Here is a 57671-nt window from a genome sequence, read left to right as displayed (position 1 = left end):
GGCTTTGGTCTTTATTTGATTAAAACACAGGTAGAGGCAATGGGAGGCAGAATTTGGGTTGAAAGTAAAGTAGATGTAGGAACAACTTTTTTTATAGAATTTAAAAATTTAAAAATATGAAGACAATCAAGAATATGACATTAATAGATGATGATGACATTTTTGTTTTTTTAACCAAAAAAGCTATTGAAAGTACAAGTTTGGTAGAGTTAATCAGGGTTTTTGGTAATGGTCTGGATGCAATAAATTTTCTTAAAGAGCATCGTGAGGATTTAAATGCGTTGCCCGAAATCATATTGCTGGATCTTAGTATGCCTATTATGGACGGTTGGCAGTTTCTAGATCAGTTTACAACACTTGCGCCTAAAATTGATAAAAAAATAACGATATATATATGTTCCTCGTCAATTTCGCCGAGTGATGTGGAATTGGCTAAAAAAAATAATTTAGTCTCAGATTATATAATAAAACCAATAACAAAAGAGAAATTGATAGATCTGTTAAAAAATATTATTGAGGAGATTTAGATTTTATTATTGTACATCATATTTCATTTTTCGCAATACTCTCATGGCTTCTTTAAAGGATAAATAAACCGAAGGAAAGGGTTTTAGGTAGGGTTTGGCATCTATTAATTTTCTTTTGGCATCTTCAAAACCATTGAGATAGCAAATCATAAAAGTAGAAGGCAGGTTTTCGAGATCTTTTTGTTCCCGGCTACTGAGCTGCATTTCTTTTTTAAGCTTATTGATTAATGCCTGGTTGTTATTATAAATATGGAAAAGCATTTTTTTGTTGAACACAGGAGGTTGAAATAGCATTTTACTTTCTATTTTGTAATAGCCATTTTCGAAAAAATAAATCGTTTGCTGTTCCAGCGGATAATAACTGGTTTTGTCGTTTAATCCCAGCGGAACATATTCGGTAATGGTAAAAGTATCTTCGTCAAACGAAATAGTTACAACATCCTGAGCCGAATAAAACAATTTGATGTGTTCGTTAATGAGTTCAATATCTACGCGGGATAAGAAGGTTTTGTCCCGAACCGTTTTAGGAATTCCAGCCCAGCAAATAATAAACAACTCTTTGAATACTTTGTATTTTGGAGCCATGTCTTTGTGCCGGAAATTCATGAAATCAAAAACACCGTCAAGGGTATATTGGATATTGTTGCGCGAATTGTTTTCGAGATCAATTACCGTTTCGGTATTCAGGTAGTTTTTTTCAATTTTATCTTCGGTAGGTGTGGTGTTGCTTCCGCGTCGGATAAAAACACTATGGGCAGGAATGGTGTAAATCCCTTTTTTAAATGACGAAATTTTATTTTTAGGTTTAATTGTTACCAGTCCAATTACCTTATCTTTAGATAGATTGGGAAAAGGAACGTTTTCGTACTGAATTTTAGGCGGATTTTCTAAGTACGCATTGATTAAATTTTGAATATGGCTGTCGTCAAAAAAATCAACCCCTATAATTTGATTGTCCTGATCTTCGACCCCAACAACTATATAGGAATTGTTAGCAGGATTAGAATTAGACAAAGCGCAAATATGCTTTAAGAATTTTGCCTTGCCTTCTTTGGTATGCAAATTCAACTGGCGTTTTTTGTCATAAAAACTGTTTTCGTCGTTATGGGCCAATAAATTCTTTATTAATAATCGCTTGTTAATCATGGTTTATAGAACTAATTGACTGAGGAGACAATAATATTTCGTAAATTTAATCGTTAATAGATGAAGTTAAATTTTAATAACCGAAAGATATGAAAAAGATTAAATTTTATGTGTTAAGTTTTAGTTTAATAGCATTTGTGTGTTTGTCGTTAATTGGATGTAATGATAATGACGATAGTTCTCAGACAGCAAGAGTTATGGTACGTATGACGGATGCTCCCGGAGATTATGACGAAGTGAATATTGATGTTCAGGATATTATGATGAAGACTTCAATCGAGTCCGGAGATGAGGGCTGGGTAAGTATCGTGAGTGACGAATTTACTCCGGGAGTGTATAATCTATTGGATTTAACAGGTGGAGTAAGTCTTTTATTGGCTGATAATATAGTTCCTGCGGGATTTGTGGGACAAATTAGATTGGTTTTAGGAGAGGATAATACGCTTGTCAAAGGTGATGAGGTAATTGAATTGAATACGCCAAGTGCTCAACAGTCAGGGTTGAAGTTAATGGTAAATCAAACTTTGTTAGCAGGAGCTACCTATGAATTTCTTTTGGACTTTGATGTGGCTAAATCGATTGTAGAAGCAGGAAATTCAGGAATATACAATTTAAAACCGGTAATACGTGTTTCGACCACAGCAGTTTCAGGTGTAATAAAAGGAATGATTGATCCTGTGCTTGAAGGTTATCAGGTAGAAGTTTCGGTGCCTCTAGGCGATACAACCATTGCTGCTTTTGCTGATGAATCAGGCGCGTTTCAGTTAAATGGTGTGCCGGCAGGTACTTATACACTGACTTTAACTCCGGATGTGGCTTCCGGAAAAACACCTATTGTTGTCGAAAATGTGGTGGTTGTGAATGGAGAAGTTACTAATGTAGGTTCGGTTGCATTCGAATAAAAAGTTATAGAATTTTATAAAAAAAAACAGCTCCAATCCGGAGCTGTTTTTTTATGGAATTAATCTCGTTGAATAATAGTTGCCGAACCCTGAGCTGTACACATGACGACTAAATCAGATATGTTAACATGATAAGGTCTTGAAATTACAAAATGAATGATATCAGCAATATCTTCCGCTTTTAGAGGTGTGAAACCTTTATAAACATTGGCGGCTTTTTCGGTATCCCCTTTAAAACGAACTTCACTAAATTCGGTTTCTACCAGTCCCGGATGGATGGCTCCAACCCGAATTCCATAAGGATTCAAATCCATTTTCATGCTTTTATTGATAGCATCAACAGCGTGTTTGGTGGCACAATAGACATTTCCGTTAGGATAAACTTGTTTGGCTGCGGTAGAACCTATATTGATAATGTGTCCTGATTTTTGAGCAATCATTTTTGGGATTATTGCTTTCGACACATACAAAAGTCCTTTGAGATTAATATCAATCATGGCTTCCCAGTCGTCAATATTTCCCTCCTGAATAGGATCCAGACCATGAGCATTTCCTGCATTGTTGATTAAAACATCAATTTTGGAGAATGATTCAGGTAATGAGTGGATACTTTCAAATACGGCATTTTTATCACTAATATCAAATGAAAGAGAGTGGGTATTGGTAAATTGACTCAACTCTTTTTCAAGTTCTGTCAATCGATCCTGACGTCTTCCGCAAAGGATAATATTGTAATTATTTTGGGCTAAAAGTTGGGCGGTTGCTTTGCCAATTCCGCTGCTGGAACCAGTAATTAATGCTGTTTTATTCATGATTTTTTAATGGATTGGATTTCTTAAAAACCTCAGAGTGACCGGATACTTGGTGAGAGCTCAATTTAAAAGCATTTTTCTTTTTTAGATTAATTAAAAAGAGTGATAAGGTGAAAAACACTGTGATTTATAAGTTATTTAATTTGTGGCGATTAGCTTTTTGTTTTGAGTGTTTTTTGATGGAATAAAATCAATCTGTTAGACTTTTAAAAGTATAATTCTTAAAGTTCTTAAAATTATGGAAATTGTATCATAATTCGTCCTTAAAATTGCAGTATTGGCAGAAGTTTTAACCATTTTTTAACATCTTACCTTTAAAAAAAAATTCAATTTGCACTCTCAAAACTAAGGCATTAAATTCAAGGGATTAAAAATAATTTTATGGAAGAGAATACAGCGACTTTAGACATTAGAGCAATCAATGAAAAGATAGAAAGAGAGAGTGCTTTTATAGACCTTCTTACTATGGAAATGAACAAGGTGATTGTGGGTCAAAAGCACATGGTTGAACGATTATTGATTGGATTATTAGGACAAGGACATATTTTGCTGGAAGGTGTTCCGGGATTAGCTAAAACTTTAGCGATTAATACGCTTTCTAAAGCGGTTCATGGTTCTTTTAGTCGTATCCAGTTTACGCCGGATTTATTACCTGCCGATGTTGTAGGAACAATGATTTACAACATTAAGCAAAATGAATTCTCGATAAAAAAAGGACCTATTTTTGCTAATTTCGTTCTGGCCGATGAGATTAACCGTGCTCCGGCTAAGGTACAATCGGCATTATTAGAGGCCATGCAGGAAAAGCAGGTTACTATTGGCGATACTACTTTTAAATTAGAAAAACCTTTTCTGGTTTTAGCTACACAAAACCCTATCGAACAGGAAGGAACCTATCAATTGCCAGAAGCACAAGTCGATCGTTTTATGTTGAAAACAGTAATCGATTATCCTAAAATGGATGAAGAGCGATTGGTAATTCGTCAAAATTTAAGTGGAAGTTACGACAAGGTTAATCAAGTCGTTTCTATTGAGCAAATTTTACGTGCGCAGGAAGCAGTGCGAGAAGTGTATATGGATGAAAAAATCGAGAAATACATACTTGATATTATTTTTGCAACCCGTTACCCTGAGAAATATAAATTAGCTGATTTAAAACCATTAATCAGTTTTGGTTCTTCGCCACGTGGAAGTATCAATTTAGCTAATGCGGCTAAATGTTATGCTTTTATCAAACGCAGAGGCTATGTAATTCCTGAGGATGTTCGCGCAGTTGTTCATGATGTATTGCGTCATAGAATTGGTGTTACTTATGAGGCCGAAGCTGAAAATATCAGTTCAGTTGACATTATCAACAAAATCATTAACGAAGTAGAGGTGCCTTAAAAAGATTTTAGATTTTAGATTACTGATTTTAGATTTCAGATCTGAAATCAGCAATCGTTAATCAACAATCAACAATCGAATGGATACAAAAGAGCTTTTAAAAAAAGTACGAAAAATAGAAATCAAAACCAGAAGATTGAGTGATCACATCTTCTCAGGGGAATATCATACTTCTTTCAAAGGGCGTGGAATGACTTTTAGCGAGGTGCGTCAATACCAATATGGAGATGATATTCGAAATATTGATTGGAATGTTACCGCCCGTTACAATGAAGCCCACGTAAAAGTTTTTGAAGAAGAACGAGAATTAACCATGATGCTAATGGTGGATATTTCGGGTTCGGAGAGTTTTGGTTCTAAAAATCAATTTAAAAAAGACATCGTAACAGAAATTGCTGCAACGATGGCTTTTTCGGCTACACAAAACAATGATAAAATCGGCTTGATTTTATTTTCGGACCAAATCGAATTGTATATTCCGCCTAAGAAGGGAAGGTCGCACGTTTTGCGTATCATTCGTGAGTTAATCGAATTTGAACCAAAAAGTCATAAAACCGATATTGCCCAGGCATTAAAATTCTTGTCGAGTACTCAAAAAAAGAAAGCCATTGTTTTTATGATTTCCGATTTTATGTCGGATGATTATGAGCAAACTTTGAAAATTGCCGCTAAAAAACACGACCTAACAGGAATTCGCGTCTACGATATTCGTGAACAAAAAATGCCAAATTTAGGAATGGTTCCCATGCTGGATGCCGAAACGGGAGAAATGCAATTGATCGACACCGGTTCTAAGGTAGTTCGAATGAATTATGAAAAATATTATCATGACCAGCTGAATTATTTCAAAGAAACCTTCAGTAAATCAGGTTCTGGCGTAGTAAATACAAGGGTTGACGAAAGTTACGTAACCAAATTATTGGGTTATTTTAAATCGAGATAATAATTAACGATTGAAGATTAACGATTTTTGATTTCAGATTTGGTTGGAATAGAGAATTAGTATTCAAATTTTTTGAACTAAAATAGTATTAGAAATGAATAAACAAGAACTGGAGGATAGATTGATAGATTTTGCTGCAATTATAATAATTGTTGCTGGTAATTTTGAAAAAAATTATGCGGGAAATCATTTAGCAGGTCAAATTATTCGTTCGGGAACATCTCCTGCTTTAAATTATGGAGAAGCTCAAAGTGCAGAAAGCAGTAAGGATTTTATTCATAAAATGGGAATTTGTTTGAAAGAATTAAGAGAAAGTTTTGTTTGTTTAAAAATTATTGAAAAAGCGAATTTAACAACAGATTTGAAGAATTTATCGGTTGCAAAAATAGAAGCCAATGAGTTAATTTCTATTTTCGTCGCAAGTATTAAAACAGCTAAATCAAATATTAAATAAAATGATGGAACGGTTTCGTGAGAAATCTGAAATCAAAAATCGTTAATCTTCAATCAAAAATCATTTTTTTTCAAGCGAAAAATTATATAATGAAAAAATTAATATTCTTCTTATTACTACTGATCTCTACGGGCATTTTTGCACAAAAAAGAGTAGAAACCAGTATCGATACTACAAAAAATAAAATAGGTGCCGAGTTTAAATTAACACTAAAAACATCGGTGGACACCTTGTCTAAGGTGATTTTTCCAAATTTAAAGAACTTCGGAGCACTTGAGGTAATTCAGTCTTATCCTGTTGATACAGTAAAAAATAACGACCGTTATGAGTTAATTAAAAGATACGGCTTGACTCAATTTGATTCGGGACGTTATGTAATTCCCAGTGTCAAAGTACTTATCAATAACAAAGCCTATCAAACTCAGTCGATTGCTGTTGAGGTAGCCAATGTTCAGGTGGATACTTTAAAACAAAAAATGTATGACATTAAGGATATTCAACCGGCTAATGAATCTATTGGCAACTGGTGGAAATATCTTTTAGGATTTTTGCTCATTCATATAATTGCGGCGGCTGTATATTTCTTTTTAAGACACAAACAAAAGAAAAAAATAGAAGAAGAAGTTTATAAAACACCTATTGAAAAAGCCACAAGTTTGTTGAATAACCTGGAAAAGAAAGAACTTTGGCAAAAGGGTGAAATAAAAGAATATTACAGTGAATTGACCGATATTGCCCGAAATTATATCGAAGAAGCAATCGAAATTCCGGCGATGGAAAGTACAACATCGGAGTTGATAGCAGGTTTAAGAGCGGCTTCGGTGAGAAAGAAAATGACGCTTACACCCGAAACTATTGTAAATCTGGAAAGAGTTTTAAAACAGGCCGATTTGGTGAAATTTGCCAAATCTAAACCTTTGGAATTTGAAATTACCGAAGACAGAAATAAAATCCAAAAAGCAATTTTAACCTTAGACAGTTCAATTCCTGTAGAAGTTCCTGTAGAAGAAGATGTGTTGTTGAACGAGGCGCAAAGACAAAAACAAATTGCAATTCAACTAAAGAAAAAAAGAAGACAAAATATTATTACAGCCGTTGCAACAGTTGTTTTTCTGTTAATGGCAACTACTATTTTCCTGATGGTGACCAAAGGTTTTGATTATGTAAAAGACAATATTATTGGACATCCTTCAAAAGAGTTGCTGGAAGGCGAATGGGTAAAGAGTGAATATGGTAATCCGGCAATAAAAATTGAAACACCTAAGGTTTTAGTGCGTACCGATTTAGCTAAAACATTACCTAAAGAAGGCTTAGCATTAGTCAAAGAAATGCAGTCCTTTGTTTATGGTAGTTTGATAGATCAGTTTTATTTAATGGTTGCAACCTTTAAATATAAACAAGAAGGTCAGGTTGATTTGAAAAAATCAATGGAACTTTATTTGCAAACTTTGGAATCACAAGGCGCACAAAATATGATTGTGAAACAAGAGGATTATGAAACCAAAGAAGGTGTTTCAGGTTTAAAAGCTTATGGAACTTTTTCGAGAATCAATCCAATGACGAATGATAAAGAAAGAGTTTATTATGAAGTATTATTGTTTAGCCATGAAGGAGGATTGCAGCAAATTTTGATTTTACATCAGGAAGGCGATAAATATGCAAATGAAATTTCAGAACGAGTGTTAAGCTCTGTCGAATTAAAACAAGAAAGTAGATAATGGCAAAAATAACTTTTTTAAATCCGGAGTTTTTTTGGTTGTTTCTTTTGATTCCGCTAGCCATTATTTGGTTGGTTTTAAAAAGAAACCAGCAATCGGCAACTTTAAAAGTGAGCTCGATTAAAGGTTTTAAAACAGCACCCTCTTTATTGGCAAAATTAAAACCGTATTTGAATGTCCTTCGGTTATTAGCGTTAAGCTCCTTAATTGTTGCAATGGCAAGACCCCGAACGGTTGATATAAGCAACAAAACCAAAACCACTAAAGGAATTGATATTGTGATGGCGGTGGACGTTTCGGGAAGTATGCTTGCTAAGGATTTGAAGCCTAACCGTATGGAAGCTTTAAAAAGAGTGGCTATTGATTTTGTGGAACAAAGACCTAATGATCGAATAGGATTAGTAGTTTATGCCTCTGAAGCTTATACTAAAACTCCTGTAACCAGTGATAAACTTATTGTTGAAGAAGCCATTGCAAGTATCAAATACGACAATGTTCTGAAAGACGGAACCGGAATTGGGATGGGATTAGCAACAGCCGTAAACCGATTGAAAGACAGTCAGGCTAAGAGTAAGGTAATTATTTTACTGACTGATGGGGTAAACAATGCCGGTTTTATCGAACCTGAAACTGCAGCTGATATTGCGAAACAATACGGAATTAAAGTATATACTATCGGGATTGGGACAAATGGAATGGCAGAGTTTCCTTATGCAATAGGACCGAACGGACAGTTTTTGTTCCAAATGATGAAAGTAGAAATCGATGAGCGATTGATGCGAAGTATTGCCCAAAAAACTGATGGAAGGTATTTTAGAGCCACAAGTAACAGTAAATTAGAAGAGATTTACGCTGAGATTAATAAACTGGAAACTACTGAAATAGAAGAGTTGAAATTTTATGATTATGACGAAAAATACAGAGCCTTTGTATGGCTGGCAGGATTATTAGTTTTGGTCGAAATAGGATTAAGAAATACAGTTTACAGAAGCTTTATATAAAAAGATTTATGAATGAAGATTAACGATTTTTGATTTCTGATTTGTTGCTTTCTGCAATCAAAAATCGTTAATCAAAAATCAAAAATTATTATGGAATTAGACGAAAAAAAATATTTGTACTTACTTTTTATATTGCCTCTTGTGGTGTTGCTTTTCTTTTTTAATATGTATTGGAAAAGAAAAAAACAACAGGAATTTGGTGATTTAGAAATGGTGAAAAAATTAAGTCCGGAGCGTTCTGTTTTTAAGCCTGTTTTAAAATTAGTGGTGCTTTTATTGGCATTGTTAGGACTGATTATCGGATTGGTAAATCCTAAAATTGGGACTAAATTAGAAACAGTAAAACGAGAAGGAATTGATATTGTTTTTGCAATGGACGTTTCTAAAAGTATGCTAGCCGAAGATGTAGCACCCAATAGATTGGAAAAAAGCAAACAGCTGGTTTCACAAATTATCAACCAGTTAGGGAGTGACCGAATAGGGATTGTAGCTTATGCCGGAAGTGCTTTCCCGGTTTTGCCTATAACGACTGATTATAGTGTGGCCAAGATGTTTTTGCAAAGCATGAATACCGATATTGTTTCTTCAAGAGGAACCTCATTGGATGAAGCTATTAAATTGTCGGCAACTTATTTTGAGGAAAAAAGCAAAACTTCTAAGTTGTTGATTTTAATTTCAGATGGAGAAGACCATTCCGAAGGAGCACAGGAAGCCGCTGAAGAGGCTAATAAACAAGGAATGCGTATTGTTACTATAGGAATAGGAACGCCAAAAGGAGCAACGATTCCGTTAAAAAGAAATGGTGTTGTTGAAAGTTATCAAAGAGATCAAAATGATGAAGTGGTCATTACCAAATTAAATCAAGCCGATTTAGAAGCTATCGCAAAAGCGACTAAAGGTGGTTATGTAAGCGGTAATAATACCAAAGAAGTTGTGGAGTACATCAAAAAAACATTAGATAATATCCAGAAAACCGAATTTGAATCGACTCAGATGGCCGATTTCCAATCGCAGTTTCAATGGTTTTTAGGATTTGCCTTTGTGCTTTTATTTTTGGATTTATTCCTTTTAGAGAAAAAAACCAACTGGGTGAAGAAGTTAAACTTATTTAACGAAGAAAAATAGCCCACCGACTCCAAAAGGGGGAGGGAACAGAACTTAAAAGTTATAGTAACAAAATTAAACATGATTAAGAAATATTTCATATTGGTTTTCTTGTTTCTCCTTTGGGGGATTGGAGGCTTGTTTGCTCAGGAAAAAGACAAAACTTTGCCTAAAGCGAATGATGAATACAATGAAAGTAAATATGCCGATGCTGAGGCTGATTATCGAATATCGAATTCTAAATTCCCTAATCGTTCTGTAGCTCCGTATAATTTAGGAAATGCTATTTATAAGCAAAATCAAGCTTCTGAAGCCAAGTACGCTTATGCAAAAGCTTTAAAAAATGCGAGATCCCGAATTCAAAAATACAAAGCCTTGCATAATTTAGGAAACGTATTTATGAAAGAGAAAAATTATACTGAAGCGGTAGAAGCCTATAAAAATGCTTTGAGAAACAATCCTAAGGACGAGGAAACCAGATACAATTTTGCATTAGCTAAAAAAATGCTAAAAGAAAATCCCCCAAAAAACGATAAGAACGACAAAGACAAGAATAAAAACAAAGATAAAAATAAGGACAAGCAAGACCAGGATAAAAAAGACCAAGACAAGAAAGATCAGGATAAAAAGGATCAGGACAAGAAAAATCAGGATAAGAAAGACGGAAAAGACAAACAAGATCCAAATCAGCCGCCAAAACCACAGCCGGGAGGAATTTCTCCAGACCGTTTAAAAAATCTTTTGGATGCGGTAAACAATGAAGAAAAGAAAATTCAGGACAAGGTTAACGCTAAAAAAGTAAAAGGAAAATCGATTCAAACAGAGAAAGATTGGTAAAATAATTGAAGAATTTTCCAATTAGATAATCTACAGAAAACGATAGATAATTAAGATTTTAAAAATAATATAATATACTCCGTTTTAACTGGGAGAGGAACAAAAATGAAAAGATATTTAGTATTCCTATTGTTAAGTTTTCAGGGACTTTGGGCTCAGGTACAGTTTGAGGCCAAAGTAAGCAAGAACACGCTTGGTCTGAACGAAAGATTACAGGTTGATTTTTTCATGAATATTGATGGAGACAATTTTAACGAACCTTCTTTTGAAGGCTTTCGGGTTGTAGCAGGGCCTATGCAGCAAGTGAGCCAGTCATGGATAAACGGCAAGAGTTCTTTTGAAAAAATCTATACTTATTATTTGATTCCCAATCAAAAAGGAAGTTTAGTTATCAAACAGGCTACTATTGAATACAACGGAAAAGTATATAAAACTAATCCGGTAAGGGTGAATGTTACTAATGCTATTGAACAGCCCAGAGATCCTAATGACATTAGTGTTTCGGCAGATCATAATTTGTATTTAGTAGCCGATGTTTCTAAATCAAATCCATACATCAACGAGCCTATCACCTTGGTTTATAAATTGTATTTTAATAATATCGGAATCACAAATTCGGAAGAAGTAAATAAACCAAAATACAACGATTTTTGGAGTCAAAATATTGATGTTAAGCAGTTTGTTGTTGAAGAAGGAATGTTTAAGGGACAGAATTTCCGTTATATTGTACTTAAAAAAGTAGTTTTATATCCGCAAAAATCCGGAAAATTAACCATAGAACCGCTTTCGTTGGATATTGATGTGCAATTGCCTACCAATCGCAGAAATATGTTTGGACAAATGCTTATCAAAGAAGACCGTAAGAGGGTTTCTACCGGAGCTAAAACTATTTCGGTAAAAGCATTGCCCGAAGCCGGGAAACCTGCTGATTTTTCGGGAGCTGTAGGTAGTTTTGATTTTAGAGTTACGCCTACAAAAACCAGTCTTAAAAATGGTGAAAGCTTAGATTTAGTAGTAAGTGTAGCGGGTAAAGGGAATTTAAAATTATTTAATTTACCAAAACCTGAAGTGCCTAATGCTTTAGAGATGTATGATGCAGTGCATACTGAGCAGGTGAATACACCACTTTCGGGAATGACAGGAAAAATATCCGATAGTTATACCATTATTCCGCAATACAAAGGCGATTATCCTATAAAACCTTTGCAGTTCTCCTATTTTGATTTGAAAACAGGAAGATACAAAACCATTAGTTCGCAAGAAATTGTGGTAAGTGTTCTTGATGGGCCAACTCCTACTGATGCGGTTGTGGCTCAGTCCGGAAGTCAAAAAAATGCGGTGGTTGCTAATGAGCAATTCAAGTACATTAAGTTAGAAACTAAGTTAGAACCAATGGCAATGAAAGATTTCTTTGGATCTAAATTGTTTTACAGTTTGTTGCTGATTCCTTTTGGATTAATACCTGTAATTGTATTGGCTAAAAAGAAAAAAGAAGCTATTGATGGTGATGTCGTAGGAAACCGAATCAAGAGAAACAATCGTTTGGCGAAGAAGTATTTATCAGAAGCTAAGAAACAAATTAATAATAAGGAGCCGTTTTATGTGGCATTGGAAAAAGCCATGCACAATTTCCTGAAAGCTAAATTGCATATTGAAACCTCAGAGATGAGTAAAGATAATATCAAGGAAATTTTATTGTCTAAAAAGGCCAATCCGGAGGCTGTAAATGATTTTATCACGCTAACTGAAAATTGCGAGTTTGCCCGATATGCACCATCATCAAGTGCAAGTATTCAGAAAGATTATGAAAAAGCAGTAAGCATAATTTCGGATTTAGAAAAACAGCTTTCTTAAAAGATTAACCACCAAAGGACACTAAGAAGGCACAAAGAGCACAAAAAATGAAAAACATAGTTTATATAGTATTGTTAGTAAGCCAGATTTTCTTTGCTCAAAATAACTTTGACAAAGGAAATAGCTTGTACAAAAATGGTAAGTACGAACAAGCCATTGATGCTTATACATCCGAATTGACAGCTAAAAAACATTCGGCTGAGTTGTATTTTAATTTAGGAAATTGCTATTATAAGTTGAATAAAGTAGCACCGGCTATTTACAATTATGAGAAAGCTTTAGTGCTGAAACCTAATGATAGCGAGATTGCTAATAACCTGAAATTTGCTCAAAAACGTACTGTAGATGAGATAAAAGAAGTGCCTAAAGTAGGTTTTGCAAAATTGTTGCGTGATTTTACAGCTTTATATCATTACAATAGCTGGGCTTGGATTTCGGTTGCTTTTTCAGTTTTGTTTTTAGTTTCGTTTTTAGGATACTATTTTTCGGCTTTGACATTACACAAAAGATTGTTTTTTGCCGGAATGTTTGTGATGTTTTTGCTTTTATTGTTAAGTGTTGCCTCGGCTATTTTTGAGAAAAGCCACTTTAAAAACGAAAGACCGGCTATTGTTTTTGCCGAAATGACCGATGTAAAAAGTGAACCACAAAACAAGGGAGCCAGCGTTGTTATTTTGCATGAAGGAACCAAAGTTTTTGTAAAAGAAACAGTAGATAATTGGAAAAAAATTCAGTTAACTGACGGAAGTGAAGGCTGGATTGACAGTAATGCAATCAAAGAAGTAAAATAAACTGGTGTTTTGTAAGCAGTAAATTTTTCGGCTTAAAGTTCTAAAATTCTAATTTCAGCTCCGTTTAAATCGGCAGTGATGTGGATTTGGCAGGACAGACGAATGGCTGCTTCGTGAAATCCTAATTTGGATAAGGTTACGGGTTCGTTACGGTCTTTTAATGCTGAATTGCCACTAATTCCTTTTGTTGTTACCACACAGGTGGCACATCGACCCACACCGCCGCATTCGCCAAAACTTTCCAATTGTAGTTCTTCCTTTAGCAAATACATTAGGCTGGGATAACTGCCATGACGCGTTGCAATCGGGATTTGAATTCCGTTTTCAATAACAGTGAAGTTGATGGTTTTTTCCATGTGAATTATTTTTTAACCGCAAAGTTTGCAAAGTTTTGCGCAAAGGTCGCAAGTATATTAAAAACAACCGCAGATTCGCAGATTTTTTTGATATAATCTGTGAATCTGCGGTTAAAATTTTTATATTCTTTGTGTAAAGCTTTGCGAACTTAGTGGTAAATTCAGATGCTAAATTTTCTTAATTTCTTTAATGGTTAAATAAAAAAACCGCAAATTCACATTAAAATCTGTGGATCTGCGGTTGAAATCTTTGCGAACTTAACGAAAAAACTTTTTTTTCTTAGCGGTTAATTAGCAAAATTCGTTGTAAGCATCTTGCAAGTTCTCAGCAATCATTTCAGCTGGACGACCTTCAATGTGGTGACGCTCTAACATGTGAACCAATTCTCCGTTTTTGAACAAAGCCATAGATGGCGATGATGGAGGAAAAGGAAACATATGTTGTCTTGCAGCATCTACTGCTTCTTTGTCAACTCCTGCAAAAACAGTGATTAAATGGTCTGGTTTTTTAGCACCTTCTAAACTCATTTTAGCTCCCGGACGTGCATTTCTTGCAGCACAACCACAAACAGAGTTTACAACAACTAATGTTGTTCCTTCTGATTTGATAGCGTTATCAACTTCTTGTGCACTATGTAAATCTTGAAATCCTGCAGCTGTTAGTTCCGCTTGCATTGGAATTACCATTTCTTGTGGATACATATCTTTTGTGTTTAAATTTGTAATTTTTGAATAGGCAAAGTTACAAAGAATCTCCCGAATTCCTTGGTTTGGATTATAAAGTTTTGTTATAGTTTGATAAGCATTTGTGAGGATTATAAATAACGCCCCGACCTGAATAAGGCTTTGATGAAAATTATTTTAGGGCATTTTAGAATTACCTGAATATCTTCGGAAAAAGTGGTTTCTTCATCCAGAAATTTGAAAATTAAAGCCGGATTTCCGTTTTTAAACAACGACGAAAATATACGGGAACCCAATTCATTTTCGCGGTGTAAAATATCTAATAAAAGCAAGTCGTAGAACCAGAATTTATTTTGTCGGTGGAATTTTCTAAGATCGTTTTCTTGTTGAAGAAAACGGACTAATTGCGATGATTTTTTATCCGCATTTTTAAAAGTATAACCCGTACTGGCCTTAGTCCATCCGCCGGCAGTGCCAATATTCAGGACTTTTTTGGTGTTTTTTTTCCAAAAAGGATAACAAGTCATCGGGATGCTGCCTTGTTCTTTTTCGGTAATTTCGAAGTTTTGAATGCCTAGTCTCTGAATGTAATTTTCGATTTCGGTTTCGTATTCTTCTTGTTTTAAAAGTTCGGCTGAGAAAAGTGTATATTCTATTAGCGCTTCATTTTTAGAAACAGGTAACACATACATGAATCTTGTATTTCCTTTTTGTTCAACCGAAAAATCCATAAAAGTAGCCTGCTCCGGATTGAAAACGGCTTCGGTTGATTTTATAGTCCATCCAATAAAATGCTGTTGTAATACTGGAAATTTCGTTTGCGTTGTTGCGGCAGCTTTATTATAAACGGAATTAAAAACCTGATCACAAGTAAACGAATTGTTTTCGGTAGCGACATAAACATGATTTTCGAGTTCGTTGATGTCGGTTACTTTTTCATTTAGAAAAGTGATGTTTTTTTGTTTCGAAAGCAATTCAAAAACAAAATTGTAAAAATCCAATCCTTGAATTTTGCAGTATTGATAGGGGTGTAATTCTAAATTTCGATAAAAATCTTCATTGGCAAACAAAGCATAATTCCATTTTTTTGAAACGATGGAATTCCAAATTGAATTTTCTTTTTCCCAAAAACACCAGGTTCTGTCATTTGTTTTTTTCGAATTTTCATCCAATAATAAAATGCTTTTATCATTATACTTTCCGGATTGTACCATTTTATAGACCGTCATTAAAGCGGCTAAACCAGAACCAGTAAAAATATAATGGAAGTGTTTCATAGGATGAGAAGCGAATTCTTCTCAAAAGTAACCAATTATTTTATTTTTTCGAGAATGACAAGTAAGTCCTTAGCATTTAGCAGCGAATGTCTTTGGAAAACAATTGAAAAATCAGCTTCTAAGATGGTGAGGGTAGGGTAAATTACTTCAGAATCGATAGTTGCCAAGGCTGTTGCGAGTTCATGAATTCCTGTGTTTCGGCCTTGTGGTTTGAATTTAAATCTATGATTGTTGAAAAAAATGTCTTCTTTGCTTTCTGCATCTAATGAAATGAAGTAAAAATCAGTATTTAATACCTTAATGATTTCAGGGTTTTTGAAGGTCGAATTTTCCATCATTTTGCAGATTTTGCACCAGGAAGTATGGGTAAAAATGACAAAGGGCTTTGGGTTTTTTACGGCTAATTGTTCGGCTTCTTCAAACGTATGGATTTTCAATTGGGCAAAACCGGATGGAATTGCCCAAAAGAAAAATACTATGTAAAACCATTTTTTCATTATTTCAAAGTATAGCGCAATCCGAAAAAGCTTCGAATGTCTTGGTTCGGCCCATAAACATAACCGGGATCGAAAGTTAGAGCATACGGATTGTATTTAGGGTCATTGGGATCATTATTTTGAATGACATTTCCGTTGGTGTCATAATCAACATTTTTATCAAAAGGATCGTGGGTACGGGCAATGATAAACGGATTTCCTTTGTTAGGAGTCCAGTTCAACAGGTTTTTTATACCAGCATAAATTTCGATATTTTTAAACTTATTGAAGGTAAACTGAATGTTCTGAATGCTCCATGTAGGCGAATAGTCTTTTCTGGGATCTAAATTGCCTAAAGTAGGAAGTCGCATTGGGCCGTAGAGATTTCCGGTATAGTCAACATCAAGGAATAATTTATTGATTCGGTACGAAATAGCCCAGGTTCCGGTGAATTTTTCCGTCAACATTTGGCGGGTTTTGATTCCGTTTTCGGTTTTGGCAACATCCATAAATGTTGCGCCTAAAATGACTTTGAGACCGTTTTGAAAAACCATGTCGATATTGGTACTGATTCCTTTCGTAACAGCGTATCCGTCTAAGTTTTTGTAAATAATCTGATTCGGATTGGTATCATAATCCGGTATAATCGAATTGGTGAAATGGGTGTACCAAGCCGAAGTTTCCAGCCCGATAAAATTACCATTATTGGTAAATATTTTTTTTAAATAATTCAAATTAGCGTTATAAGATCGCTCCGGTTTCAATTCTTCCAGTACAATCACATCACGGGAACCGGTCAATGCGGCGTGTTCTTCGGTAAAGAGATTGACAATCCTGAAACCGGTTCCTGTGTTGAATCGCAGAATATTATTGTCGTTAAATTTCCATTTGTAAGCCAATCTTGGTGTAAAAATATTGCCGTGATTTTTGTTGTAATCGTATCGTGCGCCCAGAAGAAGTTTATGATTTTCATGCAATGTTACTTCGTCCTGAACAAACAAACTCGGAATCCAATTGATGTCTTCTTTAACCGTTGCAGGGGTGTTGTCGTTATAATATTGGTAACGTATGGCTGTACCAAAAAGCAAATCATGTTGGTCAATTTTTTTGTCTAAAGTCAGCTGTCCAAAACCAATGCGCTGTTTTGCCAGATAAGGCATGTTTCCGTAAACCGAATTTTGGTCGTGGTCGGTGTATGAAAATGAGAATAATATTTTTTCTTTTACAGGCAATTCGTAAGCTCCTAATAATTCCCAACGTTTGGTGTAAATACTTTCACCATAAATGTCACTTCCGCCACGGTATTTTTTCTCCCATTGCAATTCGCCCCCCCATCGGTCTTCATAGAAAAAACGGCCTGCCATAGAGAATATTTTGTTGCTTTTTCGATTGAAATTCCATTTTTGGAAAACCGAAATTCGATCCTGTAAAGTCACATCGGTGAAGTTGTCGTTGTTATTATCAATTGGGTTGCTGTAATTGAAATAATTGATTCCAGTTAGTACGGATGCTGTTTTGCTGACACTTGTTTTGAAACCTAAATCGATATTGATTTCACCCCAATCGGTAGCAAAGGCATCAGCCGAAAAAAGAGGAGCGTTCTTTGGATTTTTAGTGATAATATTGATTAAACCACCTACAGCTTCACTTCCATATAAAGAAGAAGCCGGTCCTTTCACAATTTCTATTCGTTCCAATAATGAATTCGGAATTCCTGATAATCCATAAACAGTCGAAAGTCCGCTCACAATAGGCATTCCGTCAATTAAAACCAGGGTATAAGGTCCTTCCAATCCGTTGATGTGAATATCTCCCGTGTTGCAAACATTACAATTTAACTGTGGACGCACACCGTTGACATTTTGCAAGGCTTCAAAAATGTTGGCTGTTGGGTTTTTTTTAAAAAAAGCAGGTTTGTAAACCTCTACAGGAACCGGACTTTCCATACGGTTCACCGTTTTTAATGTTCCGGTAACCACCACTTCATCCAGTGCATTGTTTTCTTTTAAATAGAAATCAACTACAATTTCAGTAGTATCAGTTATCGTAATTTTTTGGCTTTCTGTTTTTAAACCGGAATAAGATGCTGCAATTTCGTATTCGCCAGGATTAATGTTTTTTAAGCTATAAAAGCCCTCAGCATTGCTTGTAGTAGAAAGTTTATATTTTTTTAAAACAATGTTAGCCTGCTGTAACGGCTTTCCGTCAGACATAATCCTGCCCTTGATGTTGGTCTGAGCCAAAACAAGAATAGGTAAAAGAAAGACAAATGATAAAATTAGATTTTTCACAATTATGATTTAGTTTGTAATAAACAAATATTTAGACAAAACTAAAAATAATATTTGATTAACGAAATAATTTTTTGAAATAATTCAGAAAACCAGTTGTTTAAGTGTGGAATGGGTTCTTTGTTGTACTAAAAAAGGCATACATTGCTGCATGCCTTTGATTATTTTTCGTTTAAGAGATTAATGTCCGGCACTATTTTCATGACCAAAAATGGTAATGCGGTAAGGTGTAGCAGATGTTTTTATTTTCGTAACAGCCAAAGTAGAAAGGTTTGCTTGAAGCAATTCTCCAGTTGTTGGTGAGGTGATGTAAGCAAATCGTTCTGTTAATTCCAACTGTGGTTTTTGAGTGGAGTTTTCAACAGTTGCAGCAATGATAGTAGCTGTTTTTTCGGCTTGTAAATTATTCAAGTCAAATAATCTAAATTCACCTGAATGCAATAAGATTCCTAGTTTCTTATGATTGTAGCTTACTTTACATTGCATGATTTTTGTATTTTCAAAAATGGGAGTAACACTTTTGTTGACTACATCAATTAAATAAGCGCCTTTGGCAGCGGTGTAACCTATAAACTTTCCGGCATAAGCTGTTTCTATAATACTACCAAACCAAGCTGTGCCAAAATCAGCAGGATGTGCAATGTATTTCTGGTTGCCGTTGCTTTCTACAACCAGAATTCCGCTTGCTGAACCAAAAACCGCATAAGTTCCATCAGTTGCATTTCCGTGAATTCCTTTGGTTACTAATTTTGCATCAAACAATGTTTTTCCTGTATTATCAATAATTTTTACTTTTTCAGGAAGTGTTCCTGCAACAGAATTGTCTTTTTCAGTAATCGCGTAAGTTCCGTTTTTAAAACTGGCCATAGCACCGTGATGCGCCATAAGTCCTGCATTAATGGTGGTGAATTTTGCACCAACAGTATGAATTTCGGATTCTTTACCAATAGATAAAGTACCATCGCCATCATTAAAAGTTAGTAATTCTCCTAATTTACTTTTGAAGTGTGTAGGCGAAAGCGATTGTCCAGTTAAAGCTCCAAATTTAGGCGTTCCTTTGGTATCCACATGGTCGCCGTGGAATTCAAATCCGCTGTCGAAAGTTTCCACTGCGTTGTCTGCTCTGTGGATAATTCCAGCAAATCTTCCAGATTCAGTAGTATAAAGTGCCGATTTTGGAAATTTAGCATTAAAAAATGTTGCTGTTCCATCTATTGGATTAACAAATGAAAGCTCTGTGGTTTTTTCGTCAGAAACTAAGATTCTTAAGTATTTATACTCTTGAGCAGTTTCTTCTGAATGCTCATCGTGATTGTCATCGTCATTGCTACAAGACACGGCAAAAGCAGATAAGGCGAATAAAAAAAGCAGTTTGTTGAATTTGTTTTTCATTGGGATATTTAAATTAGTGATTTATGATTTTTTATTGAACTGAAATTGAGAAAGAAACTTCGGCATCGGTTGAGCCAGCTGCATTTGTGATGTCTCCAGCCGAAACGTTCGCTCCTGATTTATTTGGCGTGTGTCTTAAAGTGATAGTTAGTTTTCCAGAAGCGGCTCCAGTAGTTGCAAAAACAGATTGTAAACCAATTGGCTTTCCGTTTTTATCAAAATTACTGCTTGCTGTTCCGTATGTAAAAGGATTTAATGTGCCTGTTGTTTGATAAAAAAGTTGATGATCTACGCCTTCTTCAAGGATTTCAGGAGTAATATCTTCGGCAGGATTTGCTAACTCATTTTTAAAAGTTACCGTTCCATTGTAAGTTTTGTTCTTTTCGAAATCACTGGAGACAGTAATTACTGGTGGATTTGCGCCTTCGCCATCTAAATCTTTGTATTGTAAGGTTACAGCCGTTCCGCCGCCTACAGGAGTATAAATTGCCGTAACAGTAGTAATTAATTCTTCTTCATTCACTGGCGGAGCTGGATTGTCATCGTCATTGCTACAAGAAGAAAAAGTGAGTGCAGCCACAAGCGCAAGGGCGTAAAATTTGAATTGTTTTGATTTCTGAATTGTTTTCATTTTGTTTGAATTTAAATTAAGGGATATAAAAGTTTAATAATTGAATTTGAGTTGGATTTGAAAGCTTCGTCCGATTTCATCAGCAAAAAAGCGTTGACGGTTTAAATAATCCCGATAGGAAACATTGAAAATATTTTGAATAGAAAATGCTACGGTTGTGTTTGTATTCTTGAAAGTGTTGAATTTCATCTCCGAATAAAAATGCAACAAATGATAGGCTGGTGGAGGCGTGCTGATGTCTACTAAAACTGATTCAAATTCGTTGTCTTTGATAATATTTGTATAAAAATTATTGTCAGGATATTGGTTTTGTTGCAATACAATTTCACTCTTTAATTCCAGAATAAGCTGGTTCCATTCTTTTTTAGAAAAACGAATTTTGTTATTCAAATTCAATGGTGGCATATCAATTAAAGGCTCATTTTTGCTACGATCTTTTCCGTTTACATACGCTAATGAAAATGAATGTTGCCAATAATTGTTAATATCCCAATGCGTTTGAACATCGATTCCTAGAAGGTGTGCATTAGTTTGCTGGTATTCCCAAACAGGGAAAGCACCCCGAATGGTAGTTTCAAAACCAACGGGTTTCAAAAAGATGTAATCCTGAATGTGATTGATGTAAGGATTGATTTCGAAAGAAAATTGATTGAATTTCTTCTGGATAGTTACTGATAATTTAGTCGATTGTTCTTTGTCCAAATTCAAATCGCCCAACTCAATCACACCAGTGGAATGATGCAATCCATCACTAAAAAACTCGGAAGGATTTGGGTTTCTAGATGCAAAACTTAGATTAGTAAAAATATCCCAATTGTTTTCCAGTTTTTTATGAAAACCAGCACTAGCTGAAATATTATGTAAAGTAAAATTGGGTTTGGTAAGCCATTGCGTTCCGTAATCGCCAACTATAAATTTTGAAAATTCCTCATTGAAGCCTCGTTCATCCCATCTTGATTTTTGGTAATATTTGGTCGCATCAATTTTTGAAAAATCATATCGCAATCCACCATCGACAGAAAAACTGTCTGAAAAATTGTAGCTCGCAATTCCGTAAGCGCCAAAATCAATTTTGTCATAATTAGGAATCAACGGGCGAATTCCTGTTGCCGGATTCGCATAATTGTTTTGCGTTGCCGCACTCAGTCCCGATTTGAAATTCCAGTCGTGCCCTGATTTTTTGAAATCAATGTTTAGCGAATTAGTTTTTAAATCCAAATCTAAAGCGGCAGTATTTTTATAATCGCCTCTTCGCACATCATATTCTAATCTTTTATTGAATTGGAAAGCATATTGAAATGATACAAAAGCCGATTCATTGAAGTAATAATTGAAATTGAATTTGGCAATTTGATGTTCGACATCTTGTTTGGGATTTTTAATGTTATACGTAAAATCATTTATAACTGACGGCAATTTATTGTTAATCGATTGGTACAAATCGTTCACATTTCCAGTATGCGAAGCACTCAAAATTCCAATTACCGATTTGTAATAGCTGTAAAAAGCAGTAGCATTGTATTTTTTTGCAGCATATTTAATATCTCCCGAAAAATTAGCTTCCCGATTTCCTGTATTCGATAAAACATATGCTGCGGTTTGCTTGTCGCCCATGTATTTGAGAGTCCCCAAAGCATTCCAACTCCAACCTAAATCATTTCCTTTATGAATACTGGAACTGATCGAACCTCCTTTGCCATTGGAATCCAGATTTAGAATAGTTTTACCAAAAAGAGTGTCTTTTTTCACGCTTAGAGGTTCAATGATTACTAAACCGCCAATGGCATCACCACCGTATTGCAAGCCCGAAGCGCCTTTTATAACCGTGATTTTGCTGGCAGCATTCACATCAAAATTGGGTGCGTGTTCCGTTCCCCATTGTTGGTCTTCCAGTTTTACATTGTTGTTAATTACTGGAACTCTGCTTCCGTACAATCCATTTATAATCGGTTTCACAACAGTATTTCCCGTTTTTAGACTCGAAATCCCAGCTACTTCTTTCAATACATCGCCTAATGTTTGATTGCTGTATTTTTCAATCGTTTCTAATTTGATTTGCTGTTCAGCGACCGATTTAGTACTACTATTGTTCTTTTGCTGAATGACTACTTCATGCAGTTTGGTGATGTTCAGCTTCAGTTTAAAACCGATTTTCAAACTGCTTTTTAAGTCAATAACGGTATCTATGGATTGGTATCCAAGATGTGAAATAAAAATTTTTGTAGCGCCATTAGGCAAATTATTAACACTATAATTCCCTGAAGCATCGCTACTACTAATTTTTTGACCAATATGAATATGGATGCCAGAGAAGCTAATAGGCTCCTGGCATGTTATTTTTCCACTTATTGTGTTTTGCGAATAAATGCTATTGCCAAACAGTATAAGCCAGAAAAAAACGTGAATTTTCTTCGACATTATTTTATTTTAAAATACATAAAAGCGTATCATTTCAAATATGAAATGATTTGTTCTTTAGCTATTTTAAAATATGGGAGGTCCCCGAAGCGAGAAAAGACTGCCTTTGAAAAAAGAAGGAGATTGTTGGTGAAATAATGAAATAGAAGCCTTTACTAAGTTATTTTTATAGAAAGGAAATACATAAAAATCAGTGGTAGTAAATGAGCTAAAACTAAAATCACAACTGAAACATTTTTCAGAAACGCTGTGATTGTTATTGATATCCGTTTTGTTTTTAGAATGCTGATGCGAATATTTTGCTACAATTTGTTCAGAATGATGACCATAAGCATGTACCGACTGGAACAGTATTGAAAACAATACTGCCATAGACAGAAGCACATTGATTATGATAAATTTTTTTTTCATTCCCGAAACCGGATATTTTTGCTAAACTTTAAAAAAGACAATCCATGTATTATTGTCTTTTCTTGTATCTTTGCTTAATGCAATTATGTTGCAAATATAAAGATCTTATTTTTAAATGCAACAATGTTGCGTTTTATTTTTAGAAAATGAAAAACACCCGAAATACCATAGCTAAATCGGCTATTTTAGAATTGATAAAAAATTCAGAAGTAGCTTTATCGCACGCTGAAATTCAAAAACTGAATCAGGAATTGTGCGACAGAGTAACTATTTACAGAATTCTGGACCGTTTGGTATCGGAAGATGTGATTCATAAAATTGCCACTCCCGACGGAACAATAAAATACGCTGCCTGTCATCATAACCATGACAATCATCAACACACGCATAATCACGTGCATTTTAGTTGCGAAAAATGCCATTCGGTAACTTGTTTGGATTCGGTTGAGCCCACTTTTAAACTTCCTGAAAATTATTTGGTTAAGGAAGTTAATTTTACGCTCTCGGGTTTGTGTCCGGATTGTATCTAATTTTCTTAAATAAAATCTTCTTCAATAAGCTCTCGGTTGATTATTGCAGCTGCAAAGGAACCAGTATAAACCGCCATAGCCACTGATCTGGCTGGATTGTGATTATCTCCGCTTGCATAGATTCCTGGAACAGTGGTTCTCTGAAAAGCATCTGTTTTTAGCAAACCTTGTTCGTTCAATTCGCAACCTATACTTTCTGGTAAAGGACAATGCTGTTCAAAAGCGGGTCTATGATAAATGGCTTTTACAGCAGTTTTTTCTCCATTTTTGAAAACGATGTGTTGGATATTTCCATTTTCATGTTCGAAAGATTGAATTTCGTTTTCAATAATTTCAACCTTATGTTTGTTTAAAATTTTGGTTTGTTCTGCTGTTAAAGCTGATTTTCCATTGGTACACAATTTTAAATTTTTGGTCCAGTTGCTAATCATTTTTACATATTCAAAACCCATATCATCATTTGCAATAACAGCTGTTTTTTCATTCTTCACTTCATAGCCATGACAATACGGGCAATGCAGAATAGAAATTCCCCAACAACTAGCAAAACCATCAATTTCAGGAAGTATATCTTTAACTCCAGTTGCAAACAATACTTTTCTAGAAGTAAAAACCTTGGCTGATTCTGTGGTGATTTCAAATCCATTATTGGTTTTCTCAATTCCTATCACCAGTCCATTATAAAATTGAATTGTTTTATACTGTTGCACTTGTTTTTTGGCTTTCGCCGAAATGGCAGCTGGTGTTTCACCATCTTGTGTGATGAAATTATGCGAATGTGGCGTTTGCCTGTTGCAAGCTAAACCACTATCTATAACCAAAACCTGTCGCAAGGAACGGCCTAAACTCATAGCTGCTGAAAGACCGCTGTAACTACCGCCTATAATAATCACTTCAAAATGGGTTTGTTCTATCATAGTATTTTTTTCTTAATGCAATTATGTTGCAAATATATGATGTTTGTTTTTAAATGCAACATTGTTGCATTTTGTTTTTGCAATTAAAAAAATCTATGTTGCTTGTGTTCAGTAGCCATTTGATTTCGTCCTAAATTTAGACTTGGCTAAAAAAAAGATTTGATTAATGTGATTTTTATATATATTTGCCTTAATTAGTTAAAGTACAATGGGAAAATCACTAGAAGAAGTTCATCAATCCGTTTCAACACAGAATAAAAAATCCGTTTTTAGAAAGATACTTGCTTTTTTTGGCCCTGCTTATTTGGTAAGTGTGGGTTATATGGATCCAGGAAACTGGGCAACTGATATTGCCGGCGGAAGTCAGTTTGGTTATTCTTTACTTTGGGTTTTATTGATGAGTAATTTAATGGCGTTGCTGTTGCAAAGTTTAAGCGCAAGACTCGGAATTGTAACCCAACGTGATTTGGCACAGGCTTCGAGAGAAACCTACTCCAAACCTGTTAATTATATTCTTTACTTTTTAGCCGAAATTGCTATTGCGGCCTGTGATCTGGCCGAAGTATTAGGAATGGCAATCGGGATTAATTTATTGTTTGATATTCCTTTAATCGAAGGTGTTTTAATCACAGTTTTAGATACATTTTTACTGCTTTTTTTAATCAATAAAGGCATCCGAAAGATGGAAGCTTTTATTATTGTATTGGTCGCTATTATTGGTTTTTCTTTTGTTTTCGAAATGATTTTTGCCGAACCTGAACTGGACAAAGTAGTGTATGGTTTGGTTCCTTCGATACCTAGTGAAGCGGCTTTGTATATTGCTATCGGGATTATTGGAGCAACGGTTATGCCTCACAATTTGTATCTGCATTCCTCATTGGTACAAACCAGAAATTTTGAAAGAAGTTCGGCAGGAATTAAGCAGGCATTGAAATACAATTTCATCGATTCGACTATTGCTTTGAATTTGGCTTTCCTGGTTAATGCGGCAATTTTAATTTTGGCGGCAGCCACATTTTACAGAAATGGGATGTATGAAGTTGCCGAAATTCAGGATGCACATCGATTTTTAGAAACACTTTTAGGAACCAAATGGGCACCTATTTTATTTGCGGTTGCCTTAATTGCAGCGGGACAAAGTTCGACAATAACAGGAACTTTAGCCGGGCAAATTGTAATGGAGGGTTATTTGAATTTACGCATTCAACCTTGGGTTCGACGCATATTAACCCGATTAATTGCCATTGTTCCTGCTGTTATTGTGATTTTAATTTATGGCGAAAGTGTCACCGGAAAGTTACTAATCTTAAGTCAGGTGATTTTGAGTTTACAACTGGGTTTTGCTATTATTCCGTTGATTCATTTTGTGAGTGATAAATCAAAAATGAAAGGATTTCACGTTTCTAAAACCACTCAAATTGCTGCCTGGATTATCGCTTCGATCATTGTTTCGTTGAATGCCAAATTAGTTTACAATGAGATTACAGGATGGCTTGAAGTTTCAGAAAACCCAATTGTACTTTGGCTTACAGTTGTTCCGTTGGCGTTTTTTTTCTTAGGATTACTACTTTTTATTGTCTTTAAACCGTTTATTACTAAGGCAAAACAGGATATTCAAAATCATTCGCCACACCATTTGAAACTGCATTTTTCAAAATCAGAAAGTTATACTAAAAAGAATATTGCGGTTTCAGTCGATTTTTCTTCTGCTGATGAAATTGCACTCAACAGTGCTTTTGAATTGGGCGGAATGGATGCCCAATATACGCTAATTCACGTGGTAGAAACGGTTGGAGCCATGGTTTATGGTGAAAATATTGACGATCATGAAACTTTAATCGACGAGAAGTTATTGTTGGAGTACAAAGTAATGCTTTCGCAAAAAGGATTCAACGTAACAACCGAATTAGGATTTGGCAAGCCCAATAAAGTGATTCCTGATATAGTTAATAAAGCAGGATTTGATATTTTAGTTATGGGAACTCATGGACATACGGGCTTTAAAGATTTAGTTTTTGGTACGACCGTCGATAAGTTGCGTCATAAAATTTCGATACCTTTGTTGATTGTAAAAAATTAAAAAGAGTATTAAGATTTTTGATGATGGTTTTTAAAAATCTGCAATCTAAAATCTGCAATCTAAAATCTGCAATCTAAAATCTGCAATCAAATGACTTTTTCAGAAGAAAATTACCTTAAAGCTATTTATCATCTTACCGTAGTTTCCAGCTCGGGAGTAAGCACGAATGCTATTGCCGAAGTGATGGAAACCAAAGCATCTTCTGTGACGGATATGTTGAAGAAGCTGGCCGAAAAAGATTTGGTTAATTATAAAAAATACCAAGGTGTTAGCTTAACCGATAAAGGAAAATTAGAAGCCAAAATGATTGTTAGGAAACACCGTTTATGGGAAGTTTTTTTGGTAGAAAAATTAGCTTTTTCCTGGGATGAGGTGCATGATATTGCCGAGCAGTTAGAGCACATAAAATCAGAAAAACTGATTAATAAACTAGACGATTTTTTAGGAAATCCTACCGAAGATCCGCACGGAGATCCTATTCCAAATGCTCAGGGATTGCTTCCTAAAATTGATAAACAATTGCTTTCGGATTTAGCGGCTGGGCAAACAGGAATTTGTGTGGGTGTAAAAGATACTTCTTCGGAGTTTTTAAAGTACCTGGATAAACAAGGAATTGCCTTAGGTTCTACAATTGAAATTTTAGGCAAAGAGAATTTTGATCTTTCGCTTCGAATTAAAGTCAATGAAAATCTTTTGAATGTTTCCAATAAAATAGCAACTAATCTTTTTGTGAAGTTGAGCTAGTATTTAAAAAAAATGAACCATTAAGCGAATAAAGAAAGTAGAATTTTAATTTCCTTCATTCGCTATGGTTTAAAAAAGTTTACAATATTTTCAGTTAAATCATTTTTAGTGACAACCACAATCATCGCCTCCGCAATTTTTATCCTTTTTTTTCTTCTTTAAAAAGAACTTTTGAAAAAGATAAGCAACTGCAATTCCTAAGATTAAAAAGGCAATGATTTCCTGAAACATATTGTTTATTTTAGAATTTGGTAAGCTACTAAGGCTGTCAGGTAGGCAAAACTGCTCATGAAAACTAATTGTCCCAGAGGCCATTTCCAACTGTTGGTTTCCTTTTTAGTGATGGCAAGTGTACTGGCACATTGCAAAGCAAAAGCATAGAATAATAACAGAGAAATTCCTGAGGCAAAATTGAATATTTTAGTTCCTGTTTCGGGATGAATTTCAGTGGCCATTTTGTTTTTTATGGTTGTTTCATTGTCAGTTCCGCCTACACTATAAATAGTTGCCAGAGTACCTACAAATACTTCTCTGGCGGCAAAAGAACTAATAATAGCAATACCTATTTTCCAATCGTATCCTAGCGGAGAAATGACAGGTTCAATGGTTTTACCCATAATTCCTATGTATGAATTCTCCAGTTTTTGTGAGGCAACTGCGTTTTCAAAATCGACTTCGTTCAAAGGATTTTTGGCTGTTCTTTCTTTTACAATTGTTTCGGCTTCGTTAAAATCTTTTCCGGGGCCGTAAGAGGCTAGAAACCACAAAATAATTGAAATGGCCAGGATTATTTTCCCAGCTCCTGAGATAAAGGCCTTGGTTTTTTCAATTACATTGATGGCTACATTTTTAAACAAAGGCAATTTATAATTAGGCATTTCGACAACAAAAAAAGTTTTACCACTTATTTTCATTACTTTATTGAGGACATAAGCAGAAAATATTGCCATTCCAAAACCTAAAAGATACAATAACATTAATGCCAGTCCCTGAAGGTTTAAAAATCCCAGTACACGATGATTAGGAATTACCAATGCAATAATGATGGCGTAAACAGGCAGCCTTGCTGAGCAAGTGGTAAAGGGCGTTACTAAAATTGTTATTAAACGTTCTTTCCAGCTTTCGATATTTCGGGTGGCCATAATAGCCGGAATGGCACAGGCAGTTCCTGAAATTAACGGCACTACACTTTTTCCTGATAGTCCAAAACGGCGCATAATTTTGTCCATAATAAAAACCACACGACTCATATAGCCACTTTCTTCAAGTATGGAAATGAACAGGAACAAAAAGGCAATTTGCGGAATAAAAATAAGGATTCCTCCAATTCCCGGAATGATTCCCTGCGAAATTAAGTCGGTCAAAATACCCGAAGGAAGTTCCTCGGCAGCCATAGTGCTCAAAGTGGCAAAAGTACTGTCGATAAAATCCATTGGAATCGATGACCAGTCAAAAATAGATTGGAATATCACAAATAGGATAGCAAAGAAAATAATATATCCCCAAAATTTATGGGTTAAAACACGGTCTAGTTTAGAGCGGAAATCTTTTGCAATACTACTGTCTATAGTTAAACTTTGTTTTAAAACATCATTTATAAATTGATAACGTTTGATAGTTTCCTGTTGTTGCAAACGCTTTAATTCGCTGTGTGATTTAGTAAATGAGCCCTGGATTTCTTTTCGTTCCAGATTTAAGAAGTTGACATCCTGAGTAATTACTAACCAAAGTTTGTACAACAATAAGTCAGGAAAGGCTTTTTGTAAATTATTAAAATACTCTTTGTCAATGACTGAAGCATTTAAACAAGGTTCAGTCGAAATTGATTTGTAGGTTACAATAAGATCTTTAAGTTCCTCAATTCCCTGAGATTTTCTCGAACTGATTAAAGCAATTTTGGTTTTTAATTGTTCCTCCAGAAACGGAATATCAAGCGAAATACCTTTGTCGGCCATTCTATCGGCCATGTTGATGACTAAGATAGTTGGAATTTCAAGGTCTTTAATTTGAGTAAAAAGCAGTAAGTTTCTTTTTAGATTTTCAACATCAGTAACCACTAATGCTACATCGGGATATAACTTATCGTTTTTATTTAAAAGCAATTCTATAACCACATTTTCATCAATAGAACTGGCGTTTAAACTATACGTTCCCGGCAAGTCCAGAATATTGGCTTTGATGTTATGAGGCAATTTGCAGAAACCCATTTTTTTCTCTACCGTAATCCCCGGATAATTCCCTACTTGCTGGTTTAAACCTGTGAGTTGATTAAAAACAGAAGTCTTACCTACATTAGGATTTCCAATTAAAGCTACGTTAATATTTTGATGAATCATTAAAGCGCATTTTTGATGAGTTCTACTTCAATTTCTTTGGCAGTTTCCAGACGAATAGCCAGATGAGAACCATTTATGTCTAAGTACAATGGATCTCCAAAAGGAGCTATTTGAAGTAATTCGACCGTATTTCCCGGCAAGCAACCCATTTCAAGTAACTTTAATGGAATAATGTCGATATCAAAATCTTTGATAATTGCTTTTTCGTTTTTTCGTAAAGAATGTATAGTGGTACGCAAAGTCTTATTTAGATTGAATTAAGATTGTAAAAATACGTATTATATTGTAAAATCGAATACTAATTGCAGCGTTTTATGTTTCAAATAGCGTTAATTAAAATATAAAGAACGGTTTTAATTGGCTTCTTTTTCGGAGCTTAAAAATTGAATATCTTCAATTAATTTCTGAATATCTTCTTTCTTAGTGCCGTCATAAAATCCGCGAACCCTTCTTTTAGTATCTACTAATACAAAATTTTCGGTATGAACCATATCGTATAATTCGCTTGGTTTTCCCATTTTTACGGCTAAATAAGATTTTCGAGCCATTTTATAAATTTCTTTTTTGTCTCCTGTAACCAGGTTCCATTTTCGGTCGTCAACACCATGATCTAAAGCATACGTTTTCAGTACAGCCACGCTATCGACTTCAGGGAAAACCGTATGCGATAACAACATGACCTTTGGATTATTGCTAATTGCTTTTTGAACTTCGGCTAGATTAGTGGTCATTTTTGGGCAAATAGTTCCGCAGGTCGTGAAAAAGAAATCAGCCACATAAATTTTTCCTTCATAATCCTTTTGGGTAATAGTTTTTCCGTTTTGATTTGTAAACGAAAAATCGGCAATTGTGTGGTATTTGCTCACATATTGTACCGTGCTGTCCACCAGTTCCGGATTGACATCGGCAGGATTGTATATGGGAAGTGTTTTTTGAGGTTTTAGCGCATTGTAAAAAAGACTAAGTGTAATTGCCGAAAAAACAAGAAAGATACCAATGAAAGTGCGGTATTTATATAAAACAGATTTCATGAATTTTTTTTGCAAAAATACAAAAACTGTATTGGAAATCAGGAAGCTCTTTATTTAATTAAAATGTTTGTTTTTTTACGGCTTCTCCTTAAAGATTGATTTACGAGATACAAACCAAAAAGAGTGACAATTCCGCCCAATGCAATTGAAATACTCAGAGTTTCGTCAAAAATAATTGAACCTAAAAGAACTGCGACAACAGGATTCATATACGCATAAAGACTGCTTACTTCGGGTGGCAGATTTTGTAACGAATAGATAAAAATAGTAAAAGTAATTAATGAACCTACAATTACTAAGTAAGCAATAGCATACCAGGTATTAATTGGGATTTCGCTCAGGTTGACTGAAATTCCGGTAGCTCCGTTGTAGGCAAATAAAAGCAGACCCGAAATAAACATTTGCAGTCCAAGACTAAAATATGGATTGAAAGAAGCTGCTTTTTTTCGGGTATATAAGGTGCCAAAAGCCCAGGTAATTGTAGCAATAACCGATAATATAATTCCCAATCTGAAATCAGGAATGAGAAAATCACCCAGATGTTCATAGAATATGACACAAATGCCTACAAAACTAATGAGAGTGCCTGTTACGGCTAATTTAGCAATTCGTTCTCCTCTAAAAAAAGAAATTAGCACCACCCAAATAGGGAAAATGGCAGCTATAATTGCCCCCAGTCCGCTACTGATATATTTTACACCGGCAGTACTCAAGCCATTACTCAGTGTGAAATTCAATACGGCAAGAATAACAATGGTTTTCCATTGTTTGCCTTTGGGCCAGGGTGCTTTAGTCACTAAGAAAAAAAGGATATAGAGTAATCCGGCAATAAATTGTCTAATGGCAGCCATTTGAATTCCCGGAATATAGCGTACACCTTCTTTAGAAGCAATCCAGGTGGTTCCCCAGAAAAAACCAACCCAAATCAGTGCTAAAATGGGTAATCCAATAGCATTGATTTTAGTCGAAAAGCGTTTTTTTATTTTATGAATCACTTTTATAAAGGATTTTTAGTAAAAGTATAGTTTAATTTTTCAATCAAATAATCACTCAAAATGGTTTTTCCTATCGAAGGATTTTCATGATTGAATGTGGGTGGAATCAGGTTTTCTTCCAGTGCTTTTTGAGTGTAATAAGCTTCTCTGCTAGGATGAAAAGGTGTTACGGCATTTAGCGTTGTGTTCCATGTTGCCGTAGTCAGGATTTTTATAATAATACCGATGCAATCTTCCAGGTCAATCAGGTTAATTGGTGCTTCGGGATTAGGAACATTTTCTTTTCCGGCCAGGAATCGGGCAGGGTTTCGGTCTTCACCAATTAAGCCCCCAAAACGCAAAACAGTAGTTTTGAAATGCGTTTTGGCTAATAATAATTTTTCAATTTCCAGTAATTGTTTGCCACTTTCGGTAACAGGAATGGTAGGGCTATTTTCGTCAACCACATCGTTTGCCTCCCCGTAAACCGCAGTCGAACTGATAAACAGTACATTTTTTATGGATGAATTTTCTATAAAAGGTAGCAGGTTTTCAATTTTTTTGACAAAAGAATTATTTTGAGCATCAGAGTAATCCTTGTTCTTGCCTCTTAATTTAGGCGGAATCGCAATAATCAGGGTTTTGCTTCCGGCTAAAAAATCAGCAAATACATCCGGAACAGTATTAGCATCTAAAGCCAATAGAAAGCTTTGAATTCCGTTTTCTTCCAATGTTGCCAGTTTTTCTGCTGATGTGGTCGAACCTTTGATAGAAAAACCTTCTTTTAATAAGGCTTTCGCCAAAGGAAGCCCCAGCCATCCGCAACCTAATATACTTATTTGTGTCATTTTGCCTCAATTATCTCAGAATGCAAATCTCCACATAATTATTTGACTTTTGGGGTAACAGTCTGCTCTTTTTTTACGGTACAGCATTGTTTAAAATAAAACTGTTTCATTTTCACAAAAACAGTATTGTGAAAATGAAACAGTTTTGCTGAAGATTATTGAAATAGTGTTTGTGTTTTTTAATTTCTTGTCAGTGTAATTTTCATATCCTCACTGTCTAATATCACTTTGTCATCAGTAATGGTGCTTTCAAAAGGGTAAGGTGTGCCGTTTTCATCCTTGATTACAAGATTTTTGCCTTTTTTGGTTAGGGCATAGGTGCCATCATTAATTTCAGTTTCTATGTATCCGTTAACATGTCCGTCCTTAGTAAAAGTCAAAGTTCCATTGCTTAGAATGTCACTTTTTACAGAATCAACATGAGGTGTTTTGGCTTCTACCTCGGTAATTTTCCATGTGTTTACCAGATTATTTCGCTTTTGATTGCAGGAAATAATTAATGTTGTTAATAATACAGTACCAAAGATAAGTAGTTGAGACTTTTTCATGATTTTTGAGTATTAGGTTATATTGTACAAGTTACAAAAAATAGAAATTCAAAACATTAATTTGTAAATAATTGATTTCGTATAACTTAGTCGAAACTCAATAATTGAGTTCTTTTGTCAAATTGCACCGCTATTAGCTATTTTAAAAATAAAATATGATTATCCGTTTCTTACACCAATAATTAGGCAAATGCACGAGTTTTATTTTTGCCACGAATTACACTAATTAGTACAAATATTACTGATTTTAAAATAAATTTCACCAATTTCTTATCTGCCTTTGGCAGATTCGTGGAATATTATGACATCCCAATTTGTGTTATTCCGTGGAATTCGTTGCTGTTTTTTTGTCTTTAGTCAGCTTATCTGACAGTCATAAAACAAAAAAATGACCGAAATTGAATTTCAAAATCGGTCATTTTTGTTATTTATTCAAAAGTTGTATTTGCTTTTGAATGTATTTGATAAAAGAGGTTTAGCTAATTTCAGAAACTCTCATAGTATTTACCATTCCTTTTTCGGAAATAGGCATAGAAGCTAAGTTGATGATGTAATCACCGGCTCCAACATGTCCTTTTTCTTTAGCAATTTTGTTGATGTCAGTAACTGTAGTGTCAGTACTTTCTTCTTTGTCGTAGAAATAAGTTCTAACTCCCCATAACAAACTCAATTGCGTAAGGATTCTTTTGTTAGAAGTGAACACTAAAATTTCAGCTGTTTTAGGTCTCCATGCAGATAATTGGAAAGCAGTATAACCACTATTAGTCATAGTAGAAATTGCTTTTGCCTGAATAGTGTTAGACATTTCAGCTGCCTGACGGCAAATTGTTTTAGTAATAAAACGATTGGTTTTAATTTGTGGTGTGTTTTGTGGTACCTGAATTAATTCAGAATTTTCAACAGCCTCACAAATTTGAGTCATTTTTTGAATTACCTGTACCGGGTAATTTCCGGCAGCAGTTTCTCCTGAAAGCATTACCGCATCAGCACCATCCATAACAGAGTTAGCTACGTCATTTACTTCGGCTCTGGTTGGAGTTAAGCTAGTGATCATTGTTTCCATCATTTGTGTAGCTACAATTACCGGGATACGGGCAGTTTTAGCTCTGCGAATCAAGTCTTTTTGTACTAATGGTACTTCGTGAGCAGGAAGTTCAACTCCAAGGTCTCCACGAGCAACCATTAAAGCATCGCAATAAGCTACAATTTTATCCATGTTTTCTAATGCTTCAGGCATTTCGATTTTAGCAACAATTGGAATTTTGTTTTCAGCGTGCTCTGCAATTAAGTCCTGAAGGTCTTTTAAGTCCTGAGGTGTTTTTACGAAAGAAAGTGCAATCCAATCTACTTTTTGCCCAATAGCAAAAATAGCGTCAGCAATATCTTTTTCAGTCAAAGCCGGAAGAGAGATTTTAGTATTAGGAAGGTTAACCCCTTTTTTAGATTTTAATTCACCACCCTGAACTACTCTTGCAACCACTTCTGATTTTTTATCAGTAGATACAATTTCGAAAATTAATTTTCCGTCATCTAACAAGATTCTTTCGCCAGGATTTACATCGTTAGGAAAGTTCTGGTATTTCATGAAAACTCTTTCAGCAGTTCCAATGATGTCTTCGGCTGTAGTAAATGTGATTAAATCACCATCGTTAACAACAACACCGTCATTCATTACCCCAACACGTAGTTTAGGTCCTTGTAAGTCTGCTAATATGGCTGTAGTGTAACCGAATTCTTCGTTAAGCTCACGGATGATTTTTATTCTGTTTTCTACATCAGTATAATCAGCATGAGAGAAGTTAATTCTGAATACATTTACACCAGCTTCAACCATGTCCTTTATGATTTCTCTTGTGCTGCAAGCAGGCCCAAGGGTAGCCACAATTTTAGTTTTCTTGTTTGTTGTAATCATTTGCATTAAAAAATTAGATTGTTTTTAGATTTTATTTGTTCTGTATCAACAGTATAAACTGTCGTTATGTTGTCTATAGTGTTTAATATTGTTTTTATTTGATTGATATCAATGCTGTCATCGGTATTGTCTATTTTTAAAAAATAATCCGCTTTTTTAAATTCAGGCAATAGATATACTTTTGTCGAAATGCTCTCGGTCGAACTCGAAAATAAGTTCTGGATTTGATTATTTTGTTCCTGAACAACCTCGTTTTTGTTCTGAACTAAATTCCAGGCTACTGTATTTTCTTCGTCATAATAATAAAATCTCGAAAATTTTGTTTCTCCTTCTTTGATATTTATTTGAACTTCATCAGCACTCTTTGCTAGATTTATAGGAAGTTTTTGATTGATAAAATATGCCAATCGGTAATCTTCTAAAGAAGTATGAATTGCAATAAGATTGTAATCAATCTCGTCAAATTCGTCAAGACTTAATTTATGAACAGCCATCTTCATTAAAAATAAAGATGTAAATATACTATTTCTATCGAAGTTTAAGTGTTGAAAATATAATGATTTCGTTAAATTTAAAACGAAAACGTTATAGCTTTGAGGAAATTACTGTTATTTTTTGTTCATTTTTTCCTGAAATGCAAAATAGGCGCGTTGAGATGCTTTTTCTTCGGCTTTCTTTTTAGAAGTTGCTCTTGCTTTTGCAATTACTTTTTCGTCAATGCTTAATTTTACTCCAAAAAGGCGTTGTCCATCGATGGCATTGTCCTCAAAAATGTCATAGTGAAAATGTCTTTTTTCTTTTTGACACCATTCGATAATTAAACTCTTATAGCTTATTACTTTTCCTTCGAGTCTGGAAATATCAACATAGGGAATAATTACTCTTTGTTGGATAAATTTTTCGCAAAAAGGATAGCCTTTGTCAAGATAAATAGCTCCGATGAGCGATTCGAAAATGTTTCCGTGTATGTTTTCGCCAAAATGTTGTACCGGAACTTTGCTTTCGACAAAACGAATTAAGTCGAGGTCTTTTCCTAACTCATTTAGGTGTTCCCGACTCACAATTTTAGAGCGCATTTTAGTAAGGTAGCCCTCGTCTCCATAAGGTGCTTCGTTAAATAAATGTGCTGCGATAACGGAGCTTAGCATAGCGTCTCCCAAAAATTCTAAACGCTCATAACTTATAGGATTACCGGTGGAATCCAGTTTTCCGGAGGAGCGGTGGGTAAAGGCTTTGTGGTAATGATTCAGTTCATTTGGTGGGAAGCCAAGAATTTTTTGGATAGCATCAAAAAAAATCCCGTCTTCTTGAGAACGGGATTTCTTGAATATTTTTTTGAATATACTCATAGTATCAAATTAGAATCCTAATTTTTTTACTAATACACAAGCATTATGCCCCCCAAAACCAAAAGTATTACTCATAACAACATTCATTTCTCTTTTTTGAGCCGTGTTGAAAGTGAAGTTTAACTTAGAGTCAATTTTTTCATCATCTGTAAAATGATTAATTGTAGGAGGAACTATTCCGTGTTTTATAGAAAGAATAGCAGAAATTGTTTCAATTGCTCCGGCAGCTCCTAATAAGTGACCTGTCATGGATTTTGTTGAATTCAAATTCATGGTATAAGCATGTTCTCCAAAAACTTGTTCGATTGCTTTGCTTTCGGCCATGTCTCCAAGAGGAGTAGAAGTTCCGTGCATGTTTACTCCGTCAACATCAGTTGGTTTTAAACCAGCGTCTCTCAAACAGTTTAGCATTACATTTCTTGCACCTAATCCTTCAGGATGTGGAGCTGTAATATGATGCGCATCTGCCGACATACCACCACCACCTATTTCGCAATAGATTTTAGCGCCACGTGCTACAGCGTGTTCGTATTCTTCAAGGATGATTGCTCCTGCTCCTTCTCCTAGTACAAATCCGTCGCGGTCTTTGTCCATTGGTCTTGAAGCTGTTTTAGGATCGTCATTTCTGGTAGATAAGGCGTGCATAGCATTAAATCCTCCCATACCTGCAATGGTTACAGCGGCTTCTGAACCTCCGGTTACCATTACATCGGCATGACCTAATCTAATGTAGTTGAATGCATCAATAATAGCGTTTGTAGAAGAAGCACAAGCAGAAACAGTTCCGAAGTTAGGTCCTCTAAAACCGTATTTGATTGAAATGTGTCCACAAGCAATATCACCAATCATTTTTGGGATAAAAAATGGATTGAATCGAGGTGATCCGTCACCAGCAGCAAAATTTAAGACTTCGATTTGGAAAGTTTCTAAACCTCCAATTCCTGAACCCCAGATTACTCCTGCGCGATCTTTGTCTATTTTTTCTAAATCAAAATTAGCATCGTTCATTGCTTCTTCAGAAGAGACCATGGCATATTGAGCATAACGATCCATTTTTCTGGCTTCTTTTCGATCTATAAATTCTTCAACATTGAAGTTTTTAAGTTCGCAAGCAAATTGAGTTCTAAATTTTGAAGCATCAAAATAAGTTATTGGTGCAGCCCCACTAACTCCGTTAATTAGACCATTCCAATACTCTTCTATATTGTTTCCAATAGGAGTAAGGGCACCTAAACCTGTTACAACAACTCGTCTTAATACCATATATTCTGTTTTTGTTATCTTTAAACAAGCAAAACCCACGCTTTCTTTTGTGTTTTAGCACCTAAGAGCCATGGGTGTTACATTATGTGTAATTGATTGAAATTCAATCGGACTTTTAATTTTAAAAAAATAATAACACCCGATTATTGAAATTATAACCGGGTGCGAGTGTATTATTTTTTAGCTTCTTCGATGTAAGAAATAGCTTGACCAACAGTAGCAATGTTTTCAGCTTGATCGTCTGGAATTTGAATGTCAAATTCTTTTTCGAACTCCATAATAAGCTCAACAGTGTCTAATGAGTCAGCTCCTAAATCATTAGTGAAGCTTGCTTCTGTTACAACTTCGTTTTCGTCAACGCCTAATTTGTCTACGATAATCGCTTTTACTCTTGATGCAATGTCTGACATAATCTTTAATTTTAGAATTTAATTTGTGGCAAAAATAAAAAACTTTATTTTAAAACAATCATTTAGTTGATAAATGTAACGTCTAAAGTAAAAAATAATTTTGAACAAAGACTTCTTAATGCTATTTAATTTCGTTTTTTATTCTTTTTTTTGTGTGACTTAAATGAGATGAATTATGAAAAAAATTGTTGTTTTTGCTTCGGGATCTGGTACAAATGCTGAGAATATCATCCAGCATTTTAAAGGTGGATCTGTAGGTGCTGTAGTAAGTGTTTTTACAAATAACGCAAAAGCAAAGGTGATTGACAGAGCTAAAAATCATGCGGTTCCTGTTGAAGTTTTTACAAAATCGGAGCTGTATGAGGATAATTTGGTGCAAAAAATAAATGCAATACAGCCGGATTTGATTGTTCTGGCCGGATTTTTATTAAAATTTCCCGATGCTCTTATTACTGCCTATCCTGATAAAATAATAAATATACATCCTGCTTTGTTGCCAAAATATGGTGGAAAAGGGATGTATGGTATGCATGTGCATAGAGCTGTTGTGGAGAATAAAGAAAAAGAATCGGGGATAACCATTCATTATGTAAATGAGAATTATGATGAAGGAGCTATTATTTTTCAAAAACAAGTAACGGTTTTAGGAACAGATACTCCAGAAGTAGTTGCTGAAAAAATCCACGAATTAGAGCAAAGATATTTTCCGGGAGTGGTTGAAGATGTGTTAACGGCTAAATTATAAATTTGGATTATCAAGTACATATATATACAGACGGGGCGGCAAAAGGAAATCCAGGGCCTGGTGGTTATGGTGTGGTTATGGAGTTGGTGGGGACACCACATAAAAAAGAATTTTATGAAGGTTTCCGTCATACTACTAATAATAGAATGGAATTATTGGCGGTAATTGTAGGTCTTGAGAAACTAAAAAATCCTAATATGAAGGTTCTGGTGGTTTCTGATTCTAAATATGTGGTGGATTCTGTTGTGAAAAAATGGGTTTTAGGTTGGGAAAAAAAAGGGTTTGCAGCCAGAAAAAATGCCGATTTGTGGCAGCGTTTTTTGAAAGTCTATCGAAAACACCAGGTTGATTTCAGATGGATAAAAGGACATAATAATCATCCTCAAAACGAGCGTTGTGATGAATTGGCAGTGTTTGCATCGAATCAAAAATCCTTGTCTGTAGATGCTTTTTATGAGAATGAAGAGGGTAAAATTTTATGATAATTTTGCAGCTTTTAACTTTTGCAACTATGGAACTTATGAACTATCTTTGCATCTTTAATTCGAAATTCATAAAATGAATAAATTATTGATTGTTGGAACAGTTGCTTTCGACGCAATTGAAACCCCTTTCGGAAAGACAGATAAAATTTTAGGTGGAGCGGGAACTTATATTGGGCTTTCAGCAGCTTTTTTTAACTTACAATCAGCTATTGTCTCTGTAGTAGGAGACGATTTTCCTCAAGAATATATTGATTTATTGACTGAAAGAAATATCGATATTTCTGGCCTTGAAGTGGTAAAAGGAGGGAAAACTTTCTTTTGGAGCGGTCGTTATCATAACGATTTGAATTCGAGAGATACATTGGATACTCAATTAAATGTTTTGGCGGATTTTCAGCCAAAAGTCCCTGAAAATTATAAAAATGCCGATGTAGTGATGTTAGGAAACTTGCATCCGCTAGTGCAAAGTAGTGTTTTAGATCAGTTAGAATCGAAGCCTAAATTAGTGGTTTTAGATACCATGAATTTTTGGATGGATTGTGCTTTGCCTGAATTATTAGATGTAATTAAGCGTGTAGACGTAATTACAATTAATGATGAAGAAGCAAGACAGCTTTCGGGAGAATACTCATTAGTGAAAGCTGCTGCCAAAATTCAGGCAATGGGACCTGAATTTGTGGTGATTAAAAAAGGAGAACATGGAGCTTTGTTGTTCCATGGAAACCAGGTTTTCTTTGCGCCGGCATTACCTTTAGAAGAGGTTTTTGATCCAACAGGAGCAGGAGATACTTTTGCAGGAGGTTTTGCAGGATTTATTGCTCAGAGTGAGAATGTCTCTTTTGAGAACATGAAAAACGCAATTATATATGGTTCTAATTTAGCTTCTTTTTGTGTGGAGAAGTTTGGAACTGAACGAATGGTGAGTTTGGATAAACAAGAGGTTGTGTCTCGATTAAAACAATTTAAGTCATTGACACAATTTGATATAGAATTATAATGCTTTGAAGCCTCGGAAACGAGGCTTTTTTTGTTCAATATCTAAATACTAAGTGGATTTCTTAATTTAGATTAATGTATATAAAGGCAGAAAAAATAGAATTTTGTAATTCTAAAACAACAGAGTAAACTTTATAAATAAAGTTTGATAAAACAGAATAATACAACAACACAAATACAACTACAATGAGCGATGCTTTAAAACATGAATGTGGAATAGCTTTAGTTAGACTACTGAAACCGCTTGAATTTTACAAAGAGAAGTACGGTTCTGCTTTTTACGGGATACAAAAAATGTATCTAATGATGGAGAAACAGCACAATCGTGGGCAGGATGGTGCCGGTTTTGCAAGTATAAAACTAGATGTTGAACCTGGTGAACGATATATTAGTCGAGTACGTTCTAATCAGGCGCAACCTATTCAGGATGTTTTTGCTCAAATTAATGAGCGAATTAATGAGGAGATGACTTCGCATCCTGAGTATGCGGATGATGTGGCGGCACAAAAAGCAAACATTCCTTATATAGGAGAATTGTTTTTAGGACACGTTCGTTATGGTACTTTTGGAAAAAACAGTATCGAGAGTGTGCATCCTTTCTTGCGTCAAAATAACTGGATGCATAGAAATTTGATTTTGGCAGGAAACTTTAATATGACTAATGTTAAAGAGCTTTTTCAAAATCTTATTGATTTAGGTCAGCATCCAAAAGAAATGGCAGATACGGTTACGGTAATGGAAAAAATAGGACATTTCCTTGATAATGCTGTGACTGATTTGTATCAGGAATGTAAAAATGAAGGTTATAATAAGCGTGAGGCTTCGCCTGTAATTGCTGAAAGATTAGATATTGCCAGAATTTTAACCAGAGCATCTAAGAATTTAGATGGAGGTTATGCAATGGCAGGGCTTTTAGGACACGGAGACGCTTTTGTTTTTAGAGATCCGGCAGGAATTCGTCCGGCTTATTATTATCAGGATGATGAAGTTGTAGTTGTAGCTTCGGAAAGACCGGTTATTCAAACGGTTTTCAATGTGCCATTTGATAAAGTAAATGAAATTGATCCGGGAAGTGCTTTGATTATCAAGAAAAGCGGATTGGTTTCTATGAAAGAAATTTTAACTCCAACAGTTAAAAAGGCTTGTTCTTTCGAGCGAATTTATTTCTCAAGAGGAAGTGATGCCGAAATTTATCAGGAAAGAAAGAATTTAGGAAAATTAATTTTGCCTGCAGTTCTTGATTCTATTGATCAGGATACTGATAATACGGTGTTCTCTTATATTCCTAATACTGCTGAAACTTCTTTTTACGGATTAGTTGAAGCAGCTCAGGATTTCTTAAATCAAAGAAAGAATAATTATATTTTAGCTAATAGAAATACTTTAACTGCCGAAACTTTACAGGAGTTGTTAGCGGTAAAAATTAGAACTGAAAAAGTAGCTATTAAAGATGCTAAGTTAAGAACCTTTATTACTGCTGATGATAGTCGTGATGATTTAGTAGCTCACGTTTACGATGTGACTTACGGAGTGATTAAGCCAACGGATAATTTGGTTATTATTGATGATAGTATCGTGAGAGGTACGACTCTTAAAAAGAGTATCATTAAGATGATGGATCGTTTGAATCCAAAACGAATAGTGATTGTTTCTTCGGCACCACAAATTCGTTATCCGGATTGTTACGGAATTGATATGGCTAAATTAGAAGGTTTGGTTGCTTTTAGAGCGGCTCTTGAACTTTTGAAAGAAAGAAATCTATATCATATTGTTGACGAGGTATATGCTAAATGTAAGGCGCAGGAGAATTATAAAGATACCGATGTAGTGAATTATGTTACCGCTATTTATGATTCATTCACAGATCAGGAGATTTCAGATAAAATTGCCGAGATGTTGAGTTCGTCTTCAATTAAAGCTGAGGTTAAAATTATATTCCAAACGGTAGAGAATTTACACATTGCCTGTCCTAAGAATTTAGGAGATTGGTACTTTACGGGAGATTATCCTACAGCTGGTGGAAACAGGGTTGTAAACCGTGCTTTTATGAATTTTTACGAAGGTAAGGATGCAAGAGCTTACTAATTGATAAATTGAGTTATTTGTCGGTTTTTTAGGTTGTTTGTCCTGAATGTTTGTGTACAATATATTATCGCCATAAATTTGATATACCATAATATTAGTAGGTTAAGTTTATGGTAGATTTGGGGCAAAAAAGGTGGAAGCAATTCCACCTTTTTTATTGGAATAAAGTCAGAATAGAAAATAGAATAAAGAGGAAAGACGAACAAATTATATAATTTGTTCGTCTTTTTTATTAGAATAAAGTTTTAAAAAAACAAAATTAACTTAGGATAAGAACAAAAAAATAGACGAACAAACTCAAGGTTCGTTCGTCTATTTCCTATAATCTTTATTCTGTTTTCTTCAGACTATTTTTCTAAAGCAAATCTTTTAGCTACTTCAGTCCAGTTAATTACATTGAAGAAAGCTTCGATATAATCAGGTCTTCTGTTTTGGTAGTTTAAGTAGTAAGCGTGCTCCCAAACGTCCATTCCTAAGATTGGAGTTCCACCGCATCCAACACCTGGCATTAATGGGTTGTCTTGGTTTGGAGTTCCGCAAACATCTAATTTTCCACCTTTTTGAACACATAACCAAGCCCATCCTGAACCAAATTGTGTTGCTCCAGCTTTGGCAAATTTAGCTTTGAATTCTTCGAATGATCCAAAAGCAGCTTCGATAGCGGCTAATAAATCTCCAGTTGGTTGTCCGCCACCGTTAGGAGACATTACAGTCCAAAAAAGATTGTGGTTGTAAAAACCTCCACCATTGTTACGTACAGCAGCATTTGCCATATCAAGGTTAATCAGGATGTTTTCAATTGTTTTACCTTCCATATCGGTACCGGCAATGGCAGCGTTAAGGTTAGTAGTATAAGCATTATGATGCTTTGTATGGTGAATTTCCATTGTACGTGCATCAATATGTGGTTCTAGTGCGTCATACGCATAAGGTAATTGCGGTAATTCAAAAGCCATGATATTTTATTTAAGGATTTATAAAAAATTTATCCAAAATTAAACATTTAAGTTTGGAATTGGAAATACTTGTTCGTTAAATAAATTGGATAATGTGGTTTTTTGTTATTTTTTAACGACTTAAGATTGTGCCATTGCCATACAAATAATGCTGATTTTAGCTCCGGGAATTTTCAATAAGGCACGACCGCAGGCTTCGAGTGTGGCACCTGTTGTGATTACATCGTCAATAATGACAAAATGTTTATTGTGGTCTTTTTCACTGAAATGAACATCGAAAACAGTTTCAATTCCCTCGGTTCTGCCTAATAGATTTTTCTTGGATTGGGTTTTTGAATATACTTTTCGAAATAAAATGGTCTCGTTATAATTGAGTTCCAGTTTTTCGGCAAGTGATTTTCCAAAAGTAGTTACCTGATTGTAGCCTCTTTCTCTAAACTTTTTTGGATGTAACGGAACCGGAATTATTTCATCGGCTTTTAGAGACGAAATAGTTTCTTTTAAATCTTCGGTGTACCATTCGCCCAGAAGTGTTCCTATTTCTTCGTGACCTTTGTATTTTAAATTGTGAATTAGTTTTTGCACAATTCCCTTTTTATGAAAATAAAGAAATGCTGAAGCGTATTCGACCGAAATTCGACCATAAAATTTTTTAAAAGCTTCGTTTTCTGTTAATAAATGATGATTGGTAAGCGGAATATGGTGCCGGCAAATGCTGCAAATTACTTTTTCGTTGGCGAGTAAAATAGCATCACAGGCTGAGCAGCTTTTTGGGAAGAATAGATTTAGGATGCTTTTAAACATATAAAGCGATTTTTATTCTAAAAATATAAAAATCAATGCTTCAAACTTTAATTTTTTCTTTTTTTTAAAATCACTTTTTATATTTTTGCACCACTATGGCAAAACAAGAAGATATTTTTAAGAATGTAGTTTCGCATGCAAAGGAGTACGGATTTATTTTTCCGTCAAGCGAAGTTTACGATGGTTTAAGTGCAGTTTATGATTATGCACAAAACGGAGTTGAGTTAAAAAAGAACATCCGCGAGTATTGGTGGAAAGCAATGGTTCAAATGAACGATAATATTGTAGGACTTGATGCTGCAATATTAATGCACCCAACTACATGGAAAGCTTCAGGACACGTAGATGCTTTTAACGATCCATTGATTGATAATAAAGATTCGAAAAAACGATATAGAGCCGATGTTTTAATTGAAGATTATGCCGAAAAGCTAAATCAAAAAGCAATTAAAGAAATCGAAAAAGCAAGAGTTCGTTTTGGAGATGCTTTCAACGAGGCTGAATTTGTTTCGACAAATACCAGAGTGGTTGAATATAAGGCTAAAGAAAGAGAAATTCTGGAAAGAATGGCTCGTTCTCTTGGAAATGAAGATTTGGCTGATGTAAAAGCTTTAATCGAGGAGTTGGAAATTGCTTGCCCGGAATCAGGTTCCAGAAACTGGACTGAAGTAAAGCAGTTCAATTTGATGTTTGGTACTAAATTAGGTGCTTCTGCTGATTCGGCGATGGATTTGTATTTGCGTCCGGAAACAGCTCAGGGAATTTTTGTGAATTTTCTGAATGTTCAAAAATCAGGAAGAATGAAAGTTCCTTTTGGAATTGCTCAGACAGGTAAAGCATTTAGAAATGAAATCGTTGCCAGACAATTCATTTTCCGTATGCGTGAATTTGAACAAATGGAAATGCAATTTTTTGTACGTCCGGGAGAAGAAATGAAGCATTATGAATTCTGGAAAGAAGCTCGTTTAAAATGGCATTTGTCCTTAGGTTTAGGAAGAGAGAATTACCGTTTCCATGATCATGAAAAATTGGCTCACTATGCCAATGCGGCAGCTGATATCGAATTTAATTTCCCATTTGGATTCAAAGAATTGGAAGGAATTCACTCGCGTACTGATTTTGATTTAAAAGCACACGAACAATATTCAGGAAGAAAATTACAATATTTTGATCCTGAACTGAATGAAAATTACGTTCCTTATGTGGTGGAAACTTCTGTGGGATTAGACAGAATGTTTCTTGCAGTTTTTGCTACTTCTTTAAAGGAAGAAACTTTGGAAGATGGTTCGACAAGAACAGTGTTGAAATTGCCTGCAGTTTTGGCTCCAACTAAAGCTGCTGTATTACCATTAGTTAAAAAAGACGGATTGCCGGAAATTGCACATCAAATTATTGCCGATTTGAAATGGGATTTCAACGTGGCTTATGATGAGAAAGATGCAGTTGGTCGTCGTTACAGAAGACAAGATGCGTTAGGTACTCCATTTTGTATTACAGTAGATCATCAAACTGTAGAAGATCAAACGGTGACTATTCGTCATAGAGATACAATGAAACAAGATCGTGTTAAAATAGCCGATTTAAAATCGATTATTGAAAATGAAGTTTCGATGAGAAACTGGTTGATGAAAATGTAATCGTTTTTCATGTTTAATGGCAAAAGGCTCTCCAAAACGGAGAGCCTTTTTTTGTTTCCTATAGTGTTGTGTAAGAAATGATTGTAATAAATTGTTGCTAAAATAAAGTTCAAAATGTCCTTCGTCGGATTTATTTACTCTTTGTCAATTAGTATTAACACTTCATCGATTTCTATTGTGAACTAATTACAAGAATAAGTTAAATGCTTATTTTTAGGATGTTAAAATGCTGATTATTTTAATGATAAAGCAGCTTTTTTCTAGTTTCCCCAAACTACTATTTTACTTGATTTGACCAAAGAGATTTTGGCGACTATTAATGTTGTGCTATCTAATTTAATTTAGGAAGTGCCTCAAATGAATTATTCGTACGTTATTATTGATGACAATCAAGAAAATGTTTTGGAGACCAAAGCTGTAGCTGATGGTTTTTCAGAACTTTCCTTTGTGGGTTCAGCAAATAATTACGAAGAAGGTTTGAACTTAATATTAGAGTCCAATCCGCAACTGGTTTTTCTTGAAATTGACCCTGCAAATAAGAAAAGCAATTTGTCTTTAGCACTTATTAATGAGTTGTATCGTTATCTAAATGTTATTCCTAAAATTGTAATTACTACCTCTAAGAAGGATTTGGCTTTTGAAGCAATCCAATATCAGGTTACTGATTACTTGTTGAAACCTTTGGCTCGAATTGATTTTGTTAAGCTGGTTTTGAAATTAAATAAGACTGTTGTCGTAAAAGAAATTCCCGCTGTGGAAGTTGTAAAAGAAGAAGAGGATGAAAAACCAGCTTATATTGTACAGCATGATGCGGCTCCGTTAACTCAGCCACTTATTTTATGTATTAAATCTTATGGCGATTACAGGTATATCGATGCAAGGGATATTTGTTACTTACAAGCTGATAATAACTCGACGGATATTCATTTAAATACAGGAGAAACGGTTACTGCATTCAAGACTCTAAAGCATTTTGAAAGTGTTTTGTCTTTTCCTTTTGTACGCATTCATAACAGTTATATTGTAAACAGTCAGTCTATTTCAAGAATTCACACTGGAAATGCAGTGTGTTACATTAAGAATTCAGCAGCAAAAATACCTTTCTCTAAATCCTATAAGACTAATATTGATCTTATTATTTCCGAAATCTCAAACGGGAATTATTTAGAGATTTAAAAAATAGTCATCTACCAAGATTTGAGGTTCATCCACTCATAAACAAAGTCATTCTACCATAAACGCCTGAAAACACGATAGAAATACGGGTAAGCTATATAATTTTACTACAAGAAAAAGCACAAAAGCGATTTCAATAAACAAGTAAAAAAGTATTAAAACATAAAAACCCAAATCATGAAAAAATCTATCGTAACAATCGGACTTTTCTCTTTAGTGATGATCTTAACATCTTTTACAACCTCAACAAATAATGAAGGCGGAACAAGAAAAATCAAAACAGACAACTATACGTCAAGTGATGAAGGTGGTACAAGAAAAATTAAAACAGATAATTTTACTTCAAATGATGAAGGTGGAACGAGAAAAATTAAAACAGATAATTATACTTCAGGTGATGAAGGTGGAACAAGAAAAATTAAAACAGATAATTAATTAGAAGTACATCTATTTTTTAAATATAGAATTTTTATAAAAAAGCTACCTAAATGGTAGCTTTTTTTATACAGCTAATTTAAAATTAGTATTTTTGGTAAAATTCAACATTACTATTGAAAACAGATACTATTAAATTAATTTTTTGTATGTTATTATTCGTCTTTTTTGGATGTACCCAAAAAAAGACAGATAAGCAATCAATTCAAACATCCAATGATAGTCTTCCAGTTTATTTTACTTTAGCGAATGATTTTAATCTTTCACGACAAAAAAGATTAGAGTATATTCAAAAAGCTAATGAAATTGTTGTTAATCAGGCTAATGATTCTCTCCATAGAGTAAATCTTTTTAAAATAGCTAACAGATATTATAATATTGGTGACTGGAAGGAGTACAGTAAAGCGGTCAATTTAGTGTTAACTAATTCTGAGAATGCTGGTGATACTATTAGTATGGCGAAAGCTTATGGTTATTTAGGAGATTATTATCTTCGAAAATCGGTTTCTGATTCTGCTTTTTTGTATTATTATAAGGCAGAAAAAATTTATGCTACATTAAATGATAATTATCAACTTGCGAGAACAATTATCAATAAGGCGGAATTGTTGTTTAGAGTGGGTGATTTTATTGGAAGTGAAAAAGAAGTGTTTAAGGGACTTCGCATAATTAAGGAAGATGAAAATGAGGCGGCTAACGAAATTAATTATGATGCCCATAATATGTTAGGTATGGTCTATAATAGTATGGGGGAGTATCAAGATGCAATTTCATATCATAAAAAGGCATTGGAAATTCTTGATAGAATGCAAATAATAGGAATAAGCCAAACTAAGGCAATTTCTTATTTGAATTTAGGTTTAGTGTATGTAAAATTAAAGAACTATAAAGTTGCAAGTGATTATTTCTTAAAAGGAATCGAGCAACAAAAAATGGATAATCAAGATCCTAGTGTTTACGCATTACTTTTGGATAATTTAGGTTATTCTAAGTTTAAATTAGGTGAAAATGATAGTTTGCCAGATTTGCTTTACCAATCTTTAAAAATTAGAGATAGTTTAAAACTCAATTCAGAAATTCCAGTAAATAAAATCCATCTTTCGGAGTATTATCATTCTAAGAATGATGGGGCTAAATCTTTACAGTTTGCAAGAGAAGCACTTGTTTTAGCAAGAAAAATGAATATGCCACGAGAGACTTTGCTCTCTTTGAAACAGATTACAACTATCGATCCTCAAAATGCTTCGAGTTACTCTAAAGAGTACATACGTATTAATGAAGAGTTGCAACAATATGAACGTAAAATTGGAGAGAAATTTTCCCGCATACAATATGAAACAGATACCATTAAAGGAGAGTATTCGGATTTAGAAACTAAAAATCGAAATCTGGTTTATTTCTTTAGTGGTTTGACTATTTTGGGACTCTTTTTGTATATCATCAAAGCACAAAAAACTAAAAACAGAGAGTTGTTGTACAAACAACAGCAACAAAAAGCCAATGAGGATATTTATAACTTAATGATTTCACAACAGAATACTATTGAAGCCAATAGGGTAAAAGAGAAAAAACGTGTGGCTCAGGAGCTCCACGATGGGGTTTTGGGTAGGATGTTTGGTGTGCGAATGAATCTGGAAGGCTTGAATCGGTTTAATGATGATTTAGCCGTTGATCAGCGAAATGCTTATTTGGCTGAATTAAAAAATATTGAGCAGGATATTCGTGAAATTTCACATGATTTGAATAGGGAAAAATCAGAATTAATTAATAACTTCGTTGCAATTGTAGATAATCTTTTTGAGGAACAACGAAAAACTTTCTCCTGTAAATTGTTTTCCAGTATTGATTCGAATATAAAATGGGATTTGGCTGTCAACTCAGTAAAGATTAATTTATATCGAATTATCCAGGAATCTTTGCAAAACATTAATAAGTATGCAAGTGCAACAACAGTTAGGGTAGAGTTGAAAAAACAGGGAAACAATATCGAATTAACTATCGTTGATGATGGGGTAGGTTTTAATGTTAATTTGAAGAAAAAAGGGATTGGCTTGCAAAATATGATTTCGCGAGCTAAAGAATGTAATGGTGAATTTAATGTGAAATCTAAAAAAGGGGAAGGAACAACAATTACGGTTGTAATTCCGTTAGAAACAACAACTAATACCTAATAATAAATGACAATTGAAACTGCTGAAGCAAAGCTCAAAAAGAACATCTTAATTGTTGATGATCACCCTTTTATTATTCAGGGCTATAAAAACGCCATTACCCGTTATGAGCCTAACCGATATGAGTTTTCTATTTTAGAAGCCAAGGATTGTGAATCTGCTTATCACGTTATCACAAATCCTGAAGTTAGTTTTGATATTGCTTTTCTGGACATTAGTATGCCTTCTTATGAAGCAATGAATCTTTATTCGGGAGAAGATTTGGCTAAGTTAATTTTGGAATACATGCCTAATTGTAAGATTATTATGCTTACTATGTTTACGGAATTTTTGAAGTTAAAAACTTTGATTAACAATGTAAATCCAAGAGGTTTGGTGATAAAAAATGATTTAACTTTTGATGAATTGTTGCTTGCTTTTGATATGGTAATAAAAGATCAAATTTATTATAGTAAATCTATCTTGGCAATGCTGGAGTCTCATGATAACTCAATTGAGATTGATTTATTTGATAAGCAAATTTTGTTTCATTTGTCAAAAGGAACTCAAATTCAGGACATGCCTCAGTTTATTCCGATATCATTAAATGCAATTGAATCCAGGAAACTAAATCTTAAAGAGCTGCTTAATGTAGTAGGAGCAGAGGATGTAGAACTTGTAAAAGCTGCTAAAAATAAAGGTTTGATTTTTTAATTTTCGAAATTAAGATTTACAAGTAACCTCAAATTCGTTGATAATCCGTGAATTTGCTTTTTTTTGTTTAAATAGACAACAAAACACTCACTGCATTACCACCAAAACCTACAGCGTTTACCAATACTTTTTTTATCGGTTTGCTTTGTGTTTGCCCATTCACAAAAGGTACTCCAATAAATTGATTGTGTTGCAACATCAAAACGGCTAATTCAACGCTCAAGATTCCCGAAGCACCAAAAGTGTGGCCTATTTTCCACTTATTGGTAGTTAACAGCGGAAGGTTTTCTCCAAATATTTTTTGAATAGCCTTATACTCGGTCAAATCACCCGCTTTTGTTCCTGGCGCATGCATTACAATTACATCAACATCTTCTAAATTGATATTCTGCAAAGCCATTTTCATCGATTTCTGAAAACAATTCGCTTCTGCCGAAATAGAAATATTGTGCTCCAAAATTTCGGTAGCATAGCCAATGCCTTCGATAAAAGCTAAAGCATTCTCTTTCTTCCCTATTTCGAGACAACAAACTGCTGCTCCTTCACCCAGAATCATCGAATTGAGTTTTTTATCGAAATTCAGCGCCTGATTAGGGTATTCTTCCTCACTATGCGAATATATTTTCAAAGCACGCATCTGAGCAATGGTAAAATCAGTTAAAGGTGCCTCACTTCCGCCAATAAGAAATTTATCAACCATTCCGGCACGCAACCAGGCCACACCATTTAAAAGGGCATGCAAAGCCGTAGAACAAGTAATAGAATGCGAAATTTCAGGCCCTGTATTTTGCAAATCGTGCCCAACCCAAGAAGAAATATTCCCCAAAGTAGTTGTTGGCGAAGCTAATGTTTGCGCCTTACCTGTTTCCAAATATTCCTTAAAATGTTTTTCGAATAAATCTGTTGCGCCACGCGAAGAACCGATATTGATTCCAAAAACCGAATTGGTATCCCAGCCTGCATTTGCAACCGCTTGACGCGAAGCAGCCATGGCGTACAAAACCGATTTGTCTAACGACTTGTATTTAATATCCGATTGTTGCAATTCAGCCACAATTTGCTGTAAATTTTCATCTAACGAAGCCACCCAGCTTTCCTGATTGTCTAAATGCTTTTTAGAAAAAAAATGCTTTTCAGAAAGATAATTTTTCCAAATGGTTTTCTGGTCATTACCTAAAGGAGAAATGGATGCTAGAGCTGTAATCGAAATTATTGTTGACAAGGCTAATTTATTTTACCGCAAAGGTCGCAAAGTTTTTTGTAAAAATGATAACTATTTAAACACGAAGAAGACAAAGAAAGCACAAGGTTCACAAAGCTTTTATTTAATCAGTAGTTGAAAATAGAATACGGTTTAAACGGACAGGAAATAGTTTTTTAACAGTGCTCTTAGCGCCTCCCTTGTGTTCTTCGTGGTTAAACTTTAAACTATTTCCAATGCATTTTCGACCACTTCATAGACTTTTTGTAATTGTTCATCCGTAATGATATAAGGCGGTAAAATGTAAACAATATTCCCTACCGGACGCAGAATGATTCCGTTTTCGATAAAGAAATTATATAATTTAGTACGCATCGTTCCGTAATAACTTTCTTCGTTTTCTTTCTTTATTTCCAATGCAAAAATAGTCCCCAAAACACGGGTCGTAATAACTTTTGGATGATTCTTAATACGTTCTTGAAAAGCCAAATGATTGGCATTTACCCGAACTAAATTAGCCTGCATTTCGGGAGTTTGCAACAATTCAAAACTGGCTAATGCTGCAGCGCAACCCGTAGGATTTGCGGTAAATGTATGTCCGTGAAATAAGGCTTTATTAATATCATCATCATAAAAAGCTTCAAATATTTCCTGGGTAAAAGTGGTAATCGCCATCGGAATTGTTCCACCTGTCAACGCTTTAGACAAACACATCATATCTGGTTTTTGCTCGGCATAATCCATAGCAAAGATTTTTCCTGTTTTGCCAAAACCCGTCATGACTTCATCCGCAATAGTAAGCACATTATTTGCTGCACAAATTTGGATTAACTCATCCAAAGCATTCGGTTCATACATTACCATACCAGCTGCTCCTTGTACCAAAGGTTCAAAGATAAATCCGGCACAATTATACTCCTGAATCACTTTTTTCAAAGCATCAAAACTTTGCTGTTCCTGTCCTTTGACCGGAACCGGAATACGCACCACATCAATAAACATTCCTTGAAAAGCCTGGGTATAAAACGAAATTCCACTTGCTGCCATAGCTGCAAAAGTATCGCCGTGAAAAGCATTTTCGAAAGCAATTATAGTTGTTCGTTTCTCACCCTTATTGAAAAAATACTGTAAAGCTACTTTGATTGCCACTTCAACTGAAGTCGAACCATTATCAGAAAAGAATATTTTTTGTTGGTTTTTAGGAAGAATTTCAATCAACTTTTCTGCCACCTTTACAGCTGGTTCATGTGTAAAACCTCCAAAGAGAACATGCTCTAAAGTCGTTAATTGTTTATAAATCGCATCGGCTATGAATTTATTACTATGCCCGAAAGGATTCACCCACCACGAAGCAATAGCATCGATGTATTCTTTATTATTTTCGTCCCAAAGCAAAGCACCTTCGCCTTTTGTAATTGCAATAGGGGTTTGAGCCGTTTTATGTTGGGTATATGGATGCCAAAGATATTGGCTGTCTTTCTCTATTAAATTCATTTAATTTTTGATTTCAAATTTGAAATTGATTTTGTCATTGCTATTGAAGTTTCAACAACTCGTTTCGAAATAAATCGGCATATTCACGAATTACATTTTGGTCAAAATAGGGTTCTTCGTCAATTCGTCCAATACATTTTAAAGCTGTTTTTTCCAAAATGATGGATTCTGTAGATTGATTCTCTTTACCATTAAACAAAATTCCCGCAATGGCAATATTTCTACTTTTCAAAGCTTCAATAGTTAATAAAGTGTGATTGATACTTCCTAAATAATGACGAGAAACTACAATAACTTTATAATCTGGTTTTATCAGATCAATCACGCAATCTTGATTATTCAGTGGAACAAAAAGTCCTCCAGCACCTTCAACCACTAAATGATTCTCTGTAACTGGTTCTTCAATTTTTCCTAAATCAATAACAATGTTATCCAATTGAGCAGCCAAATGCGGACTCGCTGGCGTATTTAAAGCATAGCTGTTTGAATGAATTACCGTTTTACCATTTGAGATAAAAGACTTTATTTTATGACTGTCTGAGGTGTTTAAATCTCCTGCCTGAATAGGCTTCCAATAATCTGCCTCTAAGGCTTCGGTTATAATGGCTGATGCAATAGTTTTACCTACATCGGTACCAATTCCTGTTATAAATAATTTCATAGATTTTTTTGTTTCGCAAAGATTCACAAAGATAAAGGAAGATTCACAAGACTTCTTTTTCAAAGTTTTAAAATAAATTAGCCCACGGATTTAACTGATGAAACGGATTATCGCTGATTGCTTAAATTCTTCTTTCTATCATTCGTATAAATAATACGTTTAAATTCTGGTTCTTCTCCAAAATTTAACAAAAGACCAACTTCAATTGCTGTCGCTTTTAAATAATTCATTAGTTGAGCAACATGCGCATTCATAAGTAATTCACATGCTTTTAATTCAACAATAACTTTATCTTCAATTAATAAATCTGCGTAATACTCTCCAATCAATTGCCCTTTTAAATATACTTTTATAGGTTTTTGAGCATCAACTTTATATCCTTTTTTCTGTAATTCAAAATACATTGCGTTTTGGTATACTTTTTCTAAAAAACCATACCCTAGGTGATTGTATATATCGAAATACACTTTTAAAATATCATCTGTTATATTTTTATGTAATAACTCACTCATATAAAATCAGTATTAATCCGTTTCATCAGTTAAATCTGTGGGCCAAAAACAAAAGTACTCAACAATTGTAGAACATTCGAAATTTCATCTTTCGAATTAAAAGCATGTAGACAAAAGCGTAGTCTTTCCTGTCCTTCGGGAACCGTAGGCGAAAGTATGGCTTTAACATCAAAACCTTTTTCCTGAAGTTGTTTTGCAATAGATTTAACCTTTTCATTTCCCGGAATAATAACCGACTGAATCGCCGATTTACTTCGAACAAAAATGGGTTTTAACCCCAATAAATTCTTTTGCTGATTGAAATGAATGATATTCTCACGCAGCAACTTAATATCCTTGTTTTCTTTTTCTAAAAACTGATAAGCAACCAGAATTGTCGCAACGGAATGTGGCGAAAGCCCCGTAGTATAGATAAAACTTCGGGCAAAGTTTACCAAATATTGTTTCAATTCCTGACTTCCCAAAATAGCTGCTCCATGACAACCCAAGCCTTTTCCAAAAGTCATGATTCGCGCAAAAACTTTGTCTTGCACATCAAATTCCTGAACCAAACCTTGACCTTTATCACCAAACACACCCAAAGCATGCGCTTCGTCAAGAACTAAATAACAATTGTGTTTTTCAGACAAATGAACTAATTCTTTCAAGTTTGGCGTATCTCCATCCATTGAAAAAACGCTTTCGGTAACAATGTAGATAGTCGTATTTTGATTTCGAAGAATTAATCGCTCTAAATCTTCAAAATCATTATGATTGAACTTATAAGATTTCGAATAAGACAACTGGATTCCGTCACGAATGGAGGCATGACATAGTTCATCATACAAAATCAAATCTCCTTTTTGAGGAACAGAACTAAAGAATCCCACATTGGTATCATAACCAGAATTAAAAATTAGTGCAGTTTCAGCTTGATGAAATGTGCTAATAAAATTTTCTGTTATACTATATAAATTATGATTTCCAGAAAGCAATCGGGAACCGGTTGCTCCATTTTGAACAAAAGCATTATCTAATAAATATTGATGCGTTTGATTAAAAATCAACTCTGATTTTGAAAAACCAAGATAATCATTGGATGCAAAATCAATTAAATTAGCTTCAGAAGGCAACTGGCGTAGTGCATTATTTTGAATTCTGGATTCTATTTTTGCTTTAAGGATATTAGGTAGATTTCTCATAAATCAAAAGTAAAAAAAAACGCCAAGCAAAGCTTGACGTTCTTGTATAAATCTAAATTGTCTTAGTCAGCTAAAACAATTATTTTGTTGTCTTTCATTTCAATAGTTCCTGAAGAAATAGCTAAAGTGTAGTTTTGATCATTTACTTTCGAAAACAACTTTGCTGATTCTTTGCTAAACTTAAATTCTGGTGCTGTAATTTTTACAGTTCCTTTTTGAAGCAAGGAAACAATTGGAGCGTGATTATTTAAAATTTGAAAGCTTCCACCAACACCCGGTAAGGTTACTGATGTTATTTCTCCTTTGAATAAAGATGCCTCTGGTGATACTATTTCTAAAATCATATTTTTTTAAGTTAGAAGATGGAAGACGGAAGACGGGAAGACTAGAAAAAAACTTCTAGCTTCTAACTTCTAGCTTCCAGCTTATTATGCTTCAGCTAACATTTTCTCTCCAGCTTCGATAGCTTCTTCGATAGTCCCTTTAAGGTTAAAAGCTGATTCTGGCAAGTGATCTAATTCACCGTCAATAATCATATTAAATCCTTTGATAGTATCTTTAATATCAACTAATACACCTGGAATACCCGTAAATTGCTCAGCAACGTGGAACGGTTGAGACAAGAAACGTTGTACACGACGTGCTCTTGATACAGCTAATTTATCTTCTTCAGATAACTCTTCCATACCTAAGATAGCGATGATATCTTGTAATTGTTTGTATTTTTGAAGAATCTCTTTTACTCTTTGTGCACAGTCATAATGCTCATTTCCTAAGATATGTGGAGTCAAGATACGAGAAGTAGAATCCAATGGATCTACCGCAGGATAAATACCTAACTCAGCAATTTTACGAGACAATACTGTTGTAGCATCTAAGTGAGCAAACGTTGTTGCTGGCGCTGGGTCAGTTAAGTCATCCGCAGGAACGTAAACCGCTTGTACAGATGTAATAGATCCTTTGTTTGTAGAAGTAATACGCTCTTGCATAGCTCCCATCTCAGTTGCCAATGTTGGTTGGTAACCTACCGCAGATGGCATACGACCTAAAAGTGCCGATACCTCAGAACCTGCTTGTGTAAAACGGAAGATATTATCAACGAAGAACAATACGTCTTTTCCTTGATCAGATCCAGCTCCATCACGGAAATACTCAGCAATAGATAATCCAGAAAGTGCCACACGTGCACGAGCTCCTGGTGGCTCATTCATTTGTCCGAAAACGAAAGTAGCTTTAGACTCTCTCATTCCTGGCAAATCTACTTTAGATAAATCCCATCCTCCATTTTCCATAGAGTGCATGAATTCCTCACCGTATTTTATAATTCCTGACTCTAACATCTCACGAAGTAAGTCATTTCCTTCACGTGTTCTTTCTCCTACTCCTGCGAATACTGAAAGTCCACCGTGACCTTTTGCAATATTGTTAATCAACTCCTGAATCAATACAGTTTTACCAACACCGGCACCACCAAACAATCCAATTTTACCTCCTTTTGCATAAGGCTCAATCAAATCGATTACTTTAATACCTGTAAATAAAACCTCAGATGAAGTTGATAAATCTTCAAATTTTGGAGCCTGACGGTGAATTGACATTCCGTTCTCACCTGTTTTAGGCAATTCTGGTAAACCATCAATAGCATCTCCAACAACGTTGAATAAACGACCGTAAACATCTGCTCCAATCGGCATTTGAATAGGATTACCTGTTCCTATTACTTCATATCCTCTGCTCAAACCATCTGTTGAATCCATCGAAATGGTACGAACAGTATTTTCTCCAATGTGAGATTGTACCTCAAGGATTAATTTAGTACCATCTTTTTTTACGATTTCTAATGAATCATAAATTTTTGGAAGTTCAACATCCTTACCGTTGAAAACAACGTCAACTACTGGGCCAATGATTTGGGCAACTTTTCCTATTACTCTAGACATTACTTATGTATTTATTAAACAGCTATTTAGGTTTATGAAACTTACCTTATCAAAATTCAATGAATTAGGTGTTTTTTCAGAGCGCAAAGATAATTTTTTAAAATAAAAAATCAACAATTTTATTCAAAAAACATAAAAAAATAAAA

At 34.6% G+C, this 57671-nt stretch carries 56 protein-coding genes (1 of these 56 running past the window's edge); 24 read left to right on the top strand and 32 right to left on the bottom strand.

Going from position 1 to position 57671, the window contains the following annotated elements:
- A protein-coding gene (locus tag BIW12_RS05780) for a PAS domain-containing sensor histidine kinase (protein WP_071184228.1) crosses the window boundary here: on the top strand, window positions 1-120 show its end. Its footprint begins 963 nt before the window's first position; only the last 120 of its 1083 coding nucleotides appear in the window; the start codon falls outside the window, past its left edge; its stop codon occupies window positions 118-120.
- Window positions 117-527 (top strand): response regulator, encoded by a 411-nt coding sequence (locus tag BIW12_RS05775; protein ID WP_071184227.1) that lies wholly within the window; start codon window positions 117-119, stop codon window positions 525-527. Before BIW12_RS05780 ends, BIW12_RS05775 begins: the two co-directional genes overlap by 4 nt.
- A 6-nt stretch (window positions 528-533) precedes the next feature.
- Here the strand turns inward: BIW12_RS05775 and BIW12_RS05770 are convergent, their stop codons facing one another.
- A complete protein-coding gene (locus tag BIW12_RS05770) occupies window positions 534-1673 on the bottom strand; it encodes an ATP-binding protein (protein WP_071184226.1) in 1140 nt (379 codons plus the stop codon).
- 89 nt (window positions 1674-1762) lie between these two features.
- Between BIW12_RS05770 and BIW12_RS05765 the strand changes: the two genes are divergently transcribed.
- Window positions 1763-2575, top strand: a complete 813-nt coding sequence (locus BIW12_RS05765) for a DUF4382 domain-containing protein (RefSeq protein ID WP_071184225.1) — start codon at window positions 1763-1765, stop codon at window positions 2573-2575.
- Between the two features lie 59 nt (window positions 2576-2634).
- Here the strand turns inward: BIW12_RS05765 and BIW12_RS05760 are convergent, their stop codons facing one another.
- Window positions 2635-3387 (bottom strand): SDR family NAD(P)-dependent oxidoreductase, encoded by a 753-nt coding sequence (locus tag BIW12_RS05760; RefSeq protein WP_071184224.1) that lies wholly within the window; start codon window positions 3385-3387, stop codon window positions 2635-2637.
- A 381-nt stretch (window positions 3388-3768) separates the two neighbouring features.
- Between BIW12_RS05760 and BIW12_RS05755 the strand changes: the two genes are divergently transcribed.
- The 9 genes from BIW12_RS05755 to BIW12_RS05715 all read left to right on the top strand — a co-directional run bounded on the left by BIW12_RS05755 (window position 3769) and on the right by BIW12_RS05715 (window position 13475).
- Window positions 3769-4773 (top strand): AAA family ATPase, encoded by a 1005-nt coding sequence (locus BIW12_RS05755; RefSeq protein ID WP_071184223.1) that lies wholly within the window; start codon window positions 3769-3771, stop codon window positions 4771-4773.
- Between the two features lie 79 nt (window positions 4774-4852).
- The gene (locus BIW12_RS05750; protein WP_071184222.1) at window positions 4853-5716 is read left to right on the top strand and encodes a DUF58 domain-containing protein; all 864 of its coding nucleotides are present in this window, start codon (window positions 4853-4855) and stop codon (window positions 5714-5716) included.
- Between the two features lie 94 nt (window positions 5717-5810).
- On the top strand, window positions 5811-6170 hold the full coding sequence (locus tag BIW12_RS05745) for a four helix bundle protein (protein ID WP_071184221.1): 360 nt from the start codon (window positions 5811-5813) through the stop codon (window positions 6168-6170).
- 89 nt (window positions 6171-6259) lie between these two features.
- A complete protein-coding gene (locus BIW12_RS05740; protein ID WP_071184220.1) occupies window positions 6260-7888 on the top strand; it encodes a hypothetical protein in 1629 nt (542 codons plus the stop codon).
- Entirely contained in the window at window positions 7888-8889 is a 1002-nt protein-coding gene (locus BIW12_RS05735) for a vWA domain-containing protein (protein ID WP_071184219.1), read from the top strand. Before BIW12_RS05740 ends, BIW12_RS05735 begins: the two co-directional genes overlap by 1 nt.
- Window positions 8890-8979: 90 nt before the next feature.
- On the top strand, window positions 8980-10014 hold the full coding sequence (locus BIW12_RS05730; RefSeq protein ID WP_071184218.1) for a VWA domain-containing protein: 1035 nt from the start codon (window positions 8980-8982) through the stop codon (window positions 10012-10014).
- Window positions 10015-10074: 60 nt separating this feature from the next.
- Window positions 10075-10830 (top strand): tetratricopeptide repeat protein, encoded by a 756-nt coding sequence (locus BIW12_RS05725; protein ID WP_071184217.1) that lies wholly within the window; start codon window positions 10075-10077, stop codon window positions 10828-10830.
- Window positions 10831-10935: 105 nt separating this feature from the next.
- Window positions 10936-12684 (top strand): BatD family protein, encoded by a 1749-nt coding sequence (locus tag BIW12_RS05720; RefSeq protein ID WP_071184216.1) that lies wholly within the window; start codon window positions 10936-10938, stop codon window positions 12682-12684.
- A 47-nt stretch (window positions 12685-12731) separates the two neighbouring features.
- Complete coding sequence (locus BIW12_RS05715) at window positions 12732-13475, top strand: tetratricopeptide repeat protein (protein WP_071184215.1); 744 nt, start codon at window positions 12732-12734, stop codon at window positions 13473-13475.
- A 32-nt stretch (window positions 13476-13507) separates the two neighbouring features.
- Here BIW12_RS05715 and BIW12_RS05710 read toward each other — a convergent pair whose 3' ends face one another.
- The 9 genes from BIW12_RS05710 to BIW12_RS05670 all read right to left on the bottom strand — a co-directional run bounded on the left by BIW12_RS05710 (window position 13508) and on the right by BIW12_RS05670 (window position 23411).
- A complete protein-coding gene (locus BIW12_RS05710; protein WP_083382054.1) occupies window positions 13508-13831 on the bottom strand; it encodes a 2Fe-2S iron-sulfur cluster-binding family protein in 324 nt (107 codons plus the stop codon).
- 291 nt (window positions 13832-14122) lie between these two features.
- Window positions 14123-14533: a BrxA/BrxB family bacilliredoxin gene (locus tag BIW12_RS05705; protein ID WP_071184213.1), complete on the bottom strand. Its 411-nt coding sequence runs from the start codon at window positions 14531-14533 to the stop codon at window positions 14123-14125.
- Window positions 14534-14646: 113 nt separating this feature from the next.
- Complete coding sequence (locus BIW12_RS05700) at window positions 14647-15792, bottom strand: lycopene cyclase family protein (RefSeq protein ID WP_071184212.1); 1146 nt, start codon at window positions 15790-15792, stop codon at window positions 14647-14649.
- 35 nt (window positions 15793-15827) lie between these two features.
- Entirely contained in the window at window positions 15828-16289 is a 462-nt protein-coding gene (locus BIW12_RS05695) for a thioredoxin family protein (RefSeq protein WP_071184211.1), read from the bottom strand.
- Entirely contained in the window at window positions 16289-18559 is a 2271-nt protein-coding gene (locus tag BIW12_RS05690; protein ID WP_071184210.1) for a TonB-dependent receptor, read from the bottom strand. The genes BIW12_RS05695 and BIW12_RS05690 overlap by 1 nt, the downstream gene beginning before the upstream one ends.
- Before the next feature lie 180 nt (window positions 18560-18739).
- Complete coding sequence (locus BIW12_RS05685) at window positions 18740-19951, bottom strand: hypothetical protein (RefSeq protein WP_071184209.1); 1212 nt, start codon at window positions 19949-19951, stop codon at window positions 18740-18742.
- Between the two features lie 31 nt (window positions 19952-19982).
- Window positions 19983-20582, bottom strand: coding sequence for a hypothetical protein (locus BIW12_RS05680; RefSeq protein WP_071184208.1), 600 nt, complete (start codon window positions 20580-20582; stop codon window positions 19983-19985).
- 33 nt (window positions 20583-20615) lie between these two features.
- On the bottom strand, window positions 20616-23000 hold the full coding sequence (locus tag BIW12_RS05675; protein WP_071184207.1) for a TonB-dependent receptor domain-containing protein: 2385 nt from the start codon (window positions 22998-23000) through the stop codon (window positions 20616-20618).
- A gap of 66 nt (window positions 23001-23066) precedes the next feature.
- A complete protein-coding gene (locus tag BIW12_RS05670; RefSeq protein ID WP_071184206.1) occupies window positions 23067-23411 on the bottom strand; it encodes a hypothetical protein in 345 nt (114 codons plus the stop codon).
- A 146-nt stretch (window positions 23412-23557) separates the two neighbouring features.
- Between BIW12_RS05670 and BIW12_RS05665 the strand changes: the two genes are divergently transcribed.
- Entirely contained in the window at window positions 23558-23941 is a 384-nt protein-coding gene (locus BIW12_RS05665) for a Fur family transcriptional regulator (protein WP_071184205.1), read from the top strand.
- Between the two features lie 5 nt (window positions 23942-23946).
- Here the strand turns inward: BIW12_RS05665 and BIW12_RS05660 are convergent, their stop codons facing one another.
- The gene (locus tag BIW12_RS05660; protein WP_071184204.1) at window positions 23947-24858 is read right to left on the bottom strand and encodes an NAD(P)/FAD-dependent oxidoreductase; all 912 of its coding nucleotides are present in this window, start codon (window positions 24856-24858) and stop codon (window positions 23947-23949) included.
- A gap of 208 nt (window positions 24859-25066) precedes the next feature.
- Between BIW12_RS05660 and BIW12_RS05655 the strand changes: the two genes are divergently transcribed.
- Window positions 25067-26938 (top strand): Nramp family divalent metal transporter, encoded by a 1872-nt coding sequence (locus BIW12_RS05655; protein WP_071184203.1) that lies wholly within the window; start codon window positions 25067-25069, stop codon window positions 26936-26938.
- A gap of 90 nt (window positions 26939-27028) precedes the next feature.
- Window positions 27029-27682 carry a metal-dependent transcriptional regulator gene (locus BIW12_RS05650; RefSeq protein WP_071184202.1) on the top strand — a complete coding sequence of 218 codons (654 nt, stop codon included), beginning with the start codon at window positions 27029-27031 and terminating at the stop codon, window positions 27680-27682.
- Between the two features lie 236 nt (window positions 27683-27918).
- On the opposite strand, the gene feoB is transcribed toward BIW12_RS05650, so the two are convergent.
- The 11 genes from feoB to BIW12_RS05595 all read right to left on the bottom strand — a co-directional run bounded on the left by feoB (window position 27919) and on the right by BIW12_RS05595 (window position 38353).
- On the bottom strand, window positions 27919-30018 hold the full coding sequence (gene feoB, locus BIW12_RS05645) for a ferrous iron transport protein B (protein ID WP_071184201.1): 2100 nt from the start codon (window positions 30016-30018) through the stop codon (window positions 27919-27921).
- On the bottom strand, window positions 30018-30257 hold the full coding sequence (locus BIW12_RS05640; protein ID WP_071184200.1) for a FeoA family protein: 240 nt from the start codon (window positions 30255-30257) through the stop codon (window positions 30018-30020). Before BIW12_RS05640 ends, feoB begins: the two co-directional genes overlap by 1 nt.
- A 114-nt stretch (window positions 30258-30371) precedes the next feature.
- Complete coding sequence (locus BIW12_RS05635; protein ID WP_071184199.1) at window positions 30372-31049, bottom strand: SCO family protein; 678 nt, start codon at window positions 31047-31049, stop codon at window positions 30372-30374.
- Between the two features lie 50 nt (window positions 31050-31099).
- Window positions 31100-32044: a DMT family transporter gene (locus BIW12_RS05630; protein WP_157499489.1), complete on the bottom strand. Its 945-nt coding sequence runs from the start codon at window positions 32042-32044 to the stop codon at window positions 31100-31102.
- 2 nt (window positions 32045-32046) lie between these two features.
- A complete protein-coding gene (locus BIW12_RS05625; protein ID WP_071184198.1) occupies window positions 32047-32871 on the bottom strand; it encodes an NAD-dependent epimerase/dehydratase family protein in 825 nt (274 codons plus the stop codon).
- A gap of 179 nt (window positions 32872-33050) precedes the next feature.
- Complete coding sequence (locus BIW12_RS05620; protein WP_071184197.1) at window positions 33051-33419, bottom strand: hypothetical protein; 369 nt, start codon at window positions 33417-33419, stop codon at window positions 33051-33053.
- A gap of 475 nt (window positions 33420-33894) precedes the next feature.
- On the bottom strand, window positions 33895-35328 hold the full coding sequence (gene pyk / locus BIW12_RS05615) for a pyruvate kinase (RefSeq protein ID WP_071186169.1): 1434 nt from the start codon (window positions 35326-35328) through the stop codon (window positions 33895-33897).
- 8 nt (window positions 35329-35336) lie between these two features.
- Window positions 35337-35825: an IPExxxVDY family protein gene (locus tag BIW12_RS05610; RefSeq protein ID WP_071184196.1), complete on the bottom strand. Its 489-nt coding sequence runs from the start codon at window positions 35823-35825 to the stop codon at window positions 35337-35339.
- 114 nt (window positions 35826-35939) lie between these two features.
- Entirely contained in the window at window positions 35940-36680 is a 741-nt protein-coding gene (locus BIW12_RS05605) for a ribonuclease III family protein (protein WP_071184195.1), read from the bottom strand.
- A 9-nt stretch (window positions 36681-36689) separates the two neighbouring features.
- Window positions 36690-37943, bottom strand: coding sequence for a beta-ketoacyl-ACP synthase II (gene fabF / locus BIW12_RS05600; RefSeq protein ID WP_071184194.1), 1254 nt, complete (start codon window positions 37941-37943; stop codon window positions 36690-36692).
- A 173-nt stretch (window positions 37944-38116) separates the two neighbouring features.
- Window positions 38117-38353, bottom strand: a complete 237-nt coding sequence (locus BIW12_RS05595; RefSeq protein ID WP_007137004.1) for an acyl carrier protein — start codon at window positions 38351-38353, stop codon at window positions 38117-38119.
- Window positions 38354-38528: 175 nt separating this feature from the next.
- On the opposite strand from BIW12_RS05595, the gene purN reads away from it, so the two are divergent.
- The 4 genes from purN to BIW12_RS05575 all read left to right on the top strand — a co-directional run bounded on the left by purN (window position 38529) and on the right by BIW12_RS05575 (window position 42664).
- On the top strand, window positions 38529-39098 hold the full coding sequence (gene purN, locus BIW12_RS05590; protein ID WP_071184193.1) for a phosphoribosylglycinamide formyltransferase: 570 nt from the start codon (window positions 38529-38531) through the stop codon (window positions 39096-39098).
- A gap of 2 nt (window positions 39099-39100) precedes the next feature.
- The gene (rnhA, locus tag BIW12_RS05585; protein ID WP_071184192.1) at window positions 39101-39580 is read left to right on the top strand and encodes a ribonuclease HI; all 480 of its coding nucleotides are present in this window, start codon (window positions 39101-39103) and stop codon (window positions 39578-39580) included.
- Window positions 39581-39656: 76 nt separating this feature from the next.
- Window positions 39657-40580 carry a PfkB family carbohydrate kinase gene (locus BIW12_RS05580; RefSeq protein ID WP_071184191.1) on the top strand — a complete coding sequence of 308 codons (924 nt, stop codon included), beginning with the start codon at window positions 39657-39659 and terminating at the stop codon, window positions 40578-40580.
- 185 nt (window positions 40581-40765) lie between these two features.
- Entirely contained in the window at window positions 40766-42664 is a 1899-nt protein-coding gene (locus BIW12_RS05575) for an amidophosphoribosyltransferase (RefSeq protein ID WP_071184190.1), read from the top strand.
- Between the two features lie 347 nt (window positions 42665-43011).
- Here BIW12_RS05575 and BIW12_RS05570 read toward each other — a convergent pair whose 3' ends face one another.
- Together BIW12_RS05570 and BIW12_RS05565 are read right to left on the bottom strand one after the other, a co-directional pair.
- Window positions 43012-43620 (bottom strand): superoxide dismutase, encoded by a 609-nt coding sequence (locus BIW12_RS05570; RefSeq protein ID WP_071184189.1) that lies wholly within the window; start codon window positions 43618-43620, stop codon window positions 43012-43014.
- 120 nt (window positions 43621-43740) lie between these two features.
- Entirely contained in the window at window positions 43741-44424 is a 684-nt protein-coding gene (locus BIW12_RS05565) for a ComF family protein (protein WP_071184188.1), read from the bottom strand.
- A gap of 95 nt (window positions 44425-44519) precedes the next feature.
- On the opposite strand from BIW12_RS05565, the gene BIW12_RS05560 reads away from it, so the two are divergent.
- The 5 genes from BIW12_RS05560 to BIW12_RS05540 all read left to right on the top strand — a co-directional run bounded on the left by BIW12_RS05560 (window position 44520) and on the right by BIW12_RS05540 (window position 50536).
- Complete coding sequence (locus BIW12_RS05560; RefSeq protein WP_071184187.1) at window positions 44520-46061, top strand: glycine--tRNA ligase; 1542 nt, start codon at window positions 44520-44522, stop codon at window positions 46059-46061.
- A 357-nt stretch (window positions 46062-46418) separates the two neighbouring features.
- Window positions 46419-47237: a LytR/AlgR family response regulator transcription factor gene (locus tag BIW12_RS05555; protein ID WP_071184186.1), complete on the top strand. Its 819-nt coding sequence runs from the start codon at window positions 46419-46421 to the stop codon at window positions 47235-47237.
- Between the two features lie 177 nt (window positions 47238-47414).
- Window positions 47415-47672, top strand: coding sequence for a hypothetical protein (locus BIW12_RS05550; RefSeq protein ID WP_140486358.1), 258 nt, complete (start codon window positions 47415-47417; stop codon window positions 47670-47672).
- A gap of 149 nt (window positions 47673-47821) precedes the next feature.
- On the top strand, window positions 47822-49843 hold the full coding sequence (locus BIW12_RS05545) for a tetratricopeptide repeat-containing sensor histidine kinase (RefSeq protein WP_071186167.1): 2022 nt from the start codon (window positions 47822-47824) through the stop codon (window positions 49841-49843).
- 6 nt (window positions 49844-49849) lie between these two features.
- Window positions 49850-50536 carry a response regulator gene (locus BIW12_RS05540; protein WP_071184184.1) on the top strand — a complete coding sequence of 229 codons (687 nt, stop codon included), beginning with the start codon at window positions 49850-49852 and terminating at the stop codon, window positions 50534-50536.
- 67 nt (window positions 50537-50603) lie between these two features.
- Here BIW12_RS05540 and BIW12_RS05535 read toward each other — a convergent pair whose 3' ends face one another.
- From BIW12_RS05535 to atpD, 7 genes are all read right to left on the bottom strand, one after another.
- On the bottom strand, window positions 50604-51758 hold the full coding sequence (locus BIW12_RS05535; RefSeq protein WP_071184183.1) for a beta-ketoacyl synthase N-terminal-like domain-containing protein: 1155 nt from the start codon (window positions 51756-51758) through the stop codon (window positions 50604-50606).
- A gap of 201 nt (window positions 51759-51959) precedes the next feature.
- Window positions 51960-53231 carry an adenosylmethionine--8-amino-7-oxononanoate transaminase gene (bioA, locus tag BIW12_RS05530; RefSeq protein WP_071184182.1) on the bottom strand — a complete coding sequence of 424 codons (1272 nt, stop codon included), beginning with the start codon at window positions 53229-53231 and terminating at the stop codon, window positions 51960-51962.
- A gap of 40 nt (window positions 53232-53271) precedes the next feature.
- Window positions 53272-53892 (bottom strand): dethiobiotin synthase, encoded by a 621-nt coding sequence (gene bioD, locus BIW12_RS05525; RefSeq protein ID WP_071184181.1) that lies wholly within the window; start codon window positions 53890-53892, stop codon window positions 53272-53274.
- Between the two features lie 107 nt (window positions 53893-53999).
- On the bottom strand, window positions 54000-54404 hold the full coding sequence (locus tag BIW12_RS05520; RefSeq protein WP_071184180.1) for a GxxExxY protein: 405 nt from the start codon (window positions 54402-54404) through the stop codon (window positions 54000-54002).
- 29 nt (window positions 54405-54433) lie between these two features.
- The gene (locus BIW12_RS05515) at window positions 54434-55585 is read right to left on the bottom strand and encodes an aminotransferase class I/II-fold pyridoxal phosphate-dependent enzyme (RefSeq protein WP_071184179.1); all 1152 of its coding nucleotides are present in this window, start codon (window positions 55583-55585) and stop codon (window positions 54434-54436) included.
- Between the two features lie 62 nt (window positions 55586-55647).
- The gene (locus BIW12_RS05510; RefSeq protein WP_071184178.1) at window positions 55648-55929 is read right to left on the bottom strand and encodes a F0F1 ATP synthase subunit epsilon; all 282 of its coding nucleotides are present in this window, start codon (window positions 55927-55929) and stop codon (window positions 55648-55650) included.
- Window positions 55930-56013: 84 nt separating this feature from the next.
- Entirely contained in the window at window positions 56014-57525 is a 1512-nt protein-coding gene (gene atpD, locus BIW12_RS05505; protein ID WP_071184177.1) for a F0F1 ATP synthase subunit beta, read from the bottom strand.
- Window positions 57526-57671: the final 146 nt, after the last annotated feature.

Origin of the sequence: Flavobacterium commune (assembly GCF_001857965.1) — a bacterium.
In the GTDB taxonomy this organism is placed as follows: domain Bacteria; phylum Bacteroidota; class Bacteroidia; order Flavobacteriales; family Flavobacteriaceae; genus Flavobacterium; species Flavobacterium commune.
Note: the sequence above shows the minus strand (reverse complement) of the source record. Positions and strands in the feature narration are given on the sequence as shown.

Excerpts from the sequence above, each read along its gene's own strand:
- BIW12_RS05775 (WP_071184227.1), top strand. The coding sequence starts at position 117 with ATGAAGACAATCAAGAATATGACATTAATAGATGATGATGACATTTTT.
- BIW12_RS05770 (WP_071184226.1), bottom strand. The coding sequence starts at position 1,673 with ATGATTAACAAGCGATTATTAATAAAGAATTTATTGGCCCATAACGAC.
- BIW12_RS05765 (WP_071184225.1), top strand. The coding sequence starts at position 1,763 with ATGAAAAAGATTAAATTTTATGTGTTAAGTTTTAGTTTAATAGCATTT.
- BIW12_RS05760 (WP_071184224.1), bottom strand. The coding sequence starts at position 3,387 with ATGAATAAAACAGCATTAATTACTGGTTCCAGCAGCGGAATTGGCAAA.
- BIW12_RS05755 (WP_071184223.1), top strand. The coding sequence starts at position 3,769 with ATGGAAGAGAATACAGCGACTTTAGACATTAGAGCAATCAATGAAAAG.
- BIW12_RS05750 (WP_071184222.1), top strand. The coding sequence starts at position 4,853 with ATGGATACAAAAGAGCTTTTAAAAAAAGTACGAAAAATAGAAATCAAA.
- BIW12_RS05745 (WP_071184221.1), top strand. The coding sequence starts at position 5,811 with ATGAATAAACAAGAACTGGAGGATAGATTGATAGATTTTGCTGCAATT.
- BIW12_RS05740 (WP_071184220.1), top strand. The coding sequence starts at position 6,260 with ATGAAAAAATTAATATTCTTCTTATTACTACTGATCTCTACGGGCATT.
- BIW12_RS05735 (WP_071184219.1), top strand. The coding sequence starts at position 7,888 with ATGGCAAAAATAACTTTTTTAAATCCGGAGTTTTTTTGGTTGTTTCTT.
- BIW12_RS05730 (WP_071184218.1), top strand. The coding sequence starts at position 8,980 with ATGGAATTAGACGAAAAAAAATATTTGTACTTACTTTTTATATTGCCT.
- BIW12_RS05725 (WP_071184217.1), top strand. The coding sequence starts at position 10,075 with ATGATTAAGAAATATTTCATATTGGTTTTCTTGTTTCTCCTTTGGGGG.
- BIW12_RS05720 (WP_071184216.1), top strand. The coding sequence starts at position 10,936 with ATGAAAAGATATTTAGTATTCCTATTGTTAAGTTTTCAGGGACTTTGG.
- BIW12_RS05715 (WP_071184215.1), top strand. The coding sequence starts at position 12,732 with ATGAAAAACATAGTTTATATAGTATTGTTAGTAAGCCAGATTTTCTTT.
- BIW12_RS05710 (WP_083382054.1), bottom strand. The coding sequence starts at position 13,831 with ATGGAAAAAACCATCAACTTCACTGTTATTGAAAACGGAATTCAAATC.
- BIW12_RS05705 (WP_071184213.1), bottom strand. The coding sequence starts at position 14,533 with ATGTATCCACAAGAAATGGTAATTCCAATGCAAGCGGAACTAACAGCT.
- BIW12_RS05700 (WP_071184212.1), bottom strand. The coding sequence starts at position 15,792 with ATGAAACACTTCCATTATATTTTTACTGGTTCTGGTTTAGCCGCTTTA.
- BIW12_RS05695 (WP_071184211.1), bottom strand. The coding sequence starts at position 16,289 with ATGAAAAAATGGTTTTACATAGTATTTTTCTTTTGGGCAATTCCATCC.
- BIW12_RS05685 (WP_071184209.1), bottom strand. The coding sequence starts at position 19,951 with ATGAAAAACAAATTCAACAAACTGCTTTTTTTATTCGCCTTATCTGCT.
- BIW12_RS05680 (WP_071184208.1), bottom strand. The coding sequence starts at position 20,582 with ATGAAAACAATTCAGAAATCAAAACAATTCAAATTTTACGCCCTTGCG.
- BIW12_RS05675 (WP_071184207.1), bottom strand. The coding sequence starts at position 23,000 with ATGTCGAAGAAAATTCACGTTTTTTTCTGGCTTATACTGTTTGGCAAT.
- BIW12_RS05670 (WP_071184206.1), bottom strand. The coding sequence starts at position 23,411 with ATGAAAAAAAAATTTATCATAATCAATGTGCTTCTGTCTATGGCAGTA.
- BIW12_RS05665 (WP_071184205.1), top strand. The coding sequence starts at position 23,558 with ATGAAAAACACCCGAAATACCATAGCTAAATCGGCTATTTTAGAATTG.
- BIW12_RS05660 (WP_071184204.1), bottom strand. The coding sequence starts at position 24,858 with ATGATAGAACAAACCCATTTTGAAGTGATTATTATAGGCGGTAGTTAC.
- BIW12_RS05655 (WP_071184203.1), top strand. The coding sequence starts at position 25,067 with ATGGGAAAATCACTAGAAGAAGTTCATCAATCCGTTTCAACACAGAAT.
- BIW12_RS05650 (WP_071184202.1), top strand. The coding sequence starts at position 27,029 with ATGACTTTTTCAGAAGAAAATTACCTTAAAGCTATTTATCATCTTACC.
- feoB (WP_071184201.1), bottom strand. The coding sequence starts at position 30,018 with ATGATTCATCAAAATATTAACGTAGCTTTAATTGGAAATCCTAATGTA.
- BIW12_RS05635 (WP_071184199.1), bottom strand. The coding sequence starts at position 31,049 with ATGAAATCTGTTTTATATAAATACCGCACTTTCATTGGTATCTTTCTT.
- BIW12_RS05625 (WP_071184198.1), bottom strand. The coding sequence starts at position 32,871 with ATGACACAAATAAGTATATTAGGTTGCGGATGGCTGGGGCTTCCTTTG.
- BIW12_RS05620 (WP_071184197.1), bottom strand. The coding sequence starts at position 33,419 with ATGAAAAAGTCTCAACTACTTATCTTTGGTACTGTATTATTAACAACA.
- BIW12_RS05610 (WP_071184196.1), bottom strand. The coding sequence starts at position 35,825 with ATGGCTGTTCATAAATTAAGTCTTGACGAATTTGACGAGATTGATTAC.
- BIW12_RS05605 (WP_071184195.1), bottom strand. The coding sequence starts at position 36,680 with ATGAGTATATTCAAAAAAATATTCAAGAAATCCCGTTCTCAAGAAGAC.
- fabF (WP_071184194.1), bottom strand. The coding sequence starts at position 37,943 with ATGGTATTAAGACGAGTTGTTGTAACAGGTTTAGGTGCCCTTACTCCT.
- BIW12_RS05595 (WP_007137004.1), bottom strand. The coding sequence starts at position 38,353 with ATGTCAGACATTGCATCAAGAGTAAAAGCGATTATCGTAGACAAATTA.
- purN (WP_071184193.1), top strand. The coding sequence starts at position 38,529 with ATGAAAAAAATTGTTGTTTTTGCTTCGGGATCTGGTACAAATGCTGAG.
- BIW12_RS05580 (WP_071184191.1), top strand. The coding sequence starts at position 39,657 with ATGAATAAATTATTGATTGTTGGAACAGTTGCTTTCGACGCAATTGAA.
- BIW12_RS05575 (WP_071184190.1), top strand. The coding sequence starts at position 40,766 with ATGAGCGATGCTTTAAAACATGAATGTGGAATAGCTTTAGTTAGACTA.
- BIW12_RS05570 (WP_071184189.1), bottom strand. The coding sequence starts at position 43,620 with ATGGCTTTTGAATTACCGCAATTACCTTATGCGTATGACGCACTAGAA.
- BIW12_RS05565 (WP_071184188.1), bottom strand. The coding sequence starts at position 44,424 with ATGTTTAAAAGCATCCTAAATCTATTCTTCCCAAAAAGCTGCTCAGCC.
- BIW12_RS05560 (WP_071184187.1), top strand. The coding sequence starts at position 44,520 with ATGGCAAAACAAGAAGATATTTTTAAGAATGTAGTTTCGCATGCAAAG.
- BIW12_RS05555 (WP_071184186.1), top strand. The coding sequence starts at position 46,419 with ATGAATTATTCGTACGTTATTATTGATGACAATCAAGAAAATGTTTTG.
- BIW12_RS05550 (WP_140486358.1), top strand. The coding sequence starts at position 47,415 with ATGAAAAAATCTATCGTAACAATCGGACTTTTCTCTTTAGTGATGATC.
- BIW12_RS05545 (WP_071186167.1), top strand. The coding sequence starts at position 47,822 with ATGTTATTATTCGTCTTTTTTGGATGTACCCAAAAAAAGACAGATAAG.
- BIW12_RS05540 (WP_071184184.1), top strand. The coding sequence starts at position 49,850 with ATGACAATTGAAACTGCTGAAGCAAAGCTCAAAAAGAACATCTTAATT.
- bioA (WP_071184182.1), bottom strand. The coding sequence starts at position 53,231 with ATGAATTTAATAGAGAAAGACAGCCAATATCTTTGGCATCCATATACC.
- bioD (WP_071184181.1), bottom strand. The coding sequence starts at position 53,892 with ATGAAATTATTTATAACAGGAATTGGTACCGATGTAGGTAAAACTATT.
- BIW12_RS05520 (WP_071184180.1), bottom strand. The coding sequence starts at position 54,404 with ATGAGTGAGTTATTACATAAAAATATAACAGATGATATTTTAAAAGTG.
- BIW12_RS05515 (WP_071184179.1), bottom strand. The coding sequence starts at position 55,585 with ATGAGAAATCTACCTAATATCCTTAAAGCAAAAATAGAATCCAGAATT.
- BIW12_RS05510 (WP_071184178.1), bottom strand. The coding sequence starts at position 55,929 with ATGATTTTAGAAATAGTATCACCAGAGGCATCTTTATTCAAAGGAGAA.
- atpD (WP_071184177.1), bottom strand. The coding sequence starts at position 57,525 with ATGTCTAGAGTAATAGGAAAAGTTGCCCAAATCATTGGCCCAGTAGTT.